Here is a 57,671-nt window from a genome sequence, read left to right as displayed (position 1 = left end):
ATTTGTAACGCATAAATATTCGATAAGGCAACTCTGGAGTGCAAAACATCACCTACAATCACTACTTTTTTTCCAGCCACTTCGCCAAGTTTTTCTCTAATTGAATAACTGTCTAATAAGGCTTGTGTAGGATGCTCGTGGGCACCATCTCCTGCGTTTACAATACTGGCTTTTACATTTTTAGACAGGAAATATGCAGCTCCGGGATTAGCATGCCGCATAACCACCATATCTACTTTCATCGAAAGTATATTATTAACAGTATCAATTAATGTTTCTCCTTTTTTTACGGAAGATTGTGCCGCCGAAAAACTAATAACATCAGCCGATAAACGTTTCTGTGCTAATTCAAAAGAGAGTTTTGTTCGGGTACTGTTTTCGAAAAAAATATTGGCAATAGTAATATCTCGTAAGGAAGGTACTTTCTTAATTGGTCGATTGATAACTTCTTTAAAATGATCGGCTGTTTCAAAAATTAGGTCAATATCATTCTTGTTGATGTATTTTATTCCTAATAAATGATTTACGCTTAATTCTTTCATTTCTTTTTACGATTATTAGTTTTTAATGTTAGACTTTGAAACAAATTAGTATCTAACTTGTAATTAAATATACACCATCTTCACCTTCATTTTCTTTCCAACTCACTTTAACTTTTTCGTTATTTATAGCATCTACCTGTCTTCCGCGATAATCGGGTTGTATTGGTAAATTACGGCTAAAACGTCTGTCAATCAAAACTAGAAGTTCAATTTCTGATGGTCTTCCAAAAGATTGAATGGCTGTCAAAGCGGAACGAATGCTTCGGCCGGTAAATAAAACATCATCAATGAAAATAACTTTTTTGTTTTCAACGATAAAATTAATCTTGGTTTTATTTGCTTCTAATGGCTTCTCAGTTCTTCGAAAATCATCTCTGAAAAAGGTAATATCCAAATAGCCCAACTGAATTTCAGGTGTTTGGTATTCTTTTTCTAATATTTCTTTCAACCGTTCTGCTAAAAAAACACCTCTTGGTTGAATACCTACAAAAATTGTGTCTGAAAAATCTAAGTGTTTTTCAATTAATTGACAGGCCAAACGATGTAATATGATAGTAACTTCTTTTGCAGTAAGTAATACTTTTTGACTCATTGTAAAGTGTGTTGTTTGGTTTTGCAAATATACGAATTCCGATTTATGATTTTATAATTAAAAAGAGAGAAAATGATAATACCAATACTCTATAATAAAATCCAAATATATATTATTTTTTATTAAAATTAATTTTACAAAAAACAATACAAATTATATAACAAACAAGCTTTACTATTTAGTAATTTTATATTTCAAATTAAAGATAAAAATCATGCAAAAAAAACTAACCAGATTGTTAATGCTTTTAGTAGTATTACTATCGTTTACAAGTTGTTCAATTATAGAAGGTATATTTAAAGCGGGAGTTGGTGTCGGTATTTTTATTGTGGTTGCAGTACTAGCCATCATTGCTTTTATTGTAAGTAAAATTTTCGGAAAGAAATAATTGAAGATTATTTAAAGTCTGACTCTATTTAAAACATATTTAAACAAAAAACTCCTGCAATTGCAGGAGTTTTAAATCAATGTTTTAAAACTGCTTTTTAAACAGTATACATCTTAGCTCTCAATTCTTGTACTTTTTCATCATCAAGATAATCATCAAATGTCATGTAACGGTCAATCGCACCATTTGGTGTCAATTCGATAACTCTATTACCAACCGTTTGGGCAAACTCATGATCATGTGTGGTAAAAATTACAGAACCTTTGTAGTTTTTTAATGAGTTGTTAAACGCTGTAATCGATTCCAAATCTAAGTGATTTGTTGGTTCATCAAGCATTAAAACGTTGGCTCTTTCCATCATCATTCGAGACAACATACAACGTACTTTTTCTCCTCCTGATAAAACGTTACAAGTTTTCAAAGCTTCTTCTCCGGAAAAAATCATTTTCCCAAGAAAGCTACGAATATTTACTTCATCACGTTCCTCTTCAGTTTTTACCCATTGACGCAACCAATCTACAAGAGAATAATCGTTTTCGAAAAACGAATGGTTATCTCCAGGCAAATAGGCTTGATTGGTTGTAACACCCCAATCGTAAGTACCTGAATCGGCTTTTTGGTTTCCGTTTAAAATTTCGTAAAAAGCAGTAGTTGCACGAGAATCTTTAGAAAAAAGCACAATTTTATCGCCTTTGGCCATATTCAAGTCTACTCCTTTAAAAAGTATATCTCCATCTACAGAAGCGCTTAAATCCTGTACATTCAAAATCTGATCTCCTGCTTCACGCTCTTGATCAAAAATAATCGCTGGATAACGACGGCTTGATGGTTTTATCTCAGAAATATTCAACTTGCTAATCATTTTTTTACGGGAAGTAGCTTGTTTTGATTTGGCTACATTCGCACTAAAACGACGAATAAATTCTTCTAATTCTTGTTTCTTTTCTTCGGCTTTCTTATTTTGTTGTGCACGTTGCTTAGCCGCTAATTGGCTTGATTCATACCAAAAAGTATAATTTCCTGAATAATGATTTATTTTACTGAAATCAATATCCGAAATATGAGTACAAACTGAATCCAAGAAGTGTCTATCGTGAGAAACTACAATTACGGTATTCTCATAATTTGCCAAGAAATTCTCTAACCAAGCGATGGTTTCAAAATCCAAATCATTAGTAGGCTCATCCATAATAAGTAAATCAGGATTTCCAAAAAGTGCTTGCGCCAAAAGGACACGAACTTTTATTTTACCCTCTAAATCACCCATCAACGTATAATGATTGTCTTCTGTAATCCCAAGATTGGACAACATTGATGCAGCATCAGAATCAGCATTCCAACCATTCATTTCTTCAAATTGTACTTGTAACTCTCCTATTCTGTCTGCATTTGAATCATTGTAATCTAAATACAAAGCATCCATTTCTTTTTTGATCGCATACAAGGTTTTATTCCCCATCATCACGGTCTCAAGAACGGTACTTTCATCAAACATATTATGGTTTTGGTTCAAAACCGACATACGTTTTCCTGGTTCCAAATGAATATGTCCCGATGTTGGATCCATTTCACCTGCAATTATTTTAAGAAAAGTAGATTTCCCAGCGCCATTGGCTCCGATAACTCCATAGATATTACCGTGTGTGAAGGTAGTATTTACTTCGTCAAACAAAATTCGTTTGCCAAACTGAACTGATAAATTATTTACTGTTAACATGAATATTTATTTTATAAAATTTTTGCAAAAATACGAAAAAAATACTGATTTTTTTTATCCAAAAAAAGTACATTTTTATGAATTGTATTTAGCTTATCATTAAAAGACTAATCAAAAAAAAACCTGACACAAAATGTCAGGTTTATAATATCATTTTCTTTTAAACAAACCATTTGATGAATTGTAAAAAAAAAACTAATATTTATTCAAAATAGAAGGGATTAAAATATAAATAACCAAACTCAATTTTAATAATTGCCTTTCACACTTTGAATTTATTTTCTATACATTCTTGCTTTTATTTTTTAATAGTCAAAACGTTTAAAAGCTTCGATAGCTTCATATTCTGCAAGACCAAGATTATCGTATAATTTAGCGGTATTTTTATTTCGGTCTTCAGCCCTAACCCAGAATTCTCTTGAATCATTTCCTTGAAACATCACTCTGTCTTTTTGAGATTGGTGGTATAAAATAGCATGTCTTTTCAACAAGACCTCATCCGGGCTTAACGGCACAGCCATATCAATTTCGTGAATATCCCACTCATGCCAAGCGCCTCTATACAACCATAACCAGCAATCATTCATATACGGCTCTGGTTTCAATTCTTTCATGGCTGCGAAAATGGCATTAAGACACACCTCGTGAGTTCCATGTGGATCAGCAAGATCACCTGCAGCGAAAACCTGATGTGGTTTTATTTTTGCAATTATATCTTTTACGATGGCGATATCTTCAGATCCTAACGGATTTTTCTTTATTTGTCCTGTTTCGTAAAAAGGAAGATCTAAAAAGTGAGTATATTCATCTTTTAGTCCAATATATCTTGTTGCGGCATAAGATTCACGACGTCTGATAAGTCCTTTCAATTTTCGAACATCCAGAGAATCAATTTGATTTTCTGTTTTATTATTTATGAAATCTATTACAGCAGGAAAATCAATATTACAATCTGTTTTGCCAATAAAATCGTTGCAAACTTCGGCAAATTTAAGTGCCTCATCATCCGTAACGGCTATATTACCTGATGTTTGGTACACAACATGAACATCGTGTCCTTGCTTTATTAATTTTGAAAAAGTTCCTCCCATAGAAATTACGTCATCATCTGGGTGTGGACTAAAAAGAATAATTCTTTTTTTGGCAGGATTGGCTCTTTCAGGCCTATTGGAATCATCTGTATTTGGCTTTCCACCTGGCCATCCCGTAATGGTATGCTGTAATACGTTGAACATATTAATGTTCAAATCGTAGGCAGAACCTTCTTGCGCCAAAAGATCTGACATTCCGTTATTATTGTAATCTCTATCGGTCAATTTTAAAATCGACTGATTTGTTTCTTGACATAACCAAACAATGGCTTTACTTTTTAATTCTTGCGTCCAAATACATTCTCCAACCAACCATGGAGTTTTAAATCGTGTCAACTCTGAAGCTGCGGATTGGTCTAATACAAAGGTGGCATTAGCGTGATTTTGCAAAAATGTAGCAGGAACTTCAGAGCTTATTTCGCCTTGAATGGTTCTCTTTATAATTTCAGCTTTATTTTGTCCCCATGCCATCAAAACAATTCTTTTAGATCGCAAGATTGTAGACACGCCCATTGTGATTGCTCTTTTCGGTACGTTATCGATACCATTAAAGTCAGACGAAGCATCGACTCTGGTAATATGATCCAAAGTAATAATTCGAGTTCCTGAATTGATATGAGAACCTGGCTCATTGAAACCTACGTGACCAGTACGCCCTATTCCTAATAGTTGAAAATCAAGACCGCCAGAATTCCTAATATTCATTTCATAATCAACACAATACTGATTCAAATCTTCGATAGCTACAGTTCCATCGGGAATGTTTACATTTTCAGGTTTTATATCAATATGATTAAACAAATGCTGATGCATGAAGTAATGGTAACTCTGATTGTTCTCTTTAGTCATTGGATAATATTCATCCAAATTAAAAGTGACTACGTTACTAAAACTAAGGCCTTCCTCTTTATGCATACGTACTAATTCTTCGTACACTTTTACAGGGGAAGAGCCTGTAGCCAAACCAAGAACACAAGGTTTATTTTTTTCTTGCTTAGATTTGATTAATTGCGCTATTTCTTGAGCAACAATTTTTGAAGCTTCTACCGAGTTTTTGAAAATTTCATTATGAATTTTTTCAAATCTAGTATCTTCAAATTTACCCACACTTTTATAACTAATGTCTGGTTTAATTTCTAAAGCATTTTTCATATTTATTTTTTTTATTCGATTTACTTACTCTGTTGATATTACTTGTTTCACAAATGCAACCTATTGATTTCATCTTTAACTAAATGTTTAAGATATGTTGACTATCATAACTTAATCTCGGTATAAAACTACCTAAAACGTTTTTTTTGAAAAAATAAAATATACCAACAGTCAAAAAATTTAAACAAACGACATGATTTATTCAATAATGCGTTTCGAGAAAAACAAAACTTGCTTTTATAATCTCAATTATAAAGTTGTTGATCACGCTATATTGCAATTCGAAATATTAAATAATTTTGTACTTTCACCAACTATAAAAGTAAAGTCCAATTATTATATCATCCGTTTGCAAATACCTATTGAAAATGAAGATTAAATGTGTTTTGATTGATGATGAAACGCTAGCTACAAAAGTCCTGTTAAATTATTTTACTAATTTTTCAGACTTTGAAATTGTAGGAACATTTTACAATCCTATAGAAGCACTGGAGTTTATAAATAATAACACTATTGATGTTGTATTTTTAGATATACACATGCCAGTCATGACTGGGTTTGAATTGATTAAATTAATTGAATATAAAACTAAAATCGTCATTACTACCGCTTTTAGGGAGTTTGCAGCCGAAAGCTATGAACTGGATGTTTTAGACTATCTGGTAAAACCCATAGCGTTACCCCGATTTATTAAATGCATTCATAAAATTGAAGCCGAATTCAATTTAAAAAACAACCTCAAAATTGAAAGCCATCGAATCGAACCCTATATTTTTATCAAAGTAGATAAAAAAATGATTAAAATCACTCTGGATGAAATCCTGTTTATCGAAGGAATGAAAGAATACATAAAAGTCATAACTACTGACAAAACCTATATCACACTTAAATCATTAACCTCATTATCCGAAGAATTGCCTTTGGATCGATTTATGAGAATTCATAAATCGTATACTATCGCGATTGATAAAGTAAAATCTATAGAGGGAAATCGAATTCAAATACTTTCATATACCCTACCCATTGGGCGAAATTACAGTAAAGAGGTGAAAAGTAAAATATTAGAATAAATTCTTTACAAATACTTTATTCAAAATAAGAAAAAAACAAAAAAAATACACATTTTTCTGTAAACATTAGTTATTCTATAATTCTAACAATATTTATTCCTTTTAATTTTTTTTTAATTTACTTAACAAATATATTTACGGTCTTTAATAATTTTTTAAGAAATAATAACTAAAAAAAATCTAATTAATTTACAATTATGAATACAGAAAATTTACAGACCAAATGGGGACAATTTATTCCATTAGCGATAGTGTTCTTCTTTTGGGGATTTGTAGCGGCAAGTAATGACATTTTAATACCTGTTTTTAAAACTGCTTTTAACTTATCACAAGGAGAAAGTCAATTAGTATCTCTTGCTTTTTACATTGCTTACACTGTAGGTTCCTTGATATATATGGGAATTTCCTATTTAATAAAAGAAGATTTAGTAAACAAAATAGGGTATAAAAATGGTTTGTCATTAGGACTGGCTATTTCTGCTTTGGGTACATTACTGTTTTATCCAGCAGCAAACACAGGTTCTTTTCCATTAATGTTATCTGGCTTATTTATAGTGGCACTAGGATTTTCTTTACAGCAAACTGTAGCCAATCCATTAGCTATTGCATTAGGACCTATTGCAACTGGTTCTCAACGTTTGACTATGGCTGGTGGAATTAATAATCTTGGAACTACAATTGGCCCCTTAATTGTGAGTTTTGCAATATTTGGTTCTAATACAGGTGGTACATCAATAATGAGTATCGAAAGTGTCAAAATTCCTTATTTAGTATTAGGATTGGCTTTCTTACTTGTAGCGATATTATTAAAATTTTCTTCTTTACCGGACAAACCAGCATTGGTTGTTGAAGCTGAGAATAACGAAGGTGGAATTGCAAAAAAATCAGCTTTACAATATCCACAATTAGTTATGGGAATGATTGCTATATTTTTATATGTAGGAGTTGAAGTTTCTACGGCAAGTAATCTTCCTGCTTATATGGAAAGTAAACTAGGATTTTTGACCCAAGATGTAGCTCCTTATATTTCTTTGTATTGGGCCAGTTTAATGATTGGTCGTTGGACTGGAGCCGTTGAAGCCTTTACAAACGACATGAGTTTACAAAAAATACTTCGTTTTATTGCGCCTTATTTGGCATTTGGGGTTTTCTTAGCAGTTAATGCAATAGCAAAACACGACCTAACTCCTTTCTATATCTACGGATTAGTTATTCTAGTATTAATTGCAGCCGATATTGCCAGTAAAGGAAATCCAGCAAGAATGTTACTTATCTTTTCAGTTTTAGGAATCATTGCTCTTTTAATAGGAATGACTACAAGTGGAATGGTAAGTGTATATGCATTTACAAGTGTTGGTTTATTTTGTAGTACACTTTGGCCTTGTATTTTTACTTTAGCGGTTAGCGGATTAGGAAAAAATACCAGTCAGGGAAGTAGTTTCTTAATTATGATGATTATGGGTGGAGGAGTTATCAGTTGGTTACAAGGATTTGTTTCTGAAAGCATCGGAATCCAAAGTAGCTATATAATTGGTGTACTTTGTTTTGCTTACTTGGCTTTTTACGCTTGGAAAGTAAGCGGAATTCTTAAATTACAAGGAATCAGTTTTGATAAAAAAATATCCGGAGGACATTAAGATTAATGATTTTAGATTAACGATTGTTATGCTATCTAATTACAAAGCATTCTTAAATTACTAAATACCGAAACAAAAAAACTCCCATTTTGCTAAGCATAATGGGAGTTTTTATTTATACCGGAATCTAAAATCAGAAATCGTTAATCTGCAATCTCAAATCTATTTATTTCCTTTCTCGAAATCAGCAACAAACTGTGCCAATCCAATATCAGTCAATGGGTGTTTCAGCAAACCGTAAATTGCAGACAATGGTCCAGTCATAACATCAGCACCAATTTTTGCACAGTTTACAATGTGCATCGTGTGACGAACTGAAGCTGCAAGAATTTGAGTTTCATAACCGTAGTTATCATAAATCAATCTGATTTCTTCAATCAAAGCTAAACCGTCTGTAGATACATCATCCAAACGACCAATAAACGGAGAAACATAAGTAGCACCCGCTTTTGCAGCCAATAAAGCCTGACCAGCAGAGAATACTAAAGTCACATTTGTTTTAATTCCTTTATCAGAGAAATATTTAGCAGCCATGACACCTTCTTTAGTCATAGGTAATTTTACTACGATTTGCTCGTGTAAATCAGCTAATTCCTCTCCTTCTTTAACCATTCCGTCGTAATCCAAAGCATTCACTTCAGCACTTACATCACCATCAACAAGGTTGCAAATATCAACATAATGCTTCAAAATGCTATTTTTACCTGTGATTCCTTCTTTTGCCATCAATGATGGATTAGTTGTAACACCATCCAAAACGCCTAATGCCTGTGCTTCTTTAATTTGAGCTAAATTAGCAGTGTCAATAAAAAACTTCATAATATATCTATTTAATTGTGTGTTTTATAATTTGGGCATGACCCTTCGTGAAAAACTTCGGGTCGGGCTTTACGCTATAATCTTTTACTTTTTAAAGAAAAAAGTAAAAGGATTTTCACTGCAATCCCTCATGCTCCTAAAATTCGGTGCAAAATTACAACTTATAATGATTCATAAGCATTTTTTCATATACTTTATCCGGTAAAATTCTCTTCAATACAATCGAGAACTTTTGCATAAAAACACCCACTTTATAATGAATTTTAGGTTCAGGAGTTTGGATAATTTTATACACTGCTTCTGCCATTTCATTAGGATTACTGCCACTGTCGACATGCTCATCCATTGTTTTCAATGTATTTCCATAAGGACTTTCGTAAGCAGAACCTTTAATAACGGGAGCATGAAAACGTCCCGAAGCAATATTAGTCGCAAAATCACCCGGAGCCACATTTGTAATGTGAACGCCAAAGGATTTCACTTCCATGCGCAACGCTTCCGTTATGAGTTCAAGAGCACCTTTTGAAGCTGAATAAACACTACGGTATGGCAAACCCATATAACCCGCAATAGACGTAATATTGATAATCAATCCCGATTGTTGTGAACGCATTTGTGGCAACACCGCTTTCATCACTTCAATTGGACCGAAGAAATTAGTCTCAAAATTATTTTTGATTTCATGCATTGGAATTTCTTCCAGCGGTCCTGTAATTCCAACACCTGCATTATTGATTACAACATCCAATCTTCCTGAAATAGCAATTACTTTGGCTACAGCCATATGAATCGAATCCGTATCCCTGACATCTAAAGCGACCAATGGAAAAACCGAATTTAAAACTCGTTCCGGGTTTCTGCTTGTTCCATAAACAACAAAACCTTTTTTATGTAAAAACTCGCCAATAGATTTTCCTATTCCTGAGGAACCTCCTGTAATTAGAACTACTTTATTCATGATTATCGATGTTTGTTGTACGAAAGGTCCAAAAATAAAAAAATCCTCCCGAAGGAAGACTACTTTTGTAAGAAATAAAAAATGGCAAGCGACCTACATCGCACCGCTCAACCACGTACCCTTGCTATGTTCCCATCCTGGGGGAGTCTGCAGGAGCTGGTCGTGTAGGACTTGCCGGTGCAAATATACAAACTTTTTATATTTTTGCAAGTGCTTTGCACCTATTAAAATAACGTTGTATATTGGGGTATTCAAATTTTACACTATGAAAAATTATAACATACTATGTATCATTTTATTAGGAACCTTACTGGCTAATTGTGGAGATACAAAAAAAGGGGAAAATTCTTTATTTACCTTTGATAATTCTAAATTCAAGGAGCAATACCAACCTCAAGAAGCGATTGAACTAGGAATTTTAAACCCAAATTCGAAAACTGTTGACAGTATTATTTATTATGTAAACGACAAAAAGGTCGCTGCTAAAAAAAATATAGACAAACTAATTTTTGAACTGAAAGATCAAAAATTAGGATATCAAAACCTAAAGGCTTTAGTTTATTATGAGGGACAAAACTCAGAAGCTACCACAAGAGTAGAATTAGTTTCTAATATTCAGCCAAAATTATTAGAATATAAAATTGTAAATACGTATCCGCACGACACGGCTTCTTTCACCCAAGGTTTAGAATTCTACAAAGACACTTTATATGAAAGTACTGGACAAAATGGAACTTCTCATTTCCGAAAATACGATTATAAAACCGGAAAAGTCTTTGAACAAGTTGACTTAGATAAGGCTTATTTTGGAGAAGGAATTTCTATACTGAATGATAAAATATTTCAATTGACATGGACCGAAAAAACAGGTTTTATCTATAATGCAAACACTTTAAAACTTGAAAAAACCTTTACTTATGATAAAGATATTCAAGGCTGGGGATTGACAAATGACGGTAAATACTTATACCAATCAGATGGAACCGAAAAAATTTGGAAAATGGATCCGAAAACACTTAAAATAGTAGACAACATCAACGTTTATACAACTAGCACTAAAATAAAAAGTGTAAACGAGCTGGAGTGGATTAATGGTTTAATCTATGGTAACATTTGGCAAAAAGATGCAATTGCTATCATAAACCCTACAAATGGTGCAGTAGAAGCGGTATTAGATTTGTCTAGTTTAAGAAAATTAGTAAAAGTTACCGAAGACGACTTTTTAAACGGAATTGCCTACAACCCCAAAACAAAAACCATTTTTGTAACCGGTAAAAACTGGAATAAAATGTTTGAAATCAAAGTTTCAGAGTAATTATTATATAAAATGACAACGCTAATTATCAATATAAAAGAATTACTTCAGATTCGAGAAACAGCTATAGCTAAAGTTTCCGGTGCTGAAATGGCTATTCTTCCAACGATCAAAAATGCCTTTTTAGTAATTAAAGACAACTTAATTACTGATTTTGGTTCCATGGAAAATCTACCTGCAATACATGTTGATAAAAAGATTGATGCTACCGGAAAAATGGTTTTACCGTCTTGGTGCGACAGTCACACACATATTGTTTATGCCGGCAATCGCGAACAGGAATTTGTAGATCGAATCAATGGAATGACCTATGAAGAAATTGCTAATCGTGGCGGTGGGATCTTAAATTCAGCTAAAAAACTCAATGAATCCACTGAAGCCGAAATCTATGACCAATCCAAGACTAGACTGGAAGAAGTCATGCGTTTAGGAACTGGCGCCGTCGAAATTAAGTCGGGATATGGATTGACAATTGAAGGAGAACTAAAAATGCTTCGCGTGATTCAACGTTTAGCTCAAAACTATCCAATAACAATAAAAGCTACTTTTCTTGGCGCTCATGCTTTTCCATTGGAATATGCAACAAATCACGAAGGCTATATTGATTTAATCATCAACGAAATGCTTCCTGAAATTGCAAAATATAAACTGGCAGACTTCATCGATGCATTTTGTGAAACCGGTTATTTTACTGTTGATGAAACCCAACAAATCATGGAGGCTGGAATTAAATTTGGCTTAAAGCCAAAAATCCATGTCAATCAGTTCAACTCTATTGGAGGAATTCAAGCTGGAGTAAAGTACAATGCTCTTTCTGTTGACCATCTAGAAGTTATGAAAACAGAAGATATTGAAGCTTTAAAAAACACCGAAACAATGACAGTGGCGCTGCCTTCGTGTTCCTATTTTTTAAGTATTCCGTATACACCAGCACGAGAAATGATAACAGCCGGACTTCCTTTGGCTCTCGCAACCGATTACAATCCAGGTTCTACTCCATCAGGAAATATGAACTTTGTAGTGGCAACGGCTTGCATCAAAATGAAAATGACTCCCGAAGAAGCCATAAATGCCGCCACAATAAACGGAGCCTACGCAATGGGAATTTCAGAAACCCACGGAAGCATAACTGTTGGCAAAAAAGCAAATCTAATAATTACGAAACCCATTCCCTCTTACTATCAATTACCTTACGCTTTTGGCAGTAATCTAATTGACACTGTATTGATCGAAGGTGAAATTTTTGCATAAAAAAAGAGGAACATTACGTTCCTCTTTTTTTATGCTGTACTGAATTACTCTTATCTTAAAACAAAACTTGTTTTAGAAACCAATATATCTCTATCAAAAATATTGATAAAATACGTTCCTTTAGCAAAATCTTTTCCTTTTAAATCTTCCGAAACATTGATTGTTTTGTTTTCATATTTAACATTCGTTAAAAAACTGTATGTTAAAGTATTCTCACCAAAAGTCTCTGTTTTTTTATCACCTAAAACATTGTTTTTACTATCAATTACTTGAACATAATAGGTTTTATCACCAGATTTAGCAATTTGATTTTCAGCAATTGTAAAATTAACTCTAAGAACGTCAGCTCTGCTCGCTTTATCAGTTTCGATTTGTTTACCAGAACTTCTCAATTTAAAAGCAGATCCTCTAGTGTTTAGAACCGTCAATTTTGAACCAATTTCAACCGCTTTTGTCAATTCTTCATTTTGACCAGTTAATGCTTCAACATTCTTTTTAGTCTCTCCTAAAACTACAACCGTACTATCACGTTGCGTAGTTAAAGTTGTATTTTGTTTTTTCAACCCATCATTCTCAGCCATTAAAACCCTCATGTTTCCTTGCAAAGCATTGAATTGGGTTTTGTATTTTGATAATGAAGCTACATCGCCTTTCGATTTACTTAAATCGCCCATTAAGTTCACCACTTTATCTCTTTCTTGAATTAACTCATCAGACATTGATGTGTTTTCTGCAATTGCAGCATCATACGTTGATTTTAATTCTTGTAAATCTTTCATAACTGATTCCTTTTCAGTCAATGTAGTTTTCAATTCTGTTTTTACGATCTCTGTGTCTGAAGTCATTTTAAAAATATAAACTAAACTTCCCACTAATAAAATAGCTAATACTGCTATAACCGCTTTAAGACTTGAACTGCTTTTTTGATTTTCCATCTTTTTAATTTAATTTATTTTATTTTACAAATTTAACAATATATAACCACGTAATAACGTAAGTTAATGTAATTATATTATTTTTGAAAAAAAAATTTTTTTTAATGGAAAAAATCATCCCGTTTACAATCAAAGATCTTGCAAAAATTACGAACCATAGAAGTGGTGAAATAAAATTTGGAGAAAAAATGATAACTGTTCCAAAAGAGACTGATCCTGTAGAGTTTCTAAAAACGTGCGAGGCAAAATATGTATTGTTTGGAATCCCGGAAGATATAGGCATAAGAGCTAATTTTGGTAGGCCTGGTGCAGCATCAGCTTGGGATAGTGCCATTAAAAGTATCGCTAATATTCAGCATAATAGATTTTGTAAAGGAAGCCAACTTATTGTATTAGGCCAGTTGAATGTTAGCGTCGAAATGAAAGAAGTTGAGCATTTGGATTTTAATGATATTGACGATCGATCTAAATTAAGTCAATTAGTAGAAAAAATTGACAAAGATGTCTCTCATATAATCTTCAACATTATAAAACTAGGTAAAATTCCTATAGTTATAGGTGGCGGACATAATAATTCCTACGGAAACATAAAAGGATCTGCACTTGCAAAAGGTAGACCTATTAATGCTATAAACTTTGATGCCCATTCTGATTTTAGAATTTTAGAAGGACGCCACAGCGGTAATGGTTTTTCATACGCGTTTGAAGAAGGATTTTTAAAGAAATATTTTATTTTTGGTTTACACGAAAATTATACTTCCAAAAGTGTATTGGATATAATTAAAAAAATAGAAGACCGCGTACGCTACAATACCTATGATAGTATAAACATTAGAAAAGAGAAAGATTTTAATCTAGAAATGGCTCAAGCATTAGAGTTTATAAATGATGACTTTTTTGGAATTGAGATAGATTTGGATTCGATTCCTAATATTGCTTGTAGCGCAATGACTTTGAGTGGTTTCTCAGTGGAGCAACTTCGCCAATTTATATCCTATTTTGCAAAAAATAAAAATGCAGGGTATTTGCATATTTGTGAAGGTGCACCTGATTTAGGTGAAGAAAAAAACAATCATTTAATAGGTAAACTTATAGGATATTTAGTAACTGATTTTATTAAATCCAACCAGAATATTGTTTAACTTTTTAATCGAGAAATCGGTTAAACGAATAACCAAATAACCAAATCGAGAAATAACACTATCTTTGTTGCACTATCTATGTACTTAATACAAGATATTTAATACCAAAAATATGTTATTCGAAGATTTATCGCTCTCAAAAAGTATACAAAAAGCCGTATTTGAACAAGGCTACCTTAACCCAACTCCTATTCAAGAACAATCTATTCCTATTGTATTAGCAGGAAGAGATTTAATAGGTTGCGCACAAACCGGAACCGGAAAAACAGCCGCATTTGCTATTCCAATAATACATCAATTACACCGAATTGTGGGTTCTTCAAAAAAAGCCAAACAAATTCGTGCATTAGTAGTTACTCCTACACGTGAATTAGCAGTCCAAATTGGACAAAGTTTTGATACTTACGGTAAGTACACGAATTTGACACAACTTACTATTTTTGGTGGCGTATCGCAAAATCCGCAAGTTGATACCTTAAAAAATGGTGTGGATATTTTGGTAGCGACACCAGGAAGATTGCTTGATTTACACAAACAGGGTTTTATCGATTTAGATCATTTACACACTTTAGTTCTTGACGAAGCAGATCAAATGCTAGATATGGGATTTGTAAATGATGTAAAGAAAATTGTAAAGCTTACGCCAAAAAACAGACAAACATTATTTTTCTCAGCTACAATGCCAATGGCTATCCGAGAATTAGCCGAAATGTTTCTGACTGATCCAGCAACAGTAACCGTATCGCCAGTTTCGTCTACAGCTGAGAATGTAGAACAACGCGTTTATTTTGTTGAAAAAACAGAAAAAAGAAATTTACTATATCATTTAATTAAAAATGAAAATCTATCCGATGTTTTGGTTTTTTCAAGAACCAAGCACGGTGCTGATAATGTTGTAAAAGCATTACGAAAAAACAATATTGCCGCAGAAGCCATTCACGGTGACAAATCACAAAATGCAAGACAACGCGTTTTGGACGCTTTCAAAAACAAAGAAGTTGGAGTTTTGGTAGCAACTGATATTGCAGCCAGAGGAATTGATATTGACCAATTGCCTTTTGTAATTAATTTTGATTTACCTAATATTCCTGAAACCTATGTTCACCGTATTGGTAGAACCGGTCGTGCGGGAAATGGAGGTATTGCAATTTCTTTTTGCAGTAAAGACGAACATACCTATTGGAAAGACATCCAGAAATTAATAAAAGTGGATGTAAAAACCGTAAATGATCATCCTTATCCTTGGCATTCAGGAAGTCCGGAAACTGCTCCTGGATCCCAGCAAAAAAATTCAAACCGTAGTGGTGGAGCTCATAAATCAAGAAAATCAGAAGTTTCTAAACAAAATAAAAAACGCTGGTATTAATTAGATACTACTCTTTAATTTTCATCTGTAAGTAATGCCTTTTGTCTACAAAACAAAAGGCATTTTTATTAAAATTAAAATTTCTCACAAAGCAATTTTTAAAAACAAGATTAACAAAAATAAATTAAGATATACTTTTAGGTTTTGATATTAGAATACTGATGATTTCAAATAATTTAATTGAATCAAAAGGTTTTATAATGATGTCATTGATTCCGGCTGAAAGAGCTTCTTCGATTATTTCTGCTTTATCAAATGCCGTTAATGCTACGATTGGTATGTCGATACCTTTTAGACGAATCTTTCTTGTAGTTTCAAAACCATTGATTAAAGGCATATTAATATCCATCAATATTACATCAAAATTCTCTTTTTCCAGTATTTCCAATGCAGCGTAACCATTGTCAACAACACTACATTTATAGTTGTTCTTTTCAATAGTTTTTCTGGTAATGACTTGATTTATATGATTATCCTCTACTACTAAAACATTGACCACTTGGGTTGAACTCACATCAACTTGAATGTTATTGATAATTTCAGTTGTTCGCGCAGGATTAAATTCAAAAGCAATTATAAATTTGAATGATGTTCCTTTTCCAATTGCACTTTCGAGCGAAATATCACTATTGAACAAACCTAACAGTTGCTTTACAATGGAAAGTCCTAAACCGGTTCCTTGATAATCAGTTTCTTTTCTACTAATCTGAACAAATTTATCAAAAACCTTTTCTTGGTCAGTGGCATGAATTCCTATTCCGTTATCTTGGATTTTAAACTCTAAAAAATGAGATTTTCCCTCAACTCTCACCAAATTTACATTTATGCTTACTTCGCCTTTCTTTGTAAATTTCAATGCATTACTGACCAAATTCATAATGATTTGAGAAAGCCTTAACTTATCACCTATTAAGTATTCTGGAATATTAGGATCAACATTCACTTGAACAACATTATCATTTGTTTTGGCTATAAAAGATAATGAACTTTTAATCATATTAATTTCGTCAGAAATATTAAAAGTCAAATTTTCAAGAATAATTCTATTGTCTTCAATTTTATTAATTTGCAGAATATCATTTACTAATGATAATAAATATCTGGCTGAAAATTTAAGAGAACTTAAATGCGGGCTATGCGCTAATTCTTTATGCTCATCAAGTAACATATTAGTAATTCCTACCACACCGTATAAAGGAGTCCTTAATTCATGACTGATTGTAGAGACAAATTGTGATTTTAATACGGAAGCTTCCTCTGCTTTTTCTTTGGCAATTATTAATTCCCTATTGGTTTCAGAAAGCTCAGCATTCGTTTTCTTCCTATAATTATTATTTTTGAATAAAGAATAGAGCAATAGCAACAATACTAAAAATATAATAATAAATAGTAGTACTATAGTTTTAGATTTTTCTAAACTTTGAAGTTGAGTCTTTTTTTCAATTTCAATTTTATCTATTTCTCTTTTATACTCATCTAATTCTAAATTTATTCCTGCTACACTTGCTTTATCAAGTTTTTCTTTATTGTAGAGTTCATCAGTAATTGCATTATAACGCTCGAGATTTTCATATGCTTTTTTATGATCTCCCTTTTTTAGTAAATATTTAGAGTATTCTAGATGTGCAAAGGACAAATCTGACTTTTCATTTCCTTTATTTCCAAATTTTATAGCATTTAAAAAAAATAATGTCGCTTTATTATGGTTTTCTTTGTAACCATAATACATTGCATTTAGCATATTTAAAGCTACAATGGTTGTTTCATCACCATGTTTTTTATTATACTTATTGATAAATTCCAAACTTGGCAAACCTTTTTCAAAACGACCAATATCAAAATAAGCCCACGCAATATTAAGTTTAGTCATAAAAACCTGATTGGTATCTGCTAATTTTTGACTGTACTTAAGGGAGTTTTCATAAAATTTTATTCCTTTTACATATTGCTTTTTCTCAAAACAATAGATATTACCTAAATTGTTATTTATCTTTTCTCTTAAAATGTCATTATTCGTCTTATCAGCATAGAATAGACTCTTGTTGTAGAAAAATATGGCTTTATCAAATTCAGCCATCTCAGCATAATTCGCTGCAATTGTAATATAGGAAATAGCAATAGCATACAAATCATTAGCGTCAATAGCGGAACGAAGCGCTAATTTAGAAATATCCAAAGATTTTTCAAAATTAGCATCCTTAAAGTATTGGGACGCTTGATCCGTTAATTTAGTGATTTCTTTCTTTGAATATATTCTTGTCTGTGCAATTGAATTATCACCAAAATAATTTAATACAAACAATAGTAATAAAACAATCCGTAAATTATACATAAAGAATCAGGGTTTATCAAATATACATTTTTTTAATAAAAAAAGGAACGATATATACACATTATATATTAAAATAAACAGAATAAACAGATATTCAAAAAAAGAGGATTACTAGCCGTAAAATTAAAAAATGCTTGAAATTTAATTTTTAAACATAAAAAAACCTGCTCAACTAATTGAACAGGTTAAATATATTATTTACCAGAAAAACTTAAATTATAACTATTCAGAAATTACAGTTTCATTTTCATCATCACCTTCCCATTGCCCAACAACTGATGTAGCCAAAGCATTTCCTAAAACATTTGTTGCACTACGAAACATATCGCAAAAATGATCTATTGGTAAAATTAATGCGATTCCTTCAATTGGAATATCAAACATACCACAAGTTGCTGCAACTACTACTAAACTTGCCCTTGGGACACCTGCAATTCCTTTGCTGGTAAGCATCAAAACTAAAAGCATAGTCATTTGTGTTCCTATATCTAAATCAATACCGTAGGCTTGAGCAATAAAAATACTGGCAAAGGTCATGTACATCATACTTCCATCTAGATTAAATGAATAACCTAGTGGCAGCATGAAAGAAACGATTCTGTCTTTTACTCCAAAACGTTCTAATTCTTCAGTCAATTTTGGAAAAACCGCTTCGCTACTGGTTGTTCCAAAAGCAATAATTAAAGGACTCACAATTCTTTTAAGTAAAACAGTCATTCTACTTTTTAGAAAAATGTAACCAACAACTATTAATACCAGCCAAAGTGATGAAATTCCAACTAAGAATGAACCAAAAAATTTGAAATATGTAATCGCTAATTCCTGAAAATCTCTTACGGCGAATACTCCGGCAATTGCGCCAAAAACTCCTATTGGAGCAAACTTCATTACGTAGTTTACCATTTTAAGGACAATGTGAGACGTTTTATCTAAAGCATTTATAACGGGCTTTACATAATCCCCCAGTGCTGCTGCCGCTAAACCAAAGAAAATAGAAAAAATCACAATTTGTAAAATTTCATTGGTAGCCATTGCTTCAAAAATACTTTTTGGTACAATATGTTCAATAAAATTTTCAAAAGATATATTTTGAGTTTTTGCAGTAACTTCTGAAACAGACCCTAAATCAACATTTGATAAATTAAGCCCGACTCCCGGTTCAAGTATGTTTACAAAAAACATTCCCAATAATAACGATACGAATGAAGCCGTAAAAAACCAACCCATCGCTTTACCGCCTATTCTTCCTACTGCTTTAATATCCCCCAATTTTGCAATTCCTACAACAAGCGTTGTGAAAACTAATGGCGAAATAATCATTTGAACTAATCTAATGAAAACTGTTGCGAGGATTTTAATTTTTGCACTAAAGCCTTGGGCTGCTTCCGCAGAAATTGAATTATGAATTATAATACCTAGAATGGCACCCAAAACCATAGCTATTAATATTTGTCCCGTTAATCCTGAAAAAAAAGATGGTTTTTTAGTTGTTTTGGTATTCATTAAATTGATTGTTAGGTTTTAGTCTTAGCCCTGATTATTTTTCTTCTATTCTCATAAGTGTCCAGTAAATTTTCTTTACAACAATATGTTTTTCTTGTTTGCTGCCAAGCAAGGGAAAGATTAAAGCAGGAAAAGCTTCAAAAATTAGTATTAATAGGTTTTGTTTATCAAATAAAAATCAGCAAGTACAATGGCAGCCATTGCTTCAACTATAGGCACTGCACGAGGAACCACGCAAGGATCATGTCGTCCTTTTCCGGTCATCTCGGTAATATTACCTTTGTTATCCAATGATTCTTGTTTTTGCATAATTGTAGCTACAGGCTTGAAAGCCACACGGAAATAAATATCCATTCCGTTGCTAATTCCTCCTTGAATTCCCCCTGAAAGATTCGTTTTAGTTGTTCCATCAGGATTGTATAAATCATTGTGCTCGCTTCCTTTCATCTTAGCTCCATCAAAACCACTTCCAAATTCAAATCCTTTTACGGCATTAATAGAAAGCATGGCTTTACCCAATTCAGCATGAAGTTTGTCAAAAACAGGTTCTCCTAAACCAATAGGCACATTTTGAATCACACACGTTACAGTTCCACCTACAGTGTCCCCTTGCTTGCGAATATCACGAATATATTCCTCCATAATTACCGCTGATGCTTCATCAGGACAGCGAACAGGATTATTTTCAGTTTTTGAAAAATCTAATTCTTGGTATGATTTTTCTAAAAAAATAGGACCTACTGAAGAAACGTAAGCATTGATTTTTATTTCTGGTAACATTTGTTTGGCTACCGCTCCAGCCACCACTCTGCTGGCGGTTTCACGTGCAGAACTTCGTCCACCACCACGGTAATCACGAACACCATATTTTTTTTCATACACATAATCGGCATGACTGGGTCTATAATTATCTTTTATATGAGAGTAATCGTCTGATTTTTGATTGGTATTCGGGATAATAAAACCTATGGGCGTTCCAGTTGTTTTACCTTCAAATATTCCGGAAAGAAATTGTACATCATCCGGCTCTTTACGTTGGGTAACTATAGCCGATTGACCCGGCTTTCTTCTTGACATTTCAAATTGAATTGCATCTAAATCTATAGTTATTCCAGGAGGGCAACCATCTATTATACCGCCTAATGCTTCACCATGTGATTCTCCAAAAGTTGTTATTCTAAATAGTGTTCCGTAGCTATTTCCTGCCATTATAATTAGTTTTGAACAAAAGTACCATTTTAGTTTAAAGTTTAAAAGCTTATCCCGAGATTTCGGGATAAAGTTTTAAGGAACATTTCACATTTATTGATATTAATTTAATCTTGTCTTAGATTTCTTAACCTTTAATTTCATTTTTATTGCTAATAATTCTATTAATTTGGTAAACTTCAAATTCAAATACCTTGAAAAAAAGAAAAGTCGAGTTAGTGGTGATTTCTGATGTGCATCTTGGAACTTTTGGTAGTCATGCTAAAGAACTTTATAATTATTTATCTTCTATAAAGCCTAAAACATTAGTGTTGAATGGTGATATTATAGATGTATGGCAATTCCGAAAATCCTATTTTCCAAAAGCGCATTTAAAAGTTATACAAAAAATTATAAGCTTTGCATCCAAAGGAACAAAAGTTTATTACATCACAGGAAATCATGATGAAATGCTCCGAAAATTCAGCGATATGAATATGGGTAATTTCGCATTAGTTGACAAATTAGTTTTAGATCTCGATGACAAAAAAGCATGGATATTTCACGGTGATGTTTTTGATGCTTCTGTCCAACATTCAAAGTGGATTGCCAAACTGGGAGGTTTAGGGTATGATTATTTAATACTTTCAAATCGATTTGTAAATTGGTGCTTGTCAAAATTGGGGAAAGAACCCTATTCTTTTTCTAAAAAGATAAAAGCAAGCGTAAAAAAAGCAGTAAAACACATTTCTGATTTTGAAGAGACAGCAACTGAATTAGCCATCGAAAAAAAATACGATTATGTTATTTGTGGACATATCCATGAACCAAAAATGATTCATAAGGAAAACAAAAATGGGACTACTTTATATTTGAATTCAGGAGATTGGGTGGAGAATTTGACTGCATTGGAATACAATAAAAAACGCTGGAAATTATATAGTTATTCTGAAGCAAACTATGTTGAAGAAGAAAATCTTTTTGAAATGGAAGATATTTTGAGTAATCAAATAGTGGCTACAGCATTTTTCTCGAAACAAAATATTCTAATGTAATACTAGTTTAAAAAGTATCAAAATTCTAAAAAAATGTAAATTATATAACTTTTATATAAAATCTTATAAGCATCATATCCTACTAAATTATACATTTGTATTTATAAAAACTTACTTATGAAAAAAATTATTTTATCGGCAATAATGTTAATGGGATTAGCATTTGCCGCACAAGCACAAGATATTTCAAAAAATGCTTTAGGATTACGTTTTGGTGGCAATAATGGTTTTGGTGGAGAGCTTTCTTACCAAAGAGCATTAGGAAGCAACAATAGACTTGAACTTGATTTAGGTTGGAGAAACAGAAGTAACTATAACAATAATGGTTATGATGACAATGCAATAAAATTAGCAGCTTTGTACCAATGGGTATGGAACATTGATGGTGGTTTTAACTGGTATGCTGGTGTAGGTGGTGGTGTAGGAAGCTACAGTTATGATGACAATAATAACGATTCAGTTAATGATACTTTTGTATTTGCTGCTGGAGATATTGGTATTGAATACAACTTTGACATTCCTTTGTTAATTTCATTAGATTTCAGACCTGAATTTGGAGGAAATGGATATTACGAAAACAATTATGGCTCTGATGTAGCTTTAGCGCTTAGATATCAATTCTAATATTTTAGAACATATAGTAACAACGCCACTATTGCTAGTGGCGTTTTTTTATTTAAAAATAATTTCTTTTTTGGAATTTATTTTGACTACACAAAAAGGATTTGTAAATGCTTGTGTAACCATACTCCCGGGCTCAGGAATCGTTTCTTTTATGGTGATAACAATATTTTTATCGGTTTCAACTACAGTATCAATTCCTATACTATAACCTCCCGAAGTTTTTTCACCCATATTCAAAACTATAAAATTAGAAGTCTGAATATCATTCGGACCAATTTTATTTTTTAAATTTTCATCATTCTGTAGCATTGCAATTTCATTTGGTTCAGAAAGAATCTCAAAAAAACGAATACTTGCACCGCCATTCGTCTGTTGTGTCAAGACTTCATATAAAGAATTTTTATCGGAACTTTTTGAAGATGTTGCTCCACAGGAAACTAACGTTAAAGCCACTAGTGATAATACTATTTTTTTCATTGCAGAATTTTATTGATTAATAGATTAAATTTAAAAAACGTTACTTTCTTCTATTATAGAAAATGTAAAATCTATGTGTATTTTTTTATGGCTTTTTTATATAATTCTTCATAAAGTGGTAAGATGTTTTTGATGTCAAATTGTTTTGCGACAGACAGTGCATTTTCTTTAAATTTATTCAGAGTAGCATCATCTTTTAAAATTTTCAAAGCATTTTGTGCCATTTCATCCGTGTTCCCCACATCGCTCAAATATCCTGAAATACCGTCAAAATTCACTTCTGGTAACCCTCCCGAATTACTCGAAATTACAGGGACTCTCCATGCCATAGCTTCGAGGGCTGCAAGTCCAAAACTTTCGGTTTCAGATGGCAACAGAAATAAATCTGTATAACTCAAAATTTTATCGATTTCATTACTGTTTCCAAAAAAGATGACTTTATCCTGAATTCCTAATTCCTGACATAAATATTCTGCTTTTTCTTTTTCAGGACCATCCCCTACCATCATCAATTTAGCAGGGATCTCTTTTTGAATCGTATAGAAAATTTTAATTATATCCGGAATTCGTTTTACTTTTCTGAAGTTACTGATATGAGTAATGATTCGCTCATTTTCCTTTGCCATTACGGAACGATGACAAGCAATAGTAGGATCATTGACGTTTTTATCTAATTCTATAAAATTAGGAATCACCTCAATTTCGTTTTTTATATTAAATAACTTATGGGTATCATCTTTCAAACTTTGGGAAACCGAAGTAACAAAATCAGATTTGTTAATGCTAAAAGTTACTGCTGGTTTATAGAACGGATGATTCCCAACTAATGTAATATCCGTTCCGTGAAGTGTAGTCACCATTGGAATATTAATTCCTTCATCTTTCAGCATTTGTTTTGCCATATACCCAGCATAAGCATGCGGAATAGCATAATGCACGTGAAGCAATTCGATTTTATATAACTTTACCATATCTACCAATTTGCTTGACAAAGCCAACTCGTAAGGTTGATAATGAAACAATGGATATTCCGGGACATTCACTTCGTGGTAATGTACATTTGGATTTAAAAGAGCCAAACGAACTGGTTGGCTATACGTTATAAAATGAATTTCGTGACCACGTCTTGCCAATTCAAGACCTAATTCTGTAGCGACAACACCACTTCCTCCAAAGGTAGGATAACAAACTATTGCAATTTTCATGTATGTGTTTTAATGAAACGAATTTAAGAAAAATAGGAATGCCTTTTATGGAAATTTAAGTTAAATACAATAAAAGATAATTACATTGTTTCATGCGCTATTTGTCCTTTCCAGATCTTTTTTTATTTATCCATTTATTCACTTTATAGCTGAGATAAGCCGAGCCGCTTCCTATAATTGCTCCTGCAAATACATCACTTGAATAATGAACCCCTAAATGCATTCGTGAATATCCTACTGCTCCTGCCCATACAAAAGATGGCGCAATTACATACCATTTGGGATATGCTATGCTCAGTGATGTTGCTGTTGCAAAAGCTAAAGAAGTATGACCGGAAGGAAATGAACTCTCCACTGCCGATGTTGCTTGATCAATATCGGGATAGGTTTCAAATGGTCTGTCCCTTTTCATAGTATGTTTCAATGCAGTGGTAATAAAAGCATTCACTAAAAATGTTTCTCCTATAAAAATTGCCTGTTTCTTGATGGAACTATCTTTCTTTATTAAACCAACAGAATATACAATAATGGGAGTTGCAATACTAAATGGGACCGCACTATTCGTTACCAATTTAAAAGTAGGATCTAAGTTCTTATTTCTATCTACATTAATATCGCGTAGAATATTTATATCCATATTTTGAGCATTTACAAACGTCATGCAAAAAAGCAATACAATTAAATTGACTTTTATAAAAACGGTATTCTTATTTTTCATCAAGCTGTTTTGGCCCAAATATACTATAATACAGGGTAAAGTTTGTAACTAAATACTTCAAATAAAACTCACAAAAGCGCTTTTAATAGCAATAGCCCAAATGAAATTGTTTGCTAATTTCATTTGGGCTAAGTACTAATTAATATATTATTTGGTTAGTTTACAATCGCTTCATAAATCACCTTCTGGATATCTTCACGAATGTTTTCTTTAGATAATCTGTTTTCACCTGCAACGGGGAAAGTTCTATTGGATAAAAATACATAGACAATTTGCGTTTCGGGATCGGCCCAAGCCATAGTTCCTGTATAACCGGTATGTCCAAAACTTGTCATGGAAGCACAACCGCACGTAGGTCCTTCAGTACCCAATTGTGGTTTATCAAAACCAACACCTCTCCTATTTCCTGCAGCACAAAAATAACACGTATTGAAATCTTCAAATGTTTTTTCAGAAAAATACCGCTGATTACCGTAACTTCCTTTTTGCAGATAAAGTTCCATTATTTTAGCCACATCCATAGCATTCGAAAAAACGCCGGCATGACCGGAAACACCGCCTTCTAAAGCCGCCGACAAATCATTGACATATCCTTGCAAAAGCTGATGACGGAAATAAGTATCTGTCTCTGTTGGTGAGATTCTGTTTATATCAAATTTAGCCAATGGATTAAAACTTGAATTATTCATTCCGAGTGAACGGTAGAAATTCTCTTGAATTAAAACATCCAATGTTTTACCCGTTGTTTTTTCTAAATAATCCTTCAAAATCATAAAAGTAAGATCACTGTACTTGTATTCTTTTTTCAATGAAACTTTACTCTTAACAATCATTTTCATAATTGTGTCACTAAAATCATTTCTTATAAAAAGACTGTCTGCTAATTGCTTAGAAAACTGCTCTTCCGGAATTTTTCTAAAATAAACTTCCGAAGGAAATTTTGATTTATCCATAGTAGCTTTATAAAATGGAATTCCAGCGGCAAGTCCAGCATAATGGGACAATAAATCCTTAAAATTAATATTCGCTTTATTGGAATCTTTAAAAATAGGACACATTGTTTCTAATGTAGTTTCCAAATTAATTTTTTGCTGATCGTATTGCAGCATTACATTGGGTAGCGTAGCCAGAATTTTTGTCAATGAGGCAACATCATAAATATCTGAATTTTCAACTTTCAAAGTTTTATCATAAGTGTGATGTCCGAATGATTTTTGATAAATTACTTTTCCTTTTCTGGCTACCAAAACCTGAATTCCGGGTGTCATTTTACCATTAATCGCTTTATTGGCAATACCATCAATTTTCGACAAAATTGTAGCATTCATTCCTACATTTTCTGGAGTTGTGAATCCTAAGCGATTTAACTTTTCGGTTGGCAATCCATAATTTACTTTGAAACTAGTGTTGATTGAAACGGGTAATTTTCCTTTGGCTTCAATCGCTCCAAAAATTAGTTCTGCAGAAACTATTTGTGCAATAGTACTGTTTTGATAGGAAACGACCAATCCTTCGATTTCATCAAAATTTGTAATGGGCAATAACGAATATGGTTTCGCAAAAACATCCAGAATCACATTATTGTTTTTGGCTAAAAATTTGATCTTAAATAATTCATTTGATTTTAAATCGTCATTTTTAAAAGCAACATCTGATTTGTGGTATCCAATGATCACAGTTGTAAATGGTTGTAACTTCACTTGTAAACTGTCCAAATTAGCATCTGCAATTACTGTTACTTCAGCGTATTTTTTTAAAGTCGAAATAAACGCATCATTGCTGTCATCTCCTATTTTTACGTAGGCAATTTTTTGTTTTTCCAAATTTTTTATTGGTAAAACAGCAGCCGTATTTTTTAGAACAGTAACTGCATTTTCATACAACTCATACTGTAAAGCGTCATTTTTAGAGGAATTTAAATCCTCATATAAATTATCCGTTACAATAGGTTTATAAGAGTTTAAACCCGCTTTATATTTGAACTTCAATATTTTCTTTACAGAAAAGGCCAATCTTTCGTCTGTAAATAAATTAAGAGAATAAGCAAGCATAAATTTTTCAATTGCAGCAGGAACATTTTCAGGAAATAACAGTACATCATTTCCAGCCATAAAAGCTTCAAAATTAATTTCACTGGGTACCATGAAGTTGCTCACTCCTTTCATATTCAACGCATCAGTAAAAATAAGTCCTTTGAATCCCAATTCTTTTTGAAGAATATTGGTTACCACATTATAGGAAATAGAGGAAGGATAATTAGGTCTTGATTCTAAACTGGGAACGTTTAAATGCGCCACCATAACAGACGAAAGTCCTTCGTGAAACATTTCTTTATAGGGATAAAACTCTACTTGCTCTAATCTTTCTTTAGAAAAATTAATGGTTGGCAATCCTTTATGAGAATCCGTTTCGGTATCGCCATGACCGGGGAAATGCTTTCCGGTAGAAAAGATTCCTTGGCTCTGAACGCCTTTCATTAAAGCAATGGCACGTTCTGTAACTTTAAATTTATCTTCACCAAAAGAACGAAAACCTATAATGGGATTTCTGGGATTTGTATTGATATCGAGAACCGGGGCAAAATTAAACTGCAATCCCAATCGTTTGCTTTGTTCCCCCATTTGAGCACCAACCTTTTCCAACAATTTCATGTCCTGGATGGCTCCAAGTGTCATATTCCAAGGATAGCGATACGTAGAATCAAGTCGCATACTCAATCCCCATTCCGCATCACTACCAATAAACAAAGGGATTTTTGACTTCGATTGAAAACGATTGGTTAATTTAACTTGACGAGCTGGACCTCCTTGGAAGAAAATTAATCCTCCAATTTTGTTGTCTTGTATCTGCTTGTCAATGGCGTTGAAGTGTACAGTATCTTTATTAGAATAAGCGGCAACCATAAATAATTGCCCAAATTTTTCCTCTAAAGTCATTGCATTGTAAACACTATCAACCCATTTATTTCCTTCGGGAGATAATTCAAAAAGTCTAGGAGTATTACTTAAAGCTATACTGTCCAAATTTTTTGATTTGGACGGACCGTTGGTTAAAATTACTTTATTCTTATTAATTTTTGTCCCAACACAACTTGAAGCTACAAAGAAAATTAAGACATAAAATAAAACAATTTTGACGCCTATTTTTCTCATGGTACTGTTTTGTTTAAAAAAAGCGACTATGCCAACTATCGATGGCTGGAACTTCCCAAGATTCATTGTACTCTTCTATATTATTGACTAAATTATTAAAAACTATTGTGTTTTCAGTAACCGCTTTATCTTTTACCATTTTCTTGAAATCAATCAAAGGCTTATGGGCAATATGCTCTCCTAATTTGAAAGTCACATTCATTTTATCCAATAAATCAACCGTATACTTTTGTTCTAAACTTTGAATAAATTCTACAGAAGAATCAATAGAACAACCCGTAGCTGCTTGTACATCCTGATTTACGGCAATAATGATAAATCGGTTGTATTTTAATTGATACGATGATTCTAAACTGGTACCATGTGCAGCCCAACCTTCAAGAAAGGATTGCAAGGCAGTTTCTATTTCAGAAAATTCGGCATCCGAAAATTTTCTGTTTGATTGATAAATCCAGATTTTAGATTCTTCGGGTAAATTTTCAAATGGAACGTACATCTTAATTATGAGTTATGAGTTGTGAATTTTGAGTTACAAAATCAAAATTCGTAATTTTAAATTTTTAATTCGTAATTGATTTACAAATCTTGTGCATTGGCAATCAATTCCGCAATATCCATAACTTTTACTTCGCCTTCCTTTTCTTTGTTTTTAATACCATCAGTCATCATGGTGTTACAAAAAGGACAACCCGCAGCAATTATCTCTGGTTTAGTTTCTAATGCATCTTCGGTTCTTTCAACGTTGATTTCCTTATTTCCAGGCTCAGCATCTTTAAACATTTGGGCACCACCGGCACCACAACATAAACCGTTAGCTTTAGAACGCTTCATTTCTACTAACTCGGCATCCAATTTAAGAATTAAATCTCTTGGTGCTTCATACACATTATTGGCTCTTCCTAAATAGCAAGGGTCATGAAAAGTAATTCGTTTTCCTTTAAATTGTCCTCCTTCAATGGTCAATCTTCCATCATCTAATAATGATTTCAAAAATTCCGTATGGTGAACGACTTCATATTTCCCGCCTAATTCCGGATATTCATTTTTTAGTGTATTGAAACAATGCGGACAAGCAGTAACAATTTTTTTTGCTTCGTATGCATTCAAAACCTCAATATTCATCATGGCTTGCATTTGAAACAAAAACTCATTACCGGCTCTTTTTGCAGGATCTCCAGTACAACTTTCTTCAGTACCTAAAACAGCAAAAGAAACATTGGCTCGATTTAAAATTCGAACAAATGCCTTAGTTATTTTCTTTGCTCTATCATCAAAACTTCCTGCACAACCTACCCAAAATAAAACTTCTGGTTGTTTCCCTTGAGCTAACATTTCGGCCATAGTTGGCACTATTAAATTCTCTGACATACTATTTTGTTGATTCGGTTATTTGCTTATTTGGTTAATCACAAATTCTTAATTTGTAAATCGGTTATTCAGTAAATAAATAACCCGTTAAACGATTTAACGACTATTCGTTTTTCCAATTCAATCGATCTTGCTGATTGTATTGCCAAGGCGCACCGTTATTTTCTATATTAGTCATCATTGCATTAATTGGCATTGGTGCAGCACTTTGTTCCATTACTAAATAACGTCTCATATCCATGATAATTGAAAGCGGACTAATATTTACAGGACATTCCTCAACACAAGCATTACATGATGTACATGCCCAAAGTTCTTCCGGTGTAATATAATCGTTTAATAATGTTTTGTTGTCCGGAATAAAAATACCTTTATTGGCATCAATATTTTTTCCTACTTCTTCCATTCGATCTCTTGTATCCATCATGATTTTACGTGGAGACAACTTTTTACCTGTTATATTCGCAGGACAAGATGAAGTGCAACGACCACATTCCGTACACGTATAAGCATTCAATAACTGAACCCAATTTAAATCCTGAACGTCACTTGCTCCAAATTTACTTGGAACTGCATTTTCATCCACTGGTGCTGCCGCAAAGGGATCAGCATTAGGATCCATCATCAGTTTTACTTCCTTGGTAACGGATTCTAAATTATCAAATTGTCCTTGAGGATTTAAATTCGCAAAATACGTATTTGGAAATGCTAACAGAATGTGTAAATGTTTAGAAAAATAAAGATAGTTCATGAAAATCAAAATCCCTGTAATATGTAACCACCAGAATATTTCGGAAAGAAGCATCACTAATTCATTAGACATTCCATTAAATAATGGTTCAATAAATTGACTGATTGGAAACGAACCTGCTTTAATAAAATGAGAAAAACCTCCAGGTACATTCTGTAAATGCAAATCAGAAGCATTCATTAATAAAAACAATGTCATTAGAACTACCTCAAAATACAAGATATAATTAGCATCGTTTTTAGGTGCTCCGGTCAAATCAGGATTAGCAAATCGCTTTAGTTTGATGATATTTCTTCTTATCCAAAAAGAGATTACTGCAACTAAAACTAAAAGAGCCAAAATTTCGAAAGAAGCAATTAGCACATCATACGTAGTTCCTAAAAAAGCAAAAACACGATGTGTCCCAAAAAGTCCATCAATAATAATTTCTAATAATTCTATGTTTATAATTACAAAACCTACATAGACTATAATATGCAATGCTCCAGCAATAGGTCTTTTCACCATTTTGGATTGACCAAGAGCAATCATGGCCATATTAGTCCCTCGTGCTTTGGGATTATCGGAACGATTTACATCGGTTCCAAGGTTTATATTTCTAATTATTTTTTTAACGTTTGTATAAAAATAACCAAAACCAATTACCAAAAGAATGGCAAATAAAATATTGTCTAAATAGCTCATAATTGCTAATTTTTTACATTAGATATAGAATCGTTTACAGGAGCAACATAAGGCTTGTTTTTCTTTCCGAACAAAGAAACATTGACATATCTGGTTGGATAAAGTCTTACGTCTTGCAATAATAATTCTAATTCTTTTGTTGTACTTTTAATATTTTGGTAGAAAGCATCATCGTTCAATAATTTACCCATAGAACCTTTACCGGATTCCAAACCGCTCATAATACCATCGACTCTGCCTAAAGTTGCATTTAGGTTTTTTACCGTTTTTCCTAAATCGGCTTTATTCAATGAATCAGATATTTTAGAAAAATTCCCGGATATTTTATTAAAATTGGTAACAACACCATTTATTTGAGTTTTGTTATCATCTAATAAAGTATTAAGACTTAAAGAAACTTTGTGAAATTGTTCAATAGTCTTGCTCAATTCCGCTAAAGAAACTTTTAAATCCTGCTGCCCTTTTTGGTCCAAAACATTATTCAATCCTGAAATCAATTTATCAGTAGTTCCCAGTAGTTTTTCAAATTTTTCTTGAAGTGGTGCTAATTGATCTCCTACTTTATCTGTAAGTCCTAATTTTACTCCGCCTTCTAATTTTTGACCATCAACAGCTAATATTTTATCATTAAAATTAGGAATAATTGCAATTTGTTTTCCTCCAATAAATCCTGGCTCATAAATAGAAGCTGTACTCGATTTAGAAATTGGGAAATCCGTTTTTAATTGTAATTCAACTAATAATACACCCGTATTTTCATCTATTGTAATACTGCTAACTTTACCAATAACTAGTCCGTTTAGCGTAACGGGCGCAGATGTGGCTAAACCTTCTACACTTTTATATTCAACATAAAATGTTTTGTAATTGGTAAAAAGGTCTCTTCCTTTCAAAAAACTGTAGCCCCAGATAAATAATAAAATAGATGCAATTACTAAAATAGCAGTTTTAATTTCTCGTGTTATTTTCAAAATTTAAGTATTTTTTACAAATTTAATATAAAATATTTGACTTGTTGTAATTATTTAAGCGCTTCTTGAATACTAATATTCTTTCCATCTTTGATTGCAATTATATACGCCGAAGCATATCCTTTGGATTTTACCACTTTTAAATCCTGTTTTGCGGTATTATAGTCTGACGTTAAGCCATATGCGTACTTATATAAAGATCCATTACTTGTTGTTACCGAAACATTTTTTAATCCTTTAAAATTTGAAGAATTTAATTTAATGTTTTTATTTCCGGCTGCAAATTGAACTTTAAAAACCACATCGGAATTTTGTGTTTTCGGCTCTTGTTTCTCTATAATACGCTTTGATTTAGTACTCTTTGAAGTGTCTTTTCTTTCATTTTCGACTACTTTTTTGGATGGAAGCTCTTCATAATTCTCATTGGATTGTGTTCCAAAATATTCTTTTTTATAAGCAATGATAGCCGATGCAATAGCTTCTGCCATATTATTTTGTCCTTCCTCTGAATTTAAATAAAGTCCTTCCTCGCTATTGGATAAAAAACCCAATTCAATCAATACACTTGGCATATAAGCGGCATCCAAAACCCATAAAGGAGTCTGTTTTATACCTCTTGATTTTCGATGTAATTTATTTTTAAAATTATTTTCAATTTTTGAAGCCAGATTTATACTTCGATCTAAATAATCTTCTTGCAGAATTTTCAATCCAATCAAAGTTTCAGGATTCTTGGGATCAAATCCTTTATAGGTTTGCTTGTAATCTTTCTCCAGTAATATTACGGAATTTTCTTGCTTAGCAATTTCTAAATTCCCTTTACTTCTTGCCAGACCCATTACAAAAGTCTCTGTACCAAAGGGAACTGGATTTTTAACAGAATTGCAATGTATAGAAACAAATAAATTAGCATCGAGACTATTTGCTTTTTTTGGTCTATCCTTTAATTCTATAAAAACATCTGCTTTTCTGGTATGAACAACTTGAATGTCATTATCTTTTTTGAGGTATTTTTCTAGCTTTAAAGTCGTTTTAAGCGCAATTTCTTTTTCAACAAAACCATGATAGGAATTACCAGGATCTTTACCTCCGTGACCCGCATCTAAAATAACAGTAAACTTTTGATTGGATTGAGAAAAAGCATTGAAGCAGGAAAATAGAAATAGAACTAAAATTGTGGTTTTGAATGCTCTGGTTATTTTCAAAATATGAGTATTTTATTTACAAATTTAATATAAAAAGGATAAGCAGTTATTATTTAATTACATCTTGAATATTAATTTTCTCTCCGTTTTTAAATGCTATCAAAAATGCAGAATTATATCCTTTTTCTTTTGCCTCGCTTAATTGCTTTTTTGCTTCATCATAATCAGAAGTTTCTCCATACATATATTTGTAAACCCTATTTTCAAAGGCTACAGAAATATTTTTAAGTCCATTAAAATTTTTTGGTACTAATTCTAATTTTTTATTACTGGCTGAAAGTTGTACTTTGAATAAAGGTTTAGAATTATCAACTGTTTTTTTTACTTGTGTTAGTTCTACTGCAGGTTGAGAAATCATTTTTGGTTTCGCAGGAGCAACAGTATCTCTTATTGGTTTTTCATTAATTTTTTGCGAAGGCGACTCTTCAAAAATTTCAGTTTCACCATTGCCAAAATATTCTTTTTTATAACTGATAATTGCATCTGCGATAGCTCTGGCTATTTCATTTTGACCATCCTCTGAATTTAATTTATTTCCTTCAATTGTATTAGAAATAAAACCCATTTCTATCAATACTCTTGGCATGTATGCTTTATGAAGCACCATAAAAGGAGCTTGTTTAACCCCTCCTCCTCTTATTCTTTTTCCTAAATCTTCAAAAGAATCTTCTACCTTACTTGCCAGTGAAATACTATTGTCTAAATATTCCTCCTGCATCAAGGTCATTCCTATCATAGTTTCCGGGGAGTTTGGATCAAATCCTTCATATTTTTGCTTGTAATCCTTTTCCAAAGTAATTACAGAATTCTCTTTCTTTGCAGCTTCAAGATTAGAAGCAACTTTACTCAAACCCATTACATAGGTTTCAGTACCATCGGCAGCAGTATTTCTATTGGCATTACAATGAATCGAAACAAAAATAGTAGCGTTAAATCTATTGGCAATATTAGCTCTTTCAATTAAATCAATGAATACATCCGTTTTTCGGGTATAATTTACATCCATTTGTTTTGTAGATTCTAATAGCTTTCCCACTTTCAAAACTACTGCCAAAGCAATATTTTTTTCCACACGTCCTTCATAAACAGCTCCAAAATCATGTGCTCCGTGACCCGCATCTAAAGTCACCCTGAAAACATTGGATTGACTAAAGCTCGATAAAGAAATTATCGTCAACATAAAAGTTAATATTGTTTTTATTTTATATCTAATACGCATAAATCCAAAAGTTAATTTAATTAAAACACTACCGTCATAAAATTTTTTATTTGACTATTTTTGACAAAAAATTATATGTAAGTTTGACATGTCAAAAAACAGGCCATAATTATACAAAAATAGCATTTAAACCTTTGCATACAAACTTATTTAATATCGTTTTATTATCAATTTTCCTGTCATTAGGATCTGGTAAATTATATTCTCAAGATATAACAAAAAAAAAGACGTCCATATCCGCAAACAAACAAGCAGATAGTACCACTCTAGATACTAACAAAAAGAACACTCCTGTTTTAACGGTTACAAAAGAAACTGATTCCATAAAAAAAGACAGTGTAAAACCTAAAAAGGCGTTTCTTGACGGAAAGGTAAAATACAAAGCGGATCAATATGCTAAAATTGATCAAAAGAAAAAGCTAATCACATTATACGACAAAGCGGAATTGTATTACCAAGACATCGAATTGAAATCTGGGATAATCGTTATGGATTATGAAAAAAATGAAGTCTATGCGGGACGAATCAAAGATTCAACTGGTGCTTTCACTCAATATCCAAATTTCAAACAGGGCACAAATGTAGTAGAACCGGATTCTATTCGTTTTAATTTTAAAACAAAAAAAGCTCTTATCTGGAATTCAAGATCCGATCAAGGAGAATTTAAAATAAAAGCCGCTGTAACAAAAAAAGAAAATGATTCCGTTTATTTTTTAAAAGGGGCTCGTTTTACGACATCAAAAGATGTCGATAATCCCGAATATTATTTCCAAACTAATAAAGTAAAATTTATTCCAGGCAAAAAAGTAGTGACTGGATTAACCAATATGGTTATCGCAAATGTTCCTACTCCAATAGCTTTACCCTTTGCTTTCTTTCCAATGAGTAAAGAAACCAGTATTTCAGGATTAATTTTACCAAGCTATAACGACTCTAACAACAGAGGATTTTCTCTTCAAAATTTAGGGTACTATTTTGCTTTAAGCGACAATTATGATTTAACTGTTTTGGGGGATTATTACACCAATGGAAGTTATGGATTGCGTTTTGAATCCAGTTATGCCAAAAGATATAATTACAGAGGAAACTTGAATGTTAGATTCGAAAATTTAATCACCAGTGAAAGAGGATACCCAGATTATTTGAAACAAAATATTTATAACATCCAATGGTCCCATTCCAAAGACTCTAAATCAAATCCTAATTCAAGTTTTTCAGCATCTGTAAATCTTGGAAGCAGTAAATATTTTAAGCAATCCATCAATCAGGTTAATATTGGATCAAATCTTAACAATACATTGAGCTCTTCGATATCGTATTCAAAAACATTTACTACAGTTCCTCAAGTCAGAATGTCATTGACAGCCACACATTCACAAAACACTCAAACGGAAGAAATCAATATGACTTTACCAACACTACAATTAAGTGTCGACAGGATTTATCCTTTTGTAGGTAAGGATGGCGTGAAAAAAGGTTTTTTCAAAAACATAAATTTACAGTACAATTTAAACGGTAGAAACAGTATCGTTACAAATGATTCCTTATTCTTTAAACCACAAATGTTTAGAGATGCAAAAGTTGGTTTTCAACACAGTATTCCGTTAAGCACCAATTTTAAATTATTTAAATATTTCAGTGCTTCTACCTCTATGAATTACGAGGAAATATGGTATACCAAAACAATTGAAAGAAGCTTTGATGTTGATCAAAGTAAAGTTGTTGATAAAACCATAAATGGATTTGACGCTTTTAGAACTTACTCTTTTTCATCCAGCGTAGGAACAACTATTTATGGAACTTTTAATTTTGGCAATGATAAAAAAATCAAATCGATAAGACACGTCATGAGACCATCTGTTTCGTATGGCTACACTCCTAGTTTTGAAAAGTATTATGATACTTATGCTTCAGACGCAACAGGAACCATGACACAGCAATATTCAAGATTTGAAAGCGGAATTTTTGGCGCTCCGGGATTAAATAATTCCAATACTTTAGGCTTTGATTTGAGCAATACTTTTGAGGCAAAAGTGACAGACAAAGACAGTACTAAGGTGGAACCTAAAAAAATAATGCTTCTTAATAATTTGAACCTTTCCACTAGTTATAACCTTGATGCCGATGGGGTAACTTCACTTGCCTTTTCTCCAATAAGAGTTAGCGGTGGAACAACATTGTTTGATAACAAAATGAATGTCAATTTTGGAGCTACATTAGATCCCTATGCAATTGACAATTCAGGAAACCGAATTAATGTGTTTAATATTGATAATGGCGGAAGTCTTTTTAGAATGACCAGTTCAAATATGACCTTAAATTATTCTTTATCAAGTAAAGGAAAAGACAAAACTGATAAGGATAAAAACACTCAAAGTCAAAGAAACGGTGGTCGTGAAGACGATTTATTTGGAACAAATACGGACTTAGGCGACAACCGAAGAAGTCAATTTGAAGACGAGGAAGAAGACGAAGGAGAAGATAAGATCTCAGAATTCTTTAATTCAAAGTTGCCTTGGGACATGACATTTGCCTATTCCTTAACGTACGGAAACAACAATAGAGAAAATAAAATCATTGGAAATTCCATTATGATTTCAGCTAATGCTGACATAACTCCAAAATGGAAAGCTGGAGTATCTACCGGTTATGACTTTGTTCAAAATGGAGTTACTTTCACCCAACTTCGTTTTGAGAGGGATTTATTGAGTTGGAGAATGGATTTTAACTGGTCCCCATTTGGTACAAATGCAAATTGGGGTTTCTTTATTGGAATAAAATCTGGTGTTCTTAGCGATATCAAATGGGACAAACGAAGTACCATCAATAGATAATTGATTTTTAAACTTATTACCATATAAAAATACAACAGTTTTATGAAAAAGATAATTTTTACAGAAAATGCTCCAGCACCAATCGGGCCTTATAATCAAGCAGTTCTCAAAGGAAATACGCTATACACTTCTGGTCAAATTGCTTTAAATCCTGCAACAATGGAATTGGTTATAGACAACATTGAAGTCGAAACAGAGCAAGTAATGAACAACATGAAAGCCGTCCTTGAAGCTGCAGGAATGACATTTGAAAATGTTGTAAAGACAACCATATTCATCATGGACATGAATGATTTTGGAAAAATAAATACCGTATACGGTTCTTATTTCAACGAAAAAACCGCTCCAGCTCGTGAAACGGTTCAAGTGGCCGGTCTGCCAAAAAATGTAAATGTTGAAATTTCTATGATTGCTGTGCAATAGCATCTAATAATAATTGTGCCGTTGCTTCATTGGTTGCCAATGGCACATTATGAACATCACAAACGCGAATAAGCATATTTATGTCGGCTTCATGAGGATGACTCGATAATGGATCTTTAAAAAAGAAAACCATTTTAGTTTTCCCTTCAGCGACTCTGGCTGCAATTTGAGCATCACCTCCTAAAGGTCCCGAAAGCATTTTCTTTACTTTGAAACCTGAATTTTCAGCTTTACTTCCTGTAGTCCCGGTTGCAATCAGCTTTATTTTTTCCTCTTGTAAAATGACTTTATTTTTATTCAGAAATTGAACTAAATCTGCTTTTTTAACATCATGAGCAATAATAGCTATTTCCATAAGTTATTTATTAGCGATGTGATACGCAATAAGCCCATCAATTGGCCTTCTTAGTACATTGCCTAAACTCAGTTCATATTTATCGAAAGTCTCTTGCAATTCTTCTTTCAAATAAAATGCAATGGAACCAACAAAATGAACGGGTACTTCTTTGCAATTATCATATTGTTTAATATAATTTTTTACAAAAGATTTCATTCCTTTGAAAATTATTTTTTTACAAAACTCAGTATCTTTATGTTGAATTAAGAACTTTGCAAATGTTGCTAAATAAGCATTAGGATTCGCTTCTTTATATAATTTACTTTTAATAGCATCCGGATCTAAATCATATTCTTTCTCAAATTCTGTTGCCAATTCTTTTGGCATTTTATTGAAATAATACTTTCTGATTAATTCTTTTCCAAAAACATTACCGCTACAATCATCCATAACGATATATCCCAATGATTGCACTTTTTGATGCAATTCTTTTCCATCAAAATAGCTACAGTTAGATCCAGTTCCTAATATACTGACAATAGCTTTTTCACCTTTAGGTGTTGTAGCATAAACTGCAGCATACGTATCCTCTTCAACAACAATAATTGCGTTAGGAAAATAGTTTTGAAAAATTTGTGAAAGTGAAATTTTCATTCTATCAGTTCCACAACCTGCACCATAGAAAAATAAATGAGTGGCCTCTTTTTTATTTTGTAAAATATCAAAACGATCGTTCAAACGTTCAATAATTTCATCTCCATCTAGAATTTCTGGATTCAATCCTAATGTTTGTGTTGTGAACAATACTTTCCCGGCATCATCTATCGCAATCCAATCGGCTTTGGTAGAACCACTATCAACTAATAATCTCATTTTTTTTTGGTTTTTTTTTGGTTTTGTGTTTCGTTTTTCTAATTTAAAATGTTTACAGTAAAAATTTGCATTTAAAAAAAGTGAACAAAAAATAAAATCCCGCTATTATTACTATAACGGGATTTGTAAATATATAGAATTATTTTAGACCTGCAATATGTACTGATAAATCAATCAATTTACTAGAATATCCATATTCATTATCATACCAAGAGATGATTTTGAAAAAAGTTGAGTTCAAACCAATTCCAGCGTGAACATCTACAATAGAAGTTCTTGGATCAGAAATAAAATCCTGAGATACAACTAAATCTTCAGTATATCCTAAAATACCTTTCATTGTAGTTTCGGAAGCTTTTTTCAAAACTGCCATAATTTCTTCGTAAGAAGTTTCTTTGGCCACTTTTACAGTTAAATCAACAACAGAAACGTCAGCAGTAGGAACACGCATAGACATACCTGTTAATTTTCCGTTCAATGATGGAATAACTTTTCCAACCGCTTTTGCTGCACCTGTTGATGATGGAATAATATTTAGGTTTGCAGCACGTCCACCTCTCCAGTCTTTTCTAGAAGGACCATCAGTTGTCATTTGAGTTGAAGTTGTTGCGTGAACTGTAGTCATCAACGCTTCAACGATTTCAAAATTATCGTGAATAACTTTAGCCAAAGGAGCTAAACAGTTTGTTGTACAAGATGCATTAGAAACTACAATATCTGAAGCTTTTGCTGTTTCATGGTTTACTCCCATTACAAACATCGGTGCATCGGCAGAAGGTGCAGAAATAATTACTTTTTTAGCACCACCTTTGATGTGCTCGTTTGCAGTTTCGATAGTTGTAAAGAAACCGGTACATTCTGCAACTACATCAACATCAACTTCATTCCATTTTAAATCTGCTGGATTTCTTTCAGCAGTGATACGGATATTTTTTCCGTTTACAAAAAGTTTTCCTTCTTTTACTTCTACAGTTCCGTTGAAACGACCGTGAACTGAATCATATTTTAATAAGTAAGCTAAGTGATCTACATCTAATAAATCGTTGATTGCTACAACTTCTACATTATCTCTATTGTAAGATTCTCTGAAAACAATTCTTCCAATCCTTCCAAATCCGTTTATTCCTAATTTTACTTTCGACATTTTACTTTAATTTTTTGTTTATTTTTATTAACTCAACCTAAAGCCTAATTTCCTCACAATAAACTTTAACCCCTTATGTAGACATAATGTCTGAAACTCTCAATAATTCTCTATCAATCATTGTTTTCCCTTTAATTGCTTGTTCTAAAGGCGTTAACGCTACTTTATCATTTTGCAATCCAACCATATAATTTGACTTTCCTTCCAATAAAGATTCAACGGCTTTTACACCTAATCTACTGGCTAATACTCTATCAAAACAAGATGGGGAACCACCTCTTTGCATGTGGCCTAAAACCGAAACTCTAACATCGTATTCAGGTAAATTAGCTTCAACATAATCTTTTAATTCGAATACATTTTTACCAATTTTGTCTCCTTCAGCAATAACAACTATACTGGATGATTTACCCGAAGCTTTACTTTTTTGCAGTGACTCTAATAATCTATCTAATCCTAAATTTTCTTCAGGAATTAAAATTTCTTCCGCTCCAGCACCAATACCTGCATTCAAAGCAATATGCCCAGCATCTCTTCCCATTACTTCTACAAAGAATAATCGGTTGTGAGAACTTGCAGTATCTCTAATTTTATCAATTACATCTACTACAGTATTTAAAGCAGTATCATACCCTAAAGTATGACTCGTCCCAAAAATATCATTATCAATAGTTCCCGGGATTCCCATTACTGGAAAATTAAATTCAGTATTGAATAGTAAACCTCCAGTAAAAGTACCGTCACCTCCTATTACTACTAAAGCATCAATTCCTGCTTTAGTAAGATTTTCGTGTGCTTTTTTTCTTCCTTCTGAAGTTTTAAATTCTAAAGATCGAGCTGATTTAAGAATCGTCCCTCCTTTATTTACAATGTTGTTTACACTTCGAGGTCCCATTTCTTTGAAGTCTCCTTCAATCATTCCTTGGTATCCTCTATAAATTCCTATGCATTCTATATTATGATAAGCACATGTACGAACAACTGATCGAATAGCTGCATTCATTCCTGGCGAGTCACCTCCCGAAGTCAGAACGCCAACTTTTTTTATTGTTTTTGGCATTATTTAAGTATTAAAGTGTAAAATTAGCAAACATTCAGCACTTTTGAATGCTGTGTTTTTAATAAATTAGTAAAGCGTTTTAAATTCAAACGTTTTCGTTAATAAGTTTTTAAAAAACCAAAATAAAAAGGATTTTATTTAACAAAATTGAATAAAAATTGATTTTTATTTGATAATTAACAATTTACTTATTTTTTTGATTGCAAACCAACACAATGTAGTAACTATTTATTACTAAGATGTAAAAAGAGTATTTTTCCGCTCTCTACTTTAAAAAATTATTATTATTATATACTGCGCTTGGTAGATGAATTATTAATAGCTATTCTTATTGAACTGCATTCTTATTCAGAATTCATAGTATTAAATTTGAAAAGACCAACTCATTAGTTTTCCTCAGGAAGTAAACCTTCTTGATTTTTCTTGATCTTTTTTGTACTGGATTTCTTAGGCTTAGAAAAATTTATATAATCTGGAGACATATCAGAATCTTGATCTTCGGCAACTGGCACGGTAGCTCTGTCAATTTTTAGGTTTTTAAAAATTTTATTGACTAACTCTTTAAAAGTATCAAAATCTACCTCATAGGAGACCCCTAAACCTTGTGTATACCCAATTCCTTGACCTATATAATTAATGTCATTTTCTTTATTAAAAAGGCGTAAATTAAGTGTTCCGTCTTCATTAACTCTATATAGAACTTCAACATCTCCTACAATTGCTGATTCATTAATCCCTCCAAAAGGAACACCTAGTTTTCCGTTAATTGTAATCCTTTCATTTATTTTTGATGAAATTGTTGCTACAAATCGTCCATCCGTTTCTTTTCCTATTCTTCTATCGGCACCAATAAAATTGAGACCCACTTTAAATTTCTCATCATCAGATTGTATGATTCCACCTAATATACTAGAAGCTGTCTCAAATAAACTTCCTGAAAAATCAGATTGGCTTACTCCTTCCGGACTTAAGAAACCACCAGATGATAACAAATACAAGGCTTGTGTTTGTCTTACATCCTTATCATTTAATTTATATTGAATTTCTGATTTCAAAACATTACTTACTGTTGGAAATTCGATATTAAAATCAGGCTCTGGACTGGTCAAATCGCCTCGAATACCAATAACTACTTCAACAGGCACTTTAGTATTAAAAGATGAGTTATCTAATAATACCGCAGGATTTGCTGTCGTTTTATATACCGCTTCTAGGTTTAATTGCGCTCTCATCGGATTACCTTCCCAAGAAATAGAACCTCCTTTTTTAACTGCAAATTTCTTATCAATAAGGCCTCCATATTTAAAATTATAGGTTCCTTCATACGCCTGAAAATCTCCCCACATATTAAATTTTCCTAAAGTATTTATTTTAAACAATAATGATCCAAAACCTTTTCCTTTCATTCCATGACCAGTATTTCGGTCTAAAATCACTTCTACTTCGGCATCTGGAGTAATATCAAAATCAAACTCTAATTCCAGTCCGTTATAATTTCTGGTATTATCAGTAATACCATTTTTCAAATTGTATTTTTCTTGAGCAGTCACAAAATGAAGAAAAACATTATCACTTACACTTTCGGCATTATTAATAGGGATTTTTATAGCCGTTCCTTTTTCAGATTTTGCGTCTACTTTTATAAACAAAGAATTCGTTGGTCCTTTTATAGTGGCGATACCATTGATAAAAGCAGTTCCATAATAAGCGGCATCTTCGCTGTCTTGAGTATCTAACGCTAAAAGCCTTTTAGAATTAATAGCTAAATCTAATTTCCAATCTGCAAAATTATTATGTTCAATACTTCCGTTTAATTTCCCTGTTGTTCCGTATTTAGTATCCGTAAGTGTATTATTCCTAAACAGGAATTTCTCATCAGTAAGATCAATAATTGTATTGTTACTCAATGCATAATCAACATTCAAATACGGAATAGTTATACCAGCTTTATCTAAAAACAAACGTCCATTTATATTTGGTTTTTTAAGATTTCCCTCAATAGTGGAATTTCCAGATATAGAACCTCTAATATTCGATAAAACTTCTCCGCCCAATGAATTTAGAGTTGCAATATTAAACTTCTCGAATTTTAGTTTTAAATCAAGAATCGTTTCTTTGTTAACTATTTCAAAGCTTCCATTCGCATTAAAGGATTCCAAATTTTCATTTTCTAAATTAGAATTTATTGCAAACTTTCTGAGACTTTCATCGCCTTCAATATCAAAATTCAAAGTACCTAAATCCGTTTTATTTACATTCAAATTATCAATTACGATAGAAGATGTGGGCTGATAAACATTATTATTTTGCTTGAAATTTACCTCGCCATTAATATTTCCATGCGCAACAAACTTATTATTGGCGGGCGTAATTTGGTTTAGATCTACATCTTTAAAGCTTAATTTCAAATCCTTAATATTCGCGCCTTTAAAAGCACCCATTAACGAAATAGACTGATTTTCATGCGACAATATTATATTATCAATATTGAAGTTTTTAAATGATTTATCAAAAACAATCTGATTATTTGGCGTTTCATTTTCATTCAAAAACCAAAGATAGTCCTTGAATTTAACTTCTGATTTACTGATTCCAACTACATTATTATTGGCAGCATTGATCGTATGATATAAATTCAGATTAAAATAATCTTCTCCTTTTGATCCGCCTTTAAATTCAGAACGAAAGAACAAAGTATCTTTCATGGTCACATTTATCACACTAAAATCACGAATTTTATAATATTTAGTTTTGATACTGTCCAATTCAATGTAAGCATTATACAGTGGATTTTTATTGTCTACCGAAACTCTAATGTTATCAAATATATTATTGGAAGCTATGATTTGAGGCGAATTGAAATTAAGTTTAAATTCTTGATTATCAGAATCTATATTACCTTTAACTATAGTATTAGAACCAATTGAAATATCAGGATAAAATATTTCGATGATTTTATTATAAATCGAGAAATTAAATTTAAGAAACTGTCCTTTTTTTACCTTACTAGGTTTGAAATTTGTGTAAAGACTTCCCAAAGAATTTTTTACTAAATTCTCTACTTGATTGAATTCATATTTACCTACAATTTCACCCTCAACAATATCCGGAGAGTTTACTGTTATGGTTCTTATTCTGTTTTGGTCGAAACTGGAAATTATAGTAAAATCATCAAAATTGTAGATTCCCTTTTTGTTTTGATAAGACGTTTTATTAATGTAAACATTTCCCTGAAAATTTTCTATATTGTTTCCAGAAGCCTCAACTACAACATCACCTTTAAAAATAGAAACAGAATCTTTTACTAATTTTAATTTAGTTAAATCTGCATTTTCAACATTGATATGAAAATCGTATCGGCTGTCTTTTTTACTTAAATCCAATAAACCGTCAAAAGTCATACTCAAATTAGGATCATTTATAGATATCTGACCTTTATAATTAGGACTTTTTAGCTTTCCGTCGACAACAATATTAGTGTAATTGTAGTTTTTATAATCTATTTGACTAATATCTCCTTTGATTTCAGTATCAAGATATTCTCGTTTAAAACCTTTTCCATCTACATCAATATTCAAACTTACGCTACCTAACTCTTTTTGATCAAATAATGTCCCAATATCAAAGTTTTCTAAAATCACATTCCCTAAATAGGAAGCCTTATCAATTACATCAATATTTTGTATTTCTAAATTAGAAGTTACTTTTCCTAATGCGGTAATCATAGAAAAATCAGCGTCAACGGCTGTAGTTGAAACACTAGAAATTCCTCTAGCGGTAAATCTTCCTAATTTTTTTAAAGAAGTAGGTAATTTATTTCCTAAAATATTGGGAAGTATTACGATTAAATCATCGTAGCTGGACGTTAACTTATCAAACTTAGCATACATCGAAAATTTTTGCCCTTTTCTAGCAAACAAATTTTTAAAATTGATATCACCATTAATTCGTGTCTTACGGTCATCAACTAATTCTAAATTTTTAAATTTCAAATCATTAAGAGTTCCTTTTATACTTGCTTTGGTATAAAAATGTTGGTTCCTGCCTAATTCTTTATAAAAATAACGAATGTCATTTGAAGCAATTGATGCTGCGTCTAATTTTATATCAAACTGGACCTTATCCGTAAAATTAGAAAAATCTTCAATTTTATATTTTAATAAAACCGTCCCTTTCAATGTTGATTCTTTGGTCAACAAATCAAGATTTTCCAGCTTTATATTCTTTCTTGAATAACTGAATTTTGAGCTTAAATTTTTAACATACAAACCACGAAAATCCAAAAATGACATTCTATCAATCATGGTGGTAACATCTGGACCGTATATTTTAAAATCAGTTACAGAAGCGTTAAGTTTAGTAAAATCTAAATCTTTAGGATTCTCACGATTGTCATCTGTCAAAATAAAATGACCATCATAAATTTTCAACTTGTTTGCTTTTAGTAAAAATTTCTTGCTTGATGGTCTTCCAGTTTCAAAAGCGGCAATAAACTTATCGAGATTCGATTGTTTTTCGTTTTTGTACGTTCTTAAATTAAAAAGTAGCCCATGCAAATCTAAATCATCAAAGATTAAATCTCCATCGAGCATTTTTTTACCTTCCAAAATAGTTGTTGAAATTCTATTGGAATAAATTAAAGTATCTTTATGATGATCACGAATTAATACTTTTTTAAATTTTACCCCTCCAAAAACTGAAATGGCAACTTCATCAATGCTAATATTAGTACCAAAATCTTTATTGATACTATTTGTAAAATATCGAGCAATTTTTGTTTGAACAAATGGCATGGTAAGAGCAATAGCAAGCACCAACAAAAGTAGGATTAGTCCAAGTAGAGAACGAAATACTATTTTTTTAATTTTTTTGATACCTATATACTATTTAAATTTTCTAATATTTCATTTTGCCTTTGGAAACGGAAGCACCTTAAATAAAAATTCTTTAATTTTGGCTGCTACAAAACGATTTTTATAATCGACTTGTCAAATGTAATTCAAAATTTGTGCCTTTTTATGCAAAATCCTGAGGTTTTTATTCTTGCCATCGAAAGTTCCTGTGACGATACCGCTGCTTCCATTTTACAAAACGATAAAGTGTTGTCAAATGTTGTGGCAAATCAGCTTATACATAATCAGTATGGTGGCGTGGTTCCTGAACTAGCTTCTCGTGCACATCAACAAAACATAGTTCCGGTAATAGATGCCGCGCTTCGTAATGCAAATATACAAAAAGAACAGCTATCGGCAATTGCCTTTACACAAGGTCCGGGACTTATGGGGTCACTTTTAGTAGGAAGTTCGTTTGCAAAATCGATTGCTCTTGCTTTGCAAATTCCTTTGATTGCTGTAAACCATATGCAAGCACACGTTTTAGCCCATTTTATAGATGAAGAAGGATATGAGAAACCTACTTTTCCTTTTTTGGCTTTGACCATTAGCGGCGGGCATACTCAAATTATAAAAGTGGACGGCTATTTTGACATGACTGTTATTGGAGAAACCACTGATGATGCGGTAGGTGAAGCTTTTGATAAAAGTGCAAAAATATTGGGTCTTCCCTATCCAGGCGGTCCTTTAATTGACAAATGTGCACAATTAGGAAATCCAAAAGCCTTTGCATTTACAAAACCAAAAGTTCCAGGATTGGATTTCAGCTTTTCGGGTTTAAAAACGGCTATTCTCTATTTTATTCAAAAGAAAAAAATAGAAAATCCAAATTTCATTACCGAAAACCTCAATGACATTTGCGCTTCCATTCAACATACGATTATTGAAATTTTAATGGACAAATTAAAATTGGCAGTAAAGGAAACCGGAATAAAACAAATAGCAATTGGCGGAGGAGTTTCTGCAAATTCTGGAATTCGAAGCACATTAAAAGAAACAGAGAATAAATACGGTTGGAAAACCTTTATTCCTAAATTTGAATACACTACCGATAATGCTGCAATGATTGGAATTGTAGGTTATCAAAAGTTTTTATCACAAAAATTTGAAACTTCTTCTGTCGTTTCTAAAGCAAGAATACAATTATAAATTATGCAATTATTCTACAATCCAAATATTACTGAATCTACAGAAACTTTTTCTTTTGAAAAAGAAGAAAGCAAACATATCATTAAAGTACTACGCAAGAAAGATACAGATATATTATTTGTAACCAATGGATTAGGTTTTTTATTTAAAACAGAAATTACATTAGCTTCGGATAGCAAATGCACCGTTAAAATTCTTTCATTTGAAAAAGCACCAGCTTCAAAATTTCATTTGCATTTGGCGGTAGCACCAACTAAAATGAATGATCGTTATGAATGGTTTCTGGAGAAAGCAACCGAAATAGGCATACACGAAATCACACCTATTATCTGTGATCATTCTGAGCGAAAAGTCATTAATAATGAACGATTTGATAAAATTTTGTTGGTAGCTATGAAGCAATCTAATGAATTATATTTGCCCAAATTAAATGATGCTGTAACTTTCAAAGAATTTATTAAACTTGAAAAAGGAGGTTTAAAACTGATTGCACATTGCGAAGAAACAGAGAAAAAAACACTAAAATCAGTTTTGAAACCCAATGAGAATATAACATTACTCATAGGTCCAGAAGGTGACTTTTCGGAAAAAGAAATTGCTTTAGCACTTGAAAATAATTTTATACCAGTTTCATTAGGCAATACTAGATTAAGAACTGAAACCGCAGCAATTGTTGCCTGTCATAGTGTAATTTTTGTCAATGAAGAAAAATAAGAACTGATTTTATATAATTATGAAAAAAATATTTTATCTACTGTTATTATTTTCAATACCAACATTTTCACAAGAAATTGCTTTGGTTAAATATAGCGGTGGTGGTGATTGGTATGCAAATCCTACTTCTTTACCCAATTTGATAAAATATTGCAATGCCAATATCAATACCAAAATAAAAATAAAACCGTCAACTGTTGAACCCAGCAGCCCAGATTTATTTTCGTATCCGTACATCCACATGACAGGACATGGAAATGTTGTTTTTAATGATGCTGACACTAATAATCTTAAAAATTATTTACTCGCCGGAGGGTTTCTTCATATTGATGATAACTATGGTATGGATCAATATATTCGAAAAGAAATAAAAAAAATATTCCCCAATAGTGACTTAATCGAAATCCCAGCCAATCATGCCATTTTTCAAAAACCGTATTCATTCCCAAACGGATTGCCAAAAATACATGAGCACGATGGAAAACGACCACAAGCCTTTGGAATATTTGTAGAAAATAAATTAGTGTTGCTTTACACCTATGAATGTGATTTAGGGGACGGTTGGGAAGATCCAGAAGTCAATAACGACCCGATTGATGTTCGGGATAAAGCATTAAAAATGGGTGCCAATATTATTAGTTATATTTTTAATAATTAAGAGTTCTGTTTTCAAGATTCCATTTCAAAACGACCTATTCAAATTTAGATTTGAATAGGTCGTTTTCTTTATAAATGATATTTTTTTATTTGTTTGATCTAAATAATTTAAAAAAAATTCCGAATTCGGATGGACAAAAAAATCTCTCAAAGAAATAGATGTTACACCTACAATTATTAAAAATAACATCCAAAAGTTTACTTCCAACAAAAATAAAAAACATTAATTTCATATACATTTATGACATTATTTTATTTAATGGCAAAACATCTCTTAAATGACTTCATTATAACTATATTTTTTAGATTTAGAATTTTACTAAAAAAAATTGTATGAAAGTACTTCTAAATCAAAAATCGTGAAATTAGCTAAAAGCAGTAAAATCAATAGAATGATTTTTTTTTTAAATTTTTTTTTAATTTTTTTTTTAATAAAATTTTTTTTGTGAAAAAATTGTTATAAAATTGTGAAATAATTAACCAAATCTATTAATTTATAACAAAAATTTTATGAAAAAAATTCTTTTATCTGCCGGAGCATTATTGATGCTTTTCTCTTGTCAAAATGACACAACAGAAGCAGCACCAGAAACTAGTGCTTTAGCACGACGCGGTTGTGCATCTCAAGAAGTTCTAGCTGCACAACTAAAAGCTGACCCAAAATTAGCTTTAAGAATGAACGAAATTGAAGCATTTACTCAAAAAGCAATGGTAACTGGTCGTTTAGTAAATGGAAAAGTTGAAATTCCTGTAGTAGTAAATGTATTGTACAAAACTGCTGCAGAAAACATTTCTGATGCTCAAATCCAATCTCAAATTGATGTATTGAATGAAGATTTCAATGCAACTAATTCAGATTTCAGCAGTACTCCTGCTTTATTCTCTGGAGTTGCTGCAAATGTTGGTATAACTTTCGTTTTACAAAGTGTTGTTAGAAAATCTACTACTACAACATCATGGTCTACAAATGATGCTATGAAAAAATTACCAAAAGGGATTGCTCCTACAACACCTACTACAGTTTTAAACATGTGGTCATGTAATATGGGTGGTGGTATTCTTGGTTATGCACAATTTCCTGGCGGAGCTTCTGCTACTGATGGAGTTGTAATGGACAACAATGCTTTTGGACGTGTCGGAACAGTTTCTGGTGTTTACAATTTAGGAAGAACAGCTACTCACGAAGTAGGTCACTGGATGAACTTACGTCACATTTGGGGTGATGCAACTTGCGGAAGTGATTTAGTTTCTGACACACCTACACACAACACTGCTAACTATGGTGTTCCAGCTTACCCACATTACAGCACTTGTACTGGTACTCCAGTAGAAATGACAATGAACTACATGGATTATACTGACGATAGAGGAATGTACATGTTCTCTAACGGTCAAAAATCAAGAATGGCTGCAATTTTTGTTTCAGGTGGAGCAAGAGCAGGTTTCGGAATATAATTTTTTAGTCTTTTAGAATTTAAAACTCGCTACTTGTTAGCGAGTTTTTTTGTTTTGAATAATGAACAATCAATTTGTGATTTATAAAAAAACAATTTCTAAAACCTTGATTTGCAGTCAATTATTTTACGCCTCCTTAGCATTATAATGAGAAAATAATCGTAAATTGCTTATCATTAACCTGATAAAGAGCAATTTACAACATAAAAAACTGCAATTATGAAAAAAATTATTTTATCCGCAACGGCATTTATAATGCTTTTTTCATGTCAAAATGAAGAAACCGAATCAACCGCTCCATCAACAAACTCAATCGTTCAACGTGGTTGTGCCTCACACGAAGTACTGGAAGCGCAATTGAAAGCCGATCCAACATTAGCTTTAAGAATGAACGAAATTGAAGCTTTTACACAAAAAGCGATGTTAACCAATCGTTTGGTAAACGGTAAAGTTGAAATTCCGGTTGTAGTGAATGTATTGTACAGAACAGCAGCTCAAAACATTTCATTGGCACAAATTCAGTCTCAAATTGATGTGTTGAATCAAGATTTCAATGCGACTAACTCAGATTATAATTCAGTTCCTGCTTTATTTTCAGGTGTAAAAGCCAATGTAGGAATTACTTTTGTATTGCAAAGTGTCGTTAGAAAATCTACAAATACAACTTCATGGTCGACAAATAACGCCATGAAGAAGTCAGCAAAAGGAATCGCTCCTACAACACCTACAACCGTATTGAACATGTGGTCTTGTAATATGGGTGGAGGTATTTTAGGTTATGCACAGTTCCCAGGCGGAGCTCCTTCTACAGACGGAATTGTTATCGATGATAATGCATTCGGAAATACAGGAACAGCTTCTGCACCATTTGATTTAGGACGAACTGCAACCCACGAAGTGGGCCACTGGATGAACTTACGTCACATTTGGGGCGATGCAACTTGCGGAAGTGATTTGGTTTCTGACACACCTACACACAACACGGCTAATTATGGTGTTCCAGCTTACCCACATTATAGCACTTGTACTGGTAATCCAGTAGAAATGACAATGAACTACATGGATTATACTGATGATGCAGGAATGTACATGTTCTCTAACGGTCAAAAATCAAGAATGGCTGCAATTTTTGTTTCAGGCGGAGCAAGAGCAGGTTTCGGAATATAATTTTTTAATTTTTTAGAATTTAAAACTCGCTACTTGTTAGCGAGTTTTTTTTATCTTTATAACCTAAAATAGCAATATGATTACATCTAAAACCATTTCAAATGGCATTCTCAAAGCATTAATAACAACGGTTTTAGTTGGTTTAATCTTGTTCTTCTTCTATAAAATTCAATCTGTACTAATTTATCTAGTTGTATCTTTTATACTTACATTAATTGGAAATCCTATTTTAGACTTTTTCAAAAAAAGATTAAAGTTCAATCATCTCTTTGCAACAATAGCAACTTTGTTTATTTTTATACTAATCATATTCGGTTTTATAATGATGTTCATTCCTTTGATTTTATCTCAAGGAGAAAATTTGTCGCTTTTAAATACAACAGAAATTGAAAAAAACATAGTCCAGTTAATCAATCAAATCACTGTTTTTTTAGACAACCACCAAATTGATTCCGCACAAGTTTTAAAGGAAGCAAACATTACCTCTAAAATAAATTTTAATTTCATCCCTAACTTTTTAAATACAATTCTAGGCACAATTAGTAGTTTGAGTGTAGGATTAGGTTCAGTACTATTTATTACTTTTTTCTTTCTGAAAGACCGGTTAATATTCATTTTAGGAGCAAAAAAATTAATCCAAAATAACCATGAAGATCAGATTTTAAATTCTTTAGAAAAAATAAACTACTTGTTGTCGCGTTATTTTATTGGATTATTACTTCAATTATTTATTGTATTCCTTTTATACCTAATTGTATTGTTTATTTTTGGAGTTCCAAATGCCCTTGTTATTGCATTTTTATGTGCGGTTTTGAACATTATCCCATACATTGGTCCTCTTATAGCATCCTTTTTAGCGGCAATTCTAACTATGTTAAGCAATCTGGGAAGTGATTTCCAATCTGAAATTTTACCGACCACCATTTATGTTTTAATTGGTTTTTGGATTGTTCAAATTATCGATAATAATTTATCTCAGCCAATTATTTTTTCTAAAAGCGTAAGTTCACATCCGCTGGAAATATTTCTTGTAATCTTAATTGCAGGTTTCCTTTTTGGAATACTAGGAATGATTGTGGCAGTTCCTTTATACACCATAATTAAAGTAATAGGTAAAGAATTCTTCCCGGAAAACAAAATCATTCAACTATTAACTAAAGATATTTAATTTTGGATATAAGGATTCTAAATGTCGAAATACAGACGTTTATCAATGACAATATTAGCAAAAGCATTTCGAAGTTAGCACTGCAAAAAAATCCATTTCCAGATGTAGATTGGATTTCTATTTTGAACCAAATTGAAGCTAAAACAAAAGCAAAAGATAAATTGCCGAATTGGTTCTCAACCAAAAACATTATTTATCCAAGTAAAATTTCAATAGAACAAACTTCATCCGAAAAAACAGCAGCCTATAAAGCTTCAATTGTAAATGGCGAATCTCTAATTGATTTAACAGGAGGTTTTGGAGTTGATGATTACTATTTTGCAAAAAAAATAAAAACAGTTGCACATTGCGAAATCAATCCAGAGCTGTCAAATCTAGTAAAACACAATTTCAAACAATTAAATGTTTCCAATATCACCTGTTACACTGGAGACAGCTTAGCAACTTTGTCTTCTTTAAATTTAAAATGGGACTGGATTTACATTGATCCTTCCAGACGAAATGATGACAAGGGAAAAGTATTTATGCTTAAAGATTGTTTACCTAATGTTCCGGAAAATCTTGATTTTTATTTTACCAATTCAAATGCTGTTCTAATAAAAACTGCCCCTCTTCTTGATATATCAGCGGGTTTATCTGAATTAAAACATGTAAAAACCATTCATATCGTAGCCTTAGAGAATGAAGTAAAAGAATTATTATGGGAATTGCACAAAGATTATTTTGGAAATATAAATATCAAAACCGTTAACATTGTTAAGGATCAAACCGAAACATTTGATTTTATTTTGGGCGAGGATTCTCAATTTCCAAACTTTAGTTTACCTCAAAGATATTTATATGAACCCAATAGCGCTATTATGAAATCAGGTGGATTTGATGAAGTAAGCTCATTTTATAATCTAAACAAACTACAAAAACATTCTCATTTATACACATCAACTGCCTTAATATCCTTTCCAGGGCGCATTTTTGAAATTCAAAAGACATTTCCTTATAACAAAACGGAAATGAAAAGTCATTTAGAAAAGACTCAGGCAAATATCACAACCCGTAATTTTCCTGACAGCGTAGAAACCATTCGAAAAAAATGGAAAATAAAAGATGGAGGAAATGCATATTGTTTTTTCACAACTGATGAAAATAATCATAAAATAGTTTTAATTTGCACCAAAATATCATAAAAATGAAATACGTTATTACACTAACTTTATTGTTCTTCAGTCTGCATATATTTGCTCAAAAACCTTGTGATTACAGTACAAATGTTACCGATTCTTTAGGCACATACAAATCAACAAAAGAATACATAATTAACGAGAAAAATTTCGCGGGGAATTCCAGTTATATTTTTTATTCTTTGGCATTAACAGATGGATTACCAACATTGAGTGTGCAGTTAATTCAAAAAAGTAAAGACTTTTTGAAAGCGAATTGTTTTGATAAAAATTCTAAATTATTTTTACAGTTAAATAATGGAAAAATAATCACATTGGTACATATCGATCAAGAAAATTGCGGTACCATGTTACGCGATGATAAAGGATTTGATAATAGAGTTAATACCGGTATTTTCATGTTTATGAAAGATAGCTTTGAAGAATTAAAAAGCTCTCCAGTATCAATGATGCGTATTAAATATTTGACAGATACCGAAGATTATATCCTCAAAAAAGAGTTTAAATCAGAATTAACAAATGAAATTTACAATCCGGAAACGTATTTCATTGACAATTTAAAATGTATTGAATAGCGGCTATTTACAGTCCCATTTAGTATTAGAGACTTTATCATTCAAACCTGACTTCAAATTGTAATGCCACCATTCTGAATCAAAAGAATTGAAACCACTATTTGTCATAACTGTTTTCAATACTATTCTGTTTTGTTTTACTTCATCTGAAACATTTGGATAATTGTGGCTCGCTTCAATTCCAAAAAAATCAAAAGAAGTCCCCATATCCAACTCTTTCCCATTGCTATCAACCAGAGTAATATCTACTGCTCCTCCTCTATTGTGGATAGAGCCTTTAGCAGGATTTGCTACATATTCCGGGTTAGATACTATTTTCCACATTTTTTTCTGAATATCCAAAGGGCGGTAACAGTCAAAAATTTTGATTTTATAGCCCTTTTTTATAAACTTCTTATTAGCTTCAACAAGTGCAGTAACGGTTTTTAACCGTAAAAAACATTCCGCACAATCATACACTTTTGCTTTTAGGAAATTATCGGTTGTAGCATATTTCATATCATAGATAAAATCCTGGCTGTATTCTTTTAAATTTACAAATGTAGTATCATTGATAATTGAACTGTTTTTTTCTTGAGCATCAGAAATGATGGTTTGCGATTTGCAGGAAACAATACAAAAAACAGAACAAAGGAGTATAAATGGTTTGAAGCAGGAAATCATAAACGCTATTTTTTTATAAAAATAGAATAATTAAAGGAATTTCAGGAAATATAAAAACAAAAAAAACGATACTATTTCTAGTATCGTTTTAAGTGAACCACTTGGTACAAAACTAGAACCTTTTATTGGAAGATTTGAACCTTTTGAGTGAAGCGTCAGAAGTTTAAAAGGATTATTGGAGGGCATTTCGATTCCGGTTTCAATAGGGATTACAGCCAAAAACCTTATGCTTATTTTGACATTTTTTGATGCTTTAAAAATTTTGCAATTAATGACTAAAATCATTTCGCGCAGCATCATCTAGCTCACCAAACATGCTCACTGATTCTCTTATAACTGACCTTGATAGTGTAATTGCAAACCATTTTATATATGATTTAAATAAATTGGCAATGTGGAATTCAACATGGTTTGCTATTTTAGAGGAAATGCTAAGTATATAATAAGTTTATATAGAGATCAGAAGCATCATTGATAACAATGTCTAAAAGCAGACAGTTATAGTTTTCGTGTTCTATTAAGAGATGAGCTAATTGTAGAACAAGTTCATGAAAATTCTAAAAGCATATTACGTCTTTTGTAATCAATTAGCTATGTTCATTTAATTTTTTCAGAACAATTTTAAGTTAAAATAGTTGAATTCTTACATATGTTGCTTGCCCATCAATCTTATTCTAATGATGACTTTTTTTGTACATTTGATTACTTAATAATTACTTCGATTTTATTAAATTTTATTTTTTTTGTATAAGTTATATACCGTCAAAATGATTGGGATACTAACTTGATATATGTTGCAACAACAAAATAAAAATAATAGATACAATAGTTTTATAATAGCATTATTCATTTCAGAAAAACCAAAAAAATATTATATTGAAATTTAAAAATTTATTCATCAGCCTTGTTTTTATAGGACTTGTTTCTTGCAACAATAAAGAAAAATCTGCATCTTTAGATAATTCATTGGCTCATCATCAGAGAGATAAGAAATCTGAAATCCATAATAATAAACCGCTTATAGATTCATCTAAAACTTTAGACCAAAAATATTCCTTGGAACAACTTGATAATACCAAGGGATTGTCAAATAGTTCTGTTAATTCTATTTTTCAGGATTCTGAAAATTTGCTTTGGATTGGTACTTGGGATGGTTTGAATCGATATGACGGAAATAGTTTTAAAATTTTCAGACCTGAATTAGATAATGAAAACAGCCTGAGTAATCAGGTGATCCTTAAAATTGATGAAGATGATAAGGGAAGAATTTGGATATTGACTATTCATGGAATTAATAGGTATGACAAAAAAACGGATACATTTCAAAAGTATTATTTTTCCAGAGAAAATAAGCCTCCGTTGTCAGAATCAGAATTTAATATGGCACTTGATACTTCAAAAAAAGTATTTTGTGCTGTAAAAGACTGGGGAATTGGTTACTACGATGGTGCTGTTTTTCAATTGTTAATCGCTAAAAATCTTTCAAAAAAAGCAGTTAAAAAAATGGAGTTCTCGCCTACAGGCGAACTATTGGTCTTGTTTGAGAACAATGAACTTTATGCTTTATCGCTTAAAACTACGAATAACGGCAAAAAAATAATTTCAAAAGCGGAATTAGTTTCAAAAAATATTCGGACGTTTGGAATCATATCCAATCAGAAAATCTGCAGTATCTCAACAACAGGAAACGCAGTTTTACATTCTTTGGCGGATAAAAAAACTCAGGCACTTCCAGATAAAAAAATTAAAACCATCATCGGGCATATTTCTGAAGGACTGGTGATTTCTGGCGAATCAGGATATTTTATTATCGATAACTCAGGAAAGAGTATTGCCAAACCATGGTTGAAATACCTGAATAATCAAAAGATCACAACATTAATTCAAGGGACAGAAAATGTGCTTTGGACAGGAACTGATGGCGATGGATTATTTAAAATGTATCCGCTAAAAAAAGCCTTTAATTTAATTTCTAAAGCTCAGGTTCCTGATCTTGATGGAGGTATTGTCAGAACATTTTTGGAAGTGGAAGGCCATTCTTTCTTAGTTGGAATAAAAGGGAAAGGATTATTTCGCTTTCCGTCTAATTTTTATCTAAACCCGGAGAAAGCGTTACAATATGAAAACTTTAATGAAAGTAACAGCTCCATTAATAATGCCGTATTTGCTTTATGCAAAGGGCAAGATAATATGGTTTTTATAGGAACTGACGGAGATGGCATTACTGTTTTTGACTTAAAAAAATCAAGGCTTATCAGTTGGTCAGAAATTGATGGAAATGAACAATGTGATTATTTTAAGTCAACCTATTCTATTTATCAGGATAAAAAAGGATTTATTTGGCTTGGAACTAATGGCTATGGGATGGTTCGTTGTAAAATAGAGCGTTCAGGAGAAAAATTAAAAGTAACCGAATTCAAGAAATATCTGGCGAATAACACTGGTGATAAATCGTTAAGTAGCAATATTGTTTTTTCGATAATTCCGAAGAATGACAATCAGCTTTGGATAGGAACCCGATTGGGAGGTTTGAATCTATTTGATAAAGAATCAGGTCAATTTCGCACTTATAAAAACATCAAGAATGACCCCAAAAGTCTATCCAATAATGATATTTTGTGTTTGCAGAAGGATGCTAATAACAGACTTTGGATAGGAACCAGTTTTGGGTTGAACTTATTGGAAGATTTAAAAAGTGACGGAAGCGCCGTTTTTAAAAGTTTTACTGTTAAAGATGGACTTCCCAATAATACCATTCATGGAATTGTCTCTGATAAAAAATCTAATCTCTGGATAAGTACCAATTTCGGGCTGTCAAATTTTATACTTAATAGTTCTAAATTTATTAATTATACAAAAAACGAAGGACTGCAAAATAATGAATTTGCAGATGGGGCTTTTTACCAAGATCTTAAGTCGGATTTTGTTTTTATGGGAGGAATAAAAGGATTTAAT

The 57,671-nt window shown here is 32.0% G+C and carries 47 protein-coding genes and 1 other RNA gene (2 of these 48 running past the window's edge); 21 read left to right on the top strand and 27 right to left on the bottom strand.

The genetic code is table 11. The features are described 5' to 3' along the window. Positions 1-542: the 5' portion of an aspartate carbamoyltransferase catalytic subunit gene (locus E0I61_RS12455; protein WP_131915943.1), read on the bottom strand. 385 nt of this gene lie to the left of the window's left edge; 542 of the gene's 927 nt are visible here — the first part of the coding sequence; its start codon is at positions 540-542; its stop codon lies beyond the left edge, outside the window. A gap of 52 nt (positions 543-594) precedes the next feature. Then, positions 595-1,134 (bottom strand): bifunctional pyr operon transcriptional regulator/uracil phosphoribosyltransferase PyrR, encoded by a 540-nt coding sequence (pyrR, locus tag E0I61_RS12450; RefSeq protein WP_131995035.1) that lies wholly within the window; start codon positions 1,132-1,134, stop codon positions 595-597. Positions 1,135-1,348: 214 nt separating this feature from the next. On the opposite strand from pyrR, the gene E0I61_RS16335 reads away from it, so the two are divergent. Next, the gene (locus E0I61_RS16335) at positions 1,349-1,522 is read left to right on the top strand and encodes a hypothetical protein (protein WP_165930225.1); all 174 of its coding nucleotides are present in this window, start codon (positions 1,349-1,351) and stop codon (positions 1,520-1,522) included. A gap of 97 nt (positions 1,523-1,619) precedes the next feature. Here the strand turns inward: E0I61_RS16335 and E0I61_RS12445 are convergent, their stop codons facing one another. Further along, positions 1,620-3,239, bottom strand: a complete 1,620-nt coding sequence (locus E0I61_RS12445) for an ABC-F family ATP-binding cassette domain-containing protein (RefSeq protein WP_131995038.1) — start codon at positions 3,237-3,239, stop codon at positions 1,620-1,622. Between the two features lie 305 nt (positions 3,240-3,544). Then, positions 3,545-5,482, bottom strand: coding sequence for a glucosamine-6-phosphate deaminase (gene nagB / locus E0I61_RS12440; protein WP_132071776.1), 1,938 nt, complete (start codon positions 5,480-5,482; stop codon positions 3,545-3,547). A gap of 193 nt (positions 5,483-5,675) precedes the next feature. Between nagB and E0I61_RS12435 the strand changes: the two genes are divergently transcribed. The 3 genes from E0I61_RS12435 to E0I61_RS12425 all read left to right on the top strand — a co-directional run bounded on the left by E0I61_RS12435 (position 5,676) and on the right by E0I61_RS12425 (position 8,189). Beyond that, positions 5,676-5,861 (top strand): hypothetical protein, encoded by a 186-nt coding sequence (locus E0I61_RS12435; protein WP_131995044.1) that lies wholly within the window; start codon positions 5,676-5,678, stop codon positions 5,859-5,861. Continuing rightward, the gene (locus E0I61_RS12430) at positions 5,851-6,552 is read left to right on the top strand and encodes a LytR/AlgR family response regulator transcription factor (protein ID WP_132071775.1); all 702 of its coding nucleotides are present in this window, start codon (positions 5,851-5,853) and stop codon (positions 6,550-6,552) included. Before E0I61_RS12435 ends, E0I61_RS12430 begins: the two co-directional genes overlap by 11 nt. Before the next feature lie 197 nt (positions 6,553-6,749). Next, entirely contained in the window at positions 6,750-8,189 is a 1,440-nt protein-coding gene (locus E0I61_RS12425) for an MFS transporter (RefSeq protein ID WP_132071773.1), read from the top strand. Positions 8,190-8,351: 162 nt separating this feature from the next. Here E0I61_RS12425 and fsa read toward each other — a convergent pair whose 3' ends face one another. From fsa to ffs, 3 genes are all read right to left on the bottom strand, one after another. Then, positions 8,352-9,008 carry a fructose-6-phosphate aldolase gene (gene fsa, locus E0I61_RS12420; protein WP_066078774.1) on the bottom strand — a complete coding sequence of 219 codons (657 nt, stop codon included), beginning with the start codon at positions 9,006-9,008 and terminating at the stop codon, positions 8,352-8,354. Between the two features lie 154 nt (positions 9,009-9,162). Beyond that, the gene (locus tag E0I61_RS12415) at positions 9,163-9,966 is read right to left on the bottom strand and encodes an SDR family oxidoreductase (RefSeq protein WP_132071771.1); all 804 of its coding nucleotides are present in this window, start codon (positions 9,964-9,966) and stop codon (positions 9,163-9,165) included. A 79-nt stretch (positions 9,967-10,045) separates the two neighbouring features. Next, an RNA gene (gene ffs / locus E0I61_RS12410) (signal recognition particle sRNA small type) lies at positions 10,046-10,143 on the bottom strand. An 88-nt stretch (positions 10,144-10,231) separates the two neighbouring features. On the opposite strand from ffs, the gene E0I61_RS12405 reads away from it, so the two are divergent. Further along, a complete protein-coding gene (locus E0I61_RS12405) occupies positions 10,232-11,281 on the top strand; it encodes a glutaminyl-peptide cyclotransferase (protein ID WP_132071769.1) in 1,050 nt (349 codons plus the stop codon). A 12-nt stretch (positions 11,282-11,293) separates the two neighbouring features. Further along, the gene (hutI, locus tag E0I61_RS12400) at positions 11,294-12,532 is read left to right on the top strand and encodes an imidazolonepropionase (protein ID WP_132071767.1); all 1,239 of its coding nucleotides are present in this window, start codon (positions 11,294-11,296) and stop codon (positions 12,530-12,532) included. A gap of 50 nt (positions 12,533-12,582) precedes the next feature. Here hutI and E0I61_RS12395 read toward each other — a convergent pair whose 3' ends face one another. Then, the gene (locus E0I61_RS12395; RefSeq protein WP_131995062.1) at positions 12,583-13,467 is read right to left on the bottom strand and encodes a hypothetical protein; all 885 of its coding nucleotides are present in this window, start codon (positions 13,465-13,467) and stop codon (positions 12,583-12,585) included. Positions 13,468-13,571: 104 nt separating this feature from the next. On the opposite strand from E0I61_RS12395, the gene E0I61_RS12390 reads away from it, so the two are divergent. Both E0I61_RS12390 and E0I61_RS12385 read left to right on the top strand, forming a co-directional pair. Continuing rightward, entirely contained in the window at positions 13,572-14,609 is a 1,038-nt protein-coding gene (locus tag E0I61_RS12390; RefSeq protein ID WP_132071765.1) for a formimidoylglutamase, read from the top strand. 112 nt (positions 14,610-14,721) lie between these two features. Further along, positions 14,722-15,975 carry a DEAD/DEAH box helicase gene (locus E0I61_RS12385; protein ID WP_131995068.1) on the top strand — a complete coding sequence of 418 codons (1,254 nt, stop codon included), beginning with the start codon at positions 14,722-14,724 and terminating at the stop codon, positions 15,973-15,975. 124 nt (positions 15,976-16,099) lie between these two features. Here E0I61_RS12385 and E0I61_RS12380 read toward each other — a convergent pair whose 3' ends face one another. The 3 genes from E0I61_RS12380 to aroC all read right to left on the bottom strand — a co-directional run bounded on the left by E0I61_RS12380 (position 16,100) and on the right by aroC (position 21,019). Then, complete coding sequence (locus E0I61_RS12380; RefSeq protein ID WP_132071763.1) at positions 16,100-18,307, bottom strand: response regulator; 2,208 nt, start codon at positions 18,305-18,307, stop codon at positions 16,100-16,102. 222 nt (positions 18,308-18,529) lie between these two features. After that, a complete protein-coding gene (locus E0I61_RS12375; RefSeq protein WP_132071761.1) occupies positions 18,530-19,810 on the bottom strand; it encodes a dicarboxylate/amino acid:cation symporter in 1,281 nt (426 codons plus the stop codon). A gap of 150 nt (positions 19,811-19,960) precedes the next feature. Then, positions 19,961-21,019 (bottom strand): chorismate synthase, encoded by a 1,059-nt coding sequence (gene aroC, locus E0I61_RS12370; protein ID WP_131995077.1) that lies wholly within the window; start codon positions 21,017-21,019, stop codon positions 19,961-19,963. 194 nt (positions 21,020-21,213) lie between these two features. Here aroC and E0I61_RS12365 point away from each other — a divergent pair, with 194 nt between their 5' ends. Then, positions 21,214-22,053 (top strand): UDP-2,3-diacylglucosamine diphosphatase, encoded by an 840-nt coding sequence (locus E0I61_RS12365; protein ID WP_131995080.1) that lies wholly within the window; start codon positions 21,214-21,216, stop codon positions 22,051-22,053. A gap of 117 nt (positions 22,054-22,170) precedes the next feature. Then, positions 22,171-22,677 (top strand): hypothetical protein, encoded by a 507-nt coding sequence (locus E0I61_RS12360; RefSeq protein WP_131995082.1) that lies wholly within the window; start codon positions 22,171-22,173, stop codon positions 22,675-22,677. A 48-nt stretch (positions 22,678-22,725) separates the two neighbouring features. Here E0I61_RS12360 and E0I61_RS12355 read toward each other — a convergent pair whose 3' ends face one another. The 10 genes from E0I61_RS12355 to E0I61_RS12310 form a co-directional block, all read right to left on the bottom strand. Next, on the bottom strand, positions 22,726-23,154 hold the full coding sequence (locus E0I61_RS12355) for a protease complex subunit PrcB family protein (protein WP_131995085.1): 429 nt from the start codon (positions 23,152-23,154) through the stop codon (positions 22,726-22,728). A gap of 71 nt (positions 23,155-23,225) precedes the next feature. Next, the gene (bshA, locus tag E0I61_RS12350) at positions 23,226-24,359 is read right to left on the bottom strand and encodes an N-acetyl-alpha-D-glucosaminyl L-malate synthase BshA (protein ID WP_131995088.1); all 1,134 of its coding nucleotides are present in this window, start codon (positions 24,357-24,359) and stop codon (positions 23,226-23,228) included. Positions 24,360-24,456: 97 nt separating this feature from the next. Then, positions 24,457-25,077, bottom strand: coding sequence for a phosphatase PAP2 family protein (locus E0I61_RS12345; protein ID WP_131995091.1), 621 nt, complete (start codon positions 25,075-25,077; stop codon positions 24,457-24,459). Positions 25,078-25,232: 155 nt separating this feature from the next. Continuing rightward, the gene (locus E0I61_RS12340) at positions 25,233-28,229 is read right to left on the bottom strand and encodes a glycoside hydrolase family 3 N-terminal domain-containing protein (RefSeq protein WP_132071759.1); all 2,997 of its coding nucleotides are present in this window, start codon (positions 28,227-28,229) and stop codon (positions 25,233-25,235) included. 13 nt (positions 28,230-28,242) lie between these two features. Next, positions 28,243-28,725 carry an ABC transporter ATPase gene (locus E0I61_RS12335; protein ID WP_131915911.1) on the bottom strand — a complete coding sequence of 161 codons (483 nt, stop codon included), beginning with the start codon at positions 28,723-28,725 and terminating at the stop codon, positions 28,243-28,245. 80 nt (positions 28,726-28,805) lie between these two features. Continuing rightward, the gene (locus E0I61_RS12330; RefSeq protein WP_091206088.1) at positions 28,806-29,597 is read right to left on the bottom strand and encodes a (Fe-S)-binding protein; all 792 of its coding nucleotides are present in this window, start codon (positions 29,595-29,597) and stop codon (positions 28,806-28,808) included. Between the two features lie 103 nt (positions 29,598-29,700). Continuing rightward, positions 29,701-31,032, bottom strand: a complete 1,332-nt coding sequence (locus E0I61_RS12325) for a (Fe-S)-binding protein (RefSeq protein WP_132071757.1) — start codon at positions 31,030-31,032, stop codon at positions 29,701-29,703. Positions 31,033-31,037: 5 nt separating this feature from the next. Further along, positions 31,038-32,003 (bottom strand): MlaD family protein, encoded by a 966-nt coding sequence (locus E0I61_RS12320; protein ID WP_132071755.1) that lies wholly within the window; start codon positions 32,001-32,003, stop codon positions 31,038-31,040. A gap of 50 nt (positions 32,004-32,053) precedes the next feature. Then, positions 32,054-33,208, bottom strand: coding sequence for an N-acetylmuramoyl-L-alanine amidase family protein (locus E0I61_RS12315; RefSeq protein WP_132071753.1), 1,155 nt, complete (start codon positions 33,206-33,208; stop codon positions 32,054-32,056). Positions 33,209-33,257: 49 nt separating this feature from the next. Then, positions 33,258-34,427, bottom strand: a complete 1,170-nt coding sequence (locus tag E0I61_RS12310; protein WP_131995112.1) for an N-acetylmuramoyl-L-alanine amidase family protein — start codon at positions 34,425-34,427, stop codon at positions 33,258-33,260. Between the two features lie 83 nt (positions 34,428-34,510). Between E0I61_RS12310 and E0I61_RS12305 the strand changes: the two genes are divergently transcribed. Both E0I61_RS12305 and E0I61_RS12300 read left to right on the top strand, forming a co-directional pair. Further along, positions 34,511-37,261 carry a putative LPS assembly protein LptD gene (locus E0I61_RS12305; protein ID WP_132071785.1) on the top strand — a complete coding sequence of 917 codons (2,751 nt, stop codon included), beginning with the start codon at positions 34,511-34,513 and terminating at the stop codon, positions 37,259-37,261. A 42-nt stretch (positions 37,262-37,303) separates the two neighbouring features. Continuing rightward, entirely contained in the window at positions 37,304-37,684 is a 381-nt protein-coding gene (locus E0I61_RS12300; protein WP_131995115.1) for a RidA family protein, read from the top strand. Here E0I61_RS12300 and E0I61_RS12295 read toward each other — a convergent pair. The 5 genes from E0I61_RS12295 to E0I61_RS12275 all read right to left on the bottom strand — a co-directional run bounded on the left by E0I61_RS12295 (position 37,665) and on the right by E0I61_RS12275 (position 45,891). Further along, positions 37,665-38,039: a methylglyoxal synthase gene (locus E0I61_RS12295; protein ID WP_131995118.1), complete on the bottom strand. Its 375-nt coding sequence runs from the start codon at positions 38,037-38,039 to the stop codon at positions 37,665-37,667. The two genes, E0I61_RS12300 and E0I61_RS12295, sit on opposite strands and share 20 nt — an antisense overlap. Before the next feature lie 3 nt (positions 38,040-38,042). Next, positions 38,043-38,894, bottom strand: a complete 852-nt coding sequence (locus tag E0I61_RS12290) for an N-acetylglucosamine kinase (RefSeq protein ID WP_131995121.1) — start codon at positions 38,892-38,894, stop codon at positions 38,043-38,045. Positions 38,895-39,033: 139 nt separating this feature from the next. Further along, complete coding sequence (gene gap, locus E0I61_RS12285) at positions 39,034-40,038, bottom strand: type I glyceraldehyde-3-phosphate dehydrogenase (RefSeq protein ID WP_131995124.1); 1,005 nt, start codon at positions 40,036-40,038, stop codon at positions 39,034-39,036. A gap of 73 nt (positions 40,039-40,111) precedes the next feature. Next, entirely contained in the window at positions 40,112-41,098 is a 987-nt protein-coding gene (gene pfkA, locus E0I61_RS12280) for a 6-phosphofructokinase (protein ID WP_131995127.1), read from the bottom strand. Positions 41,099-41,484: 386 nt separating this feature from the next. Continuing rightward, a complete protein-coding gene (locus tag E0I61_RS12275) occupies positions 41,485-45,891 on the bottom strand; it encodes a translocation/assembly module TamB domain-containing protein (RefSeq protein WP_132071751.1) in 4,407 nt (1,468 codons plus the stop codon). Positions 45,892-46,116: 225 nt separating this feature from the next. Between E0I61_RS12275 and tsaD the strand changes: the two genes are divergently transcribed. The 8 genes from tsaD to E0I61_RS12235 all read left to right on the top strand — a co-directional run bounded on the left by tsaD (position 46,117) and on the right by E0I61_RS12235 (position 54,053). After that, on the top strand, positions 46,117-47,139 hold the full coding sequence (gene tsaD / locus E0I61_RS12270; RefSeq protein WP_132071749.1) for a tRNA (adenosine(37)-N6)-threonylcarbamoyltransferase complex transferase subunit TsaD: 1,023 nt from the start codon (positions 46,117-46,119) through the stop codon (positions 47,137-47,139). A 3-nt stretch (positions 47,140-47,142) separates the two neighbouring features. Continuing rightward, positions 47,143-47,853: a 16S rRNA (uracil(1498)-N(3))-methyltransferase gene (locus E0I61_RS12265; protein ID WP_131995136.1), complete on the top strand. Its 711-nt coding sequence runs from the start codon at positions 47,143-47,145 to the stop codon at positions 47,851-47,853. Between the two features lie 19 nt (positions 47,854-47,872). After that, positions 47,873-48,511, top strand: coding sequence for a DUF4159 domain-containing protein (locus E0I61_RS12260; RefSeq protein ID WP_132071747.1), 639 nt, complete (start codon positions 47,873-47,875; stop codon positions 48,509-48,511). Positions 48,512-49,020: 509 nt separating this feature from the next. After that, positions 49,021-49,965 carry a zinc metalloprotease gene (locus tag E0I61_RS12255; protein WP_132071745.1) on the top strand — a complete coding sequence of 315 codons (945 nt, stop codon included), beginning with the start codon at positions 49,021-49,023 and terminating at the stop codon, positions 49,963-49,965. Positions 49,966-50,184: 219 nt separating this feature from the next. Next, a complete protein-coding gene (locus tag E0I61_RS12250) occupies positions 50,185-51,132 on the top strand; it encodes a zinc metalloprotease (protein WP_132071743.1) in 948 nt (315 codons plus the stop codon). 76 nt (positions 51,133-51,208) lie between these two features. Next, on the top strand, positions 51,209-52,300 hold the full coding sequence (locus E0I61_RS12245) for an AI-2E family transporter (RefSeq protein ID WP_131995148.1): 1,092 nt from the start codon (positions 51,209-51,211) through the stop codon (positions 52,298-52,300). A 2-nt stretch (positions 52,301-52,302) separates the two neighbouring features. Beyond that, a complete protein-coding gene (locus tag E0I61_RS12240) occupies positions 52,303-53,484 on the top strand; it encodes a class I SAM-dependent methyltransferase (RefSeq protein WP_131995151.1) in 1,182 nt (393 codons plus the stop codon). Positions 53,485-53,486: 2 nt separating this feature from the next. Continuing rightward, on the top strand, positions 53,487-54,053 hold the full coding sequence (locus tag E0I61_RS12235; RefSeq protein WP_131995154.1) for a hypothetical protein: 567 nt from the start codon (positions 53,487-53,489) through the stop codon (positions 54,051-54,053). A gap of 3 nt (positions 54,054-54,056) precedes the next feature. On the opposite strand, the gene ddpX is transcribed toward E0I61_RS12235, so the two are convergent. Continuing rightward, on the bottom strand, positions 54,057-54,716 hold the full coding sequence (gene ddpX, locus E0I61_RS12230) for a D-alanyl-D-alanine dipeptidase (protein WP_132071741.1): 660 nt from the start codon (positions 54,714-54,716) through the stop codon (positions 54,057-54,059). Between the two features lie 876 nt (positions 54,717-55,592). Between ddpX and E0I61_RS12225 the strand changes: the two genes are divergently transcribed. Continuing rightward, positions 55,593-57,671, top strand: the 5' portion of a protein-coding gene (locus E0I61_RS12225) for a hybrid sensor histidine kinase/response regulator transcription factor (protein ID WP_132071739.1). Its footprint extends 2,127 nt past the window's final position; only the first 2,079 of its 4,206 coding nucleotides appear in the window; it begins with the start codon at positions 55,593-55,595; the stop codon falls past the right edge of the window.

Source organism: Flavobacterium ranwuense, assembly GCF_004349315.1.
GTDB lineage: Bacteria > Bacteroidota > Bacteroidia > Flavobacteriales > Flavobacteriaceae > Flavobacterium > Flavobacterium ranwuense.
This window is presented reverse-complemented; position numbering and strand designations above follow the sequence as displayed.

What these genes read in the sequence shown, in the direction of transcription:
- pyrR (WP_131995035.1), bottom strand. Translation starts at nt 1,134, where the DNA reads ATGAGTCAAAAAGTATTACTTACTGCAAAAGAAGTTACTATCATATTA.
- E0I61_RS16335 (WP_165930225.1), top strand. Translation starts at nt 1,349, where the DNA reads ATGCAAAAAAAACTAACCAGATTGTTAATGCTTTTAGTAGTATTACTA.
- E0I61_RS12445 (WP_131995038.1), bottom strand. Translation starts at nt 3,239, where the DNA reads ATGTTAACAGTAAATAATTTATCAGTTCAGTTTGGCAAACGAATTTTG.
- nagB (WP_132071776.1), bottom strand. Translation starts at nt 5,482, where the DNA reads ATGAAAAATGCTTTAGAAATTAAACCAGACATTAGTTATAAAAGTGTG.
- E0I61_RS12435 (WP_131995044.1), top strand. Translation starts at nt 5,676, where the DNA reads ATGATTTATTCAATAATGCGTTTCGAGAAAAACAAAACTTGCTTTTAT.
- E0I61_RS12430 (WP_132071775.1), top strand. Translation starts at nt 5,851, where the DNA reads ATGAAGATTAAATGTGTTTTGATTGATGATGAAACGCTAGCTACAAAA.
- E0I61_RS12425 (WP_132071773.1), top strand. Translation starts at nt 6,750, where the DNA reads ATGAATACAGAAAATTTACAGACCAAATGGGGACAATTTATTCCATTA.
- fsa (WP_066078774.1), bottom strand. Translation starts at nt 9,008, where the DNA reads ATGAAGTTTTTTATTGACACTGCTAATTTAGCTCAAATTAAAGAAGCA.
- E0I61_RS12415 (WP_132071771.1), bottom strand. Translation starts at nt 9,966, where the DNA reads ATGAATAAAGTAGTTCTAATTACAGGAGGTTCCTCAGGAATAGGAAAA.
- E0I61_RS12405 (WP_132071769.1), top strand. Translation starts at nt 10,232, where the DNA reads ATGAAAAATTATAACATACTATGTATCATTTTATTAGGAACCTTACTG.
- hutI (WP_132071767.1), top strand. Translation starts at nt 11,294, where the DNA reads ATGACAACGCTAATTATCAATATAAAAGAATTACTTCAGATTCGAGAA.
- E0I61_RS12395 (WP_131995062.1), bottom strand. Translation starts at nt 13,467, where the DNA reads ATGGAAAATCAAAAAAGCAGTTCAAGTCTTAAAGCGGTTATAGCAGTA.
- E0I61_RS12390 (WP_132071765.1), top strand. Translation starts at nt 13,572, where the DNA reads ATGGAAAAAATCATCCCGTTTACAATCAAAGATCTTGCAAAAATTACG.
- E0I61_RS12385 (WP_131995068.1), top strand. Translation starts at nt 14,722, where the DNA reads ATGTTATTCGAAGATTTATCGCTCTCAAAAAGTATACAAAAAGCCGTA.
- E0I61_RS12380 (WP_132071763.1), bottom strand. Translation starts at nt 18,307, where the DNA reads ATGTATAATTTACGGATTGTTTTATTACTATTGTTTGTATTAAATTAT.
- E0I61_RS12375 (WP_132071761.1), bottom strand. Translation starts at nt 19,810, where the DNA reads ATGAATACCAAAACAACTAAAAAACCATCTTTTTTTTCAGGATTAACG.
- aroC (WP_131995077.1), bottom strand. Translation starts at nt 21,019, where the DNA reads ATGGCAGGAAATAGCTACGGAACACTATTTAGAATAACAACTTTTGGA.
- E0I61_RS12360 (WP_131995082.1), top strand. Translation starts at nt 22,171, where the DNA reads ATGAAAAAAATTATTTTATCGGCAATAATGTTAATGGGATTAGCATTT.
- E0I61_RS12355 (WP_131995085.1), bottom strand. Translation starts at nt 23,154, where the DNA reads ATGAAAAAAATAGTATTATCACTAGTGGCTTTAACGTTAGTTTCCTGT.
- bshA (WP_131995088.1), bottom strand. Translation starts at nt 24,359, where the DNA reads ATGAAAATTGCAATAGTTTGTTATCCTACCTTTGGAGGAAGTGGTGTT.
- E0I61_RS12345 (WP_131995091.1), bottom strand. Translation starts at nt 25,077, where the DNA reads ATGAAAAATAAGAATACCGTTTTTATAAAAGTCAATTTAATTGTATTG.
- E0I61_RS12340 (WP_132071759.1), bottom strand. Translation starts at nt 28,229, where the DNA reads ATGAGAAAAATAGGCGTCAAAATTGTTTTATTTTATGTCTTAATTTTC.
- E0I61_RS12335 (WP_131915911.1), bottom strand. Translation starts at nt 28,725, where the DNA reads ATGTACGTTCCATTTGAAAATTTACCCGAAGAATCTAAAATCTGGATT.
- E0I61_RS12330 (WP_091206088.1), bottom strand. Translation starts at nt 29,597, where the DNA reads ATGTCAGAGAATTTAATAGTGCCAACTATGGCCGAAATGTTAGCTCAA.
- E0I61_RS12325 (WP_132071757.1), bottom strand. Translation starts at nt 31,032, where the DNA reads ATGAGCTATTTAGACAATATTTTATTTGCCATTCTTTTGGTAATTGGT.
- E0I61_RS12310 (WP_131995112.1), bottom strand. Translation starts at nt 34,427, where the DNA reads ATGCGTATTAGATATAAAATAAAAACAATATTAACTTTTATGTTGACG.
- E0I61_RS12300 (WP_131995115.1), top strand. Translation starts at nt 37,304, where the DNA reads ATGAAAAAGATAATTTTTACAGAAAATGCTCCAGCACCAATCGGGCCT.
- E0I61_RS12295 (WP_131995118.1), bottom strand. Translation starts at nt 38,039, where the DNA reads ATGGAAATAGCTATTATTGCTCATGATGTTAAAAAAGCAGATTTAGTT.
- E0I61_RS12290 (WP_131995121.1), bottom strand. Translation starts at nt 38,894, where the DNA reads ATGAGATTATTAGTTGATAGTGGTTCTACCAAAGCCGATTGGATTGCG.
- gap (WP_131995124.1), bottom strand. Translation starts at nt 40,038, where the DNA reads ATGTCGAAAGTAAAATTAGGAATAAACGGATTTGGAAGGATTGGAAGA.
- pfkA (WP_131995127.1), bottom strand. Translation starts at nt 41,098, where the DNA reads ATGCCAAAAACAATAAAAAAAGTTGGCGTTCTGACTTCGGGAGGTGAC.
- E0I61_RS12275 (WP_132071751.1), bottom strand. Translation starts at nt 45,891, where the DNA reads ATGCCATTTGTTCAAACAAAAATTGCTCGATATTTTACAAATAGTATC.
- tsaD (WP_132071749.1), top strand. Translation starts at nt 46,117, where the DNA reads ATGCAAAATCCTGAGGTTTTTATTCTTGCCATCGAAAGTTCCTGTGAC.
- E0I61_RS12265 (WP_131995136.1), top strand. Translation starts at nt 47,143, where the DNA reads ATGCAATTATTCTACAATCCAAATATTACTGAATCTACAGAAACTTTT.
- E0I61_RS12260 (WP_132071747.1), top strand. Translation starts at nt 47,873, where the DNA reads ATGAAAAAAATATTTTATCTACTGTTATTATTTTCAATACCAACATTT.
- E0I61_RS12255 (WP_132071745.1), top strand. Translation starts at nt 49,021, where the DNA reads ATGAAAAAAATTCTTTTATCTGCCGGAGCATTATTGATGCTTTTCTCT.
- E0I61_RS12250 (WP_132071743.1), top strand. Translation starts at nt 50,185, where the DNA reads ATGAAAAAAATTATTTTATCCGCAACGGCATTTATAATGCTTTTTTCA.
- E0I61_RS12245 (WP_131995148.1), top strand. Translation starts at nt 51,209, where the DNA reads ATGATTACATCTAAAACCATTTCAAATGGCATTCTCAAAGCATTAATA.
- E0I61_RS12235 (WP_131995154.1), top strand. Translation starts at nt 53,487, where the DNA reads ATGAAATACGTTATTACACTAACTTTATTGTTCTTCAGTCTGCATATA.
- ddpX (WP_132071741.1), bottom strand. Translation starts at nt 54,716, where the DNA reads ATGATTTCCTGCTTCAAACCATTTATACTCCTTTGTTCTGTTTTTTGT.